Below are 54,964 nucleotides of genomic sequence, written 5' to 3'. Positions count from 1 at the left end.
CGGGCTTGACCAGGTCGGCGACCGTGCGCGGGTCACCGGCCTCGACGAAGTCCCAGGGGCGGGTGGTGGGGCCGGACAGCAGCACGGCGAGGGGGTTGCCGACGAGCTTGTTCAGGCGCTGGATGCTGGTCGGCTCGAAGGACTGCAGGATGACCGGCGAGTTCTTCCGGTCCTTGCCGTACTTGCGCAGCAGCTTGGCGACCCGCTCCTCCAGGCCGAGGCCCAGCTTGCGGAAGTAGGTGGGGTGCTTGGTCTCGGGGTAGATCCAGACCTGCTTGCCGCGCTTGCGGGTCTGCTCGTCCTGCCACCGGAGCACCTCTTCGAAGGTGGGGATCTCCCAGCGGCCGTTGTAGAGGGTGTTGTGCGGGCGGTTGGCCGGGATGCGCTCGATCGCGCGCAGGGTCTTCAGCTCGGCGAGCGTGAAGTCCTCGGTGAACCAGCCGGTGGTGGAGACGCCGTCCAGGACCTTGGTGGTCTTGCGGCTCGCGAACTCGGGGTGGTCGGCGACGTCGGTCGTGCCGCCGATCTCGGGCTCGTGACGGCAGACGATGTGGCCGTCCTTGGTCGGCACCAGGTCGCCGGCCTCGACGACATGGGCGCCCATGTCGAGGGCCAGCTCGTATGCGCCGAAGGTGTGCTCCGGCCGGTAGCCGCTGGCACCCCGGTGGCCGATGATCGTCGGTACGGGCAGGCTCCTCACACCGCCGCCCCCGTGGCGTGCGTCGGCTCTCGCCGTACCGGGCAGCCCGAGAACCGCTCCGCCCGCGCCCAGCACCGCCGCGCCGAGCACCGCCCGTCGTCCGGTCCCGTGCGCATGCTCGTTCGACTCCTGCGTCCCCATGAGCGCCCTCCCTCGTTCGGCCCGTTGATGCGGGCCGATCGTAGGGGCGTGCGCATGACGAGCGGGAGACCGGGGTCGGAACACGGGGGTGACGCCTGATGTCGCGTGGGCTCGGGCTTCTGACGGTTCGTCGGCATCGAGTACATGGTTCCGGGTAGGCGATGGTTGACACGGTTGAGGCGCCGTGGCCCCGGCGGGCGCGACCTCCGTCACATCGTTCCGGTCGGATTACCGGCGCGCATCGGGGCGCCACCGCAGGTAAACCTGGGTCAACAGTGCGTAAGACCTCGGTGAACCCGTCATTCCCGATGTGCGCTACCCCCGGGGCCGCGAGTATCGTCCTCACCTGCACAGACTTATACCGAATCCCTTGACACCGGAGGGCCCGTTGTCCCGCTTCGCGCTCATCAAGGCAGTGCTCGGACCGATCATGCGCCTGATGTTCCGCCCACGGGTGGAGGGCGCGGAGCACATCCCCGGCGACGGTCCGGTCATCCTCGCCGGCAACCACCTCACGTTCATCGACTCGATCGTGCTGCCGCTGGTCTGCGACCGGCAGGTCTTCTTCATCGGCAAGGACGAGTACGTCACCGGCAAAGGCTTCAAGGGCCGGGTGATGGCCTGGTTCTTCACCGGCGTCGGCATGATCCCCGTGGACCGGGACGGTGCGAGCGGGGGTGTGGCCGCGCTGATGACCGGGCGCCGGATCCTGGAGGAGGGCAAGGTCTTCGGCATCTACCCGGAGGGCACGCGGTCGCCCGACGGGCGGCTGTACCGGGGGCGTACGGGGATCGCCCGCCTCACTTTGATGACCGGGGCGCCGGTCGTGCCGTTCGCGATGATCGGCACGGATAAGTTGCAGCCGGGCGGTGCGGGTATTCCTCGGCCGGGTCGGGTCACCGTTCGTTTTGGTGAGGCGATGGAGTTTTCGCGGTACGAGGGGATGGACCGCGACCGTTACGTTTTGCGGGCTGTGACCGATTCTGTGATGGCTGAGGTCATGCGGTTGTCGGGGCAGGAGTACGTGGATATGTACGCGACGAAGGCCAAGGCTGCGTAGTTGTCTGCCGGTCCGTGGGGGCTGGTCGCGCAGTTCCCCGCGCCCCTAAAGGGGCGCCACACTCCCGTCGGGTGGTCCGCCAACCCTGTTCCCCTCGCCCGGTGCCGGGAACCACAGTACGAACGTAGAACCCTTCCCCACCTGCGAGAACAACCGGATCTGGCCGCCGTGTGACTCCACTATCTGGCGGACGATCGCTAGGCCCAAGCCCGCGTGGCGGTCCCGGCTCCCGCCATTGCCCTTCGCTCGCCAGAAGCGGTCGAAGACTCGGGACTGGTCGTCGTCGATGATGCCGGGGCCCTCGTCTCGGACGGCTACCCAGAGCCAGCCCTCGGTGCGGCCCGCGGCGACGGTGATGAGGGTGCCGGGTGGGGAGAGTCGTACGGCGTTGGAGAGCAGGTTGCCGACGGCGCGGCGGAGGGCGTCGTGGTCGCCGATGACGGTGAGGCCGGGGGCGAGGCGGCGGTGGAGGGTGAGGCCGCGTTCGGCGGCGAGGGGGGTGAAGTCCTCACAGGCCTCGGATGCCGCGGTGGCCAGGTCGACGTCGGCGTCGGCGAGGGCGGGCGCGCTGCGGCGGGCGGTGGCGAGGAGGTCCTCGACGAGGCGGGTCATCCGGGTGGTGGCGCGGTCGACGCTGCGGGCGGCGATGCGCCGCTCGTCCTCGTCGGACTCCTCGGCCGTGAGGACGGCGTCGACGTTGGCGCGGATGATGGCTAGCGGGCTGCGCAGTTCGTGGGAGGCGTCGTCTATCAGCTGGCGCTGGGCGCGGAACGCCTCGTCGAGCCGGTCGAGCATGGAGTCGACGGTGTCGGCGAGGTCCCGCAGCTCGTCCTTGGGGCCGCCCAGCCGGATGCGCTGGGAGAGGTCGGTGGCCTGGATGTCGGCGGCCGTACGGGAGATGGCGCGTACGGGGCGCAGCGCGCGGCCGGAGAGGATCCAGCCGATGGCGAGGCTGGCGACGGCGAGGCCGCCGAGCAGGGCGAGGGAGAAGCGGCGGAGGTTGGCGAGCGTCTCGTAGTTGACGGCCGCCTCTACCTGCTCGACCTTGACGGCGTCGAACTCCCCCACCTCCTCGCCGTTCACGATCTTCGTGACCGAGAACTGCTTGGTGACCGGTTTCGCCTCGCCGCTGCGTTCGACGGCGAGATAGGTGCCGAGCAGGACGAGCGCGGTGAGGATGAAGAGGAGGCCGGAGTAGAGGACGGTGAGGCGGAAGCGGATGGTGTGGGTGAACGCCGGGAGCCGCAGACGCCGTAGGACGGACTTCATGACGTCTCCTTCAGCCGGTAGCCCTGCCGTATCACCGTCTCGATGAGTGGATCCTCGTCACCGGTGATCTTCCGGCGCAGCGAGCCGACCGTGACCCGCACGGTGTTGGTGAACGGGTCCGCGTGCTCGTCCCAGACGTGCTCCAGCAGTTCCTCAGTGGGTACGACGCGTCCGGGGCGGGTCATCAGATAGTGCAGGACGCCGAACTCCTTGGGTGTGAGCTGGAGTTGGCGGGCGCCGCGGAACGCCTCGAAGCGGGCCGTGTCCAGGCGCAGTTCGCCGACCTCGACGACCGAGGTGCCGCCGTCCTCGCGGCGGAGCAACGCCCTGATGCGGGCGAGGAGTTCGGGCAGGGCGAAGGGTTTGACCAGGTAGTCGTCGGCGCCCTCGTCGAGGCCGCGAACCCGGTCCGCGAGCCGGTCGCGCGCGGTGAGCATCAGGATGCGGGGGCCTCCGGGGGTGGTGCGGATGGCGCGGCACACCGCGAAGCCGTCGCCGTCGGGCAGGTTCAGGTCCAGCAGCACGAGGTCGTAGTCGTTGACGGCGAGCTTCTCGGTCGCGGTGTCGACGTCCGGGGCGACATCGACCGCGTAGCCCGCCCTGACCAGCCCGACCTTGAGGGCGACGACCAGGTCCTCCTCGTCCTCGACCACGAGCAGTCTCATGTACGACCACCTACCCACCGTCGATGATGGTCTCCGCGGCGTCCGCGGCGTCGGCCACGGGGATCGCGAAGCCGATGCCTATGGAGCCGCCCCTTTGCTGGTCCAACGTCGCGATGGCCGTATTGATGCCGATGACCCGTCCATCGGCGTCGACCAGCGGCCCGCCGGAGTTGCCGGGGTTGATCGAGGCGTCGGTCTGCAGTGCGCGCTGCTGCCGTCCGCCGCCCGTGCCTTCGCCCAGTGTGACGGGGCGGTCGAGGGCGCTGACGATGCCTGAGGTGACGGTGCCGCTGAGGCCGAGCGGGGAGCCGATGGCGAGGACGGTGTCCCCGACGGCCGGGCGTCCGGCGGTGGCCAGTTCGGCGGCCCGCAGCCCCCGTGCCGTCTCCGGCTCCAGTACGGCCACGTCGTGCGCGGGGTCGTCGCCGATCACCTGGGCGCTGAGCCGGCGCCCGTCCTGCAGCTCGACGGACACGCGCGAACTCCCGTTCACGACATGCGCGTTGGTGAGGATCCGCCCCCGCTCGTCGAACACGAACCCCGAGCCCTGCCCGGACGCGGTCACCACGGAGACCACGCTGGGCAGGACCCGGGCGGCCACGGCTTCGAGGTCACCGGAGGCGACGGTGGCGGTCGGGGCGGCGGGGTCGCTGTCCCCGAAGGCTCCGGCCACGTATCCGGCGCACCCGCCCGCGAGGACGGCGGCGAGGATCGCGGCGGTGAGGGGGCGGCGGGTAGTGGGGGTGCGGGGAGGGGACGGGGGCGGCGATTGTGGGGTGGAGTAGGGGGTGGGAGTGACAGGAGTGGTCTGTGCGTACGGGTCGATGGGCGCCGGGGGACGGCCGGGCAGAAAGGCGGGGCCGCGCGGGTGGCCGAGACCGAGGTGCGGAACGTCGGGCATGGGCGCCTCTCCCGGCCCCGCGCCTCCACCCCCGTCCGGTGCGTCAAGCCCCTGCTCCCCCGGTGAGCCGGGAGGGCCGGTGTACGACTGGTCGGGCATCGTTCCTCCAACGTCGGTGAATGGGCCGTCAGGGCAGCCGGGAGAACCAGAGCAGCGAGGTCGCCGCGGCGGCCAGGGCGGTGATGAGGCCCGCGGCGACGAACCACTGCCAGATCTCTCGCTCCTCGGTGCGATGGCCGACGGAGCTGCCGATGTCCTCGTAGACGGCCTGGAGTTCCTCGCCCGTCGCGGCCTCGTGGAAGTCGCCGCCCGTGCGCTCAGCGAGGGCCTCCAGTGCGGGGCCGTCGACGGGGACTTGCAGGACACGGCCGTCCGGGAACTCGATGACCCCGTCCTCGGTGCCGTACGCGATCGTCGAGACCGGGATGCGGTCGGCGGCGATCTCCGCGGCCGCCGATTCCACTGAGCGTCCCGCGGTGTTGGCGCCGTCGGACAGCAGCACGACGTGCGCGGGCGGCGGCTCGGTCTCGGCCTCCTTGTCGAGTGTCCGGATGGCGTCCCGCGAAGCCATCACGGCGTCGCCGATTGCCGTGGCCTGACCCGGGGTGAGCTGTTCGATGGCCCGGCGCAGCACCACGCGGTCGGTGGTCGGCGGGACCGCGACGGTGGTGGTACCGCTGAACGGCACCAGTCCGACGTTGAACCGCTCGGGCAACAGGTCGACGAAAGTGACGGCGGCGCGCTTGGCGGCGTCCATGCGGGTGGGCTCGACGTCGGTGGCCTCCATGGAGCCGGAGACATCGAAGGCGATCATGATGGTGGCCCGCTCGCGCGGCACCTGCACATCTGCGGTGGGGCGCGCGAAGCCGACGACCAGCAGCCCGAGCGTGGCGCAGAAGGCGGCGGCGGGGATGTGCCGCCGCCATCCGGGCCGGCTGGGCGCGACCTTGTCGAGCAGATCGAGGTTGGTGAACCGGACGGCGTACCGGCGCCGGCGCCGCTGCACCAGCAGATATGCGCCGATCAGTCCGGCGAGCGGCACCAGGAGCAGCAGCCAGCCGGGTGAACTCAGACTCATCGGACCTCCTTCATGCGGCGCCGCCTCCCGCTCGACGCCGCTGGTCCTCGACGTACCGGACGACGTCCTTCACCCAGTCCCGGTCGGTACGGAGCCTGAGGTGGGCGGCGCCCGCGCGGCGTATGGACTGCTTGATGACGGCCCGCTGCTCCAGCGCGGCTGCGGCATACCGTTCGCGCAATCTCCGTGCGTGGGTGGGGATGTCGCGCCTGCGGCCGGTCTCCGGGTCGACGACGGTGAGCAGTCCGACGTCGGGCAGCTCCAGCTCGCGCGGGTCGACGGTCTCGATGGCGAGGACCTGGTGGCGGCGGGTGGCGATGCGCAACGGCCGCTCCCAGCCGGTCTCCAGGAAGTCGGAGACGACGGCGACGAGTCCGCGCGCGGGCAGCGCGCGCAGGGCCACCAGGGCGTCGGCGAGGGTGTGTTCGGGGACGCCCGCGTTCACCCGGGGGCGTTCGAGGGCGGCGCGCAGGATGGTCAGCATGTGGTGGCGTCCGGTGCGCGGCGGGATCCGCTGGATGCCGTGCGGGCCCGTGATCTGCGCCCCGAGCCGGTTGCCGGCCCGCTCGGTGAGGAACGCGACGGCTGCCGCCGCGCCTACGGCGAGGTCCCGTTTCTCCATGCGGGCGGTGCCGAAGTCCATGCTCGCGGAGGTGTCGAGGACGATCCAGGTGGTGAGTTCGCGGTCGGCGAGGGTGAGGCGGACGTGGGGGACGGTGGTGCGGGCGGTGGCGTTCCAGTCCATCCGGCGTACGTCGTCGCCGACGACGTACGGCCGGGTCTCCGAGACCTCGCTGCCGGGACCGGGCAGCAGGGAGGCGTGGTCGCCCTGGAGGAGTCCGTCCGGGCGGCGGGTGAAGATCAACTCCAGGTGCTTGAGGGCCTGTTCGGGGGTGAGTTCGTGGAGCGTGGGGGTGGTGCCGCTCATGCCGCTTCCTCCTCGGCGGCCTGACGGGGGCTGATACGGGGCTGCTCGACCGCCGTCAGGACCTCGTCGACGATCGCGCCGGGGGCGATGCCGTCGGCGAGCGCGTCGAAGGACAGGACGAGACGGTGCGCGATGACCTCGTGCGCCAAGTCGCCGACGTCGGCCGGCAGGACGTATCCGCGACCCCGCAGCAGGGCCAGGGCACGGGCAGCGGCGACCAGGCCGAGCGTGGCCCGCGGGCCCGCACCGTGCGCCAGCCTCCGCTCCGGTCCCGCCTGTTCGCGAGTCGCGCAGACCAGTCGTACGGCGTACTCGGCGACCGCGTGGTGCACGAACACCTGGTCCGCGGTGCGTTGGAGCGCGATCAGCCGCTCCGGGGTGAGGATGCGGCGGGGGCTCGGCGGGTCGACGCTCATCCGGTAGAGGATGGCGAGTTCCTCGGACTCGCTGGGCGCCGGAACCTCCACCTTGAGCAGGAAGCGGTCGCGCTGGGCCTCGGGGAGGCGGTAGACGCCCTCGGACTCGATCGGGTTCTGGGTGGCGAGGACGAGGAACGGCTCGGGGACGGGGATCGTGGTGCCGCCGATGGAGACCTGGTGCTCGCCCATGACCTCCAGGAGCGCGGACTGCACCTTGGCGGGGGCGCGGTTGATCTCGTCGGCGAGGACGACGTTGGCGATCACCGGGCCGGGTTCGATGTCGAACGCCTCCTGGGACGGACGGTAGATCCGGGTGCCGGTGATGTCGGAGGGAACGAGGTCGGGGGTGAACTGCAGCCGGGCGAACTCGCCTCCGGCCACATGGGCGAGGGTCTTCGCGGCCAGGGTCTTGGCGACTCCGGGCACGCCCTCCAGCAGACAGTGGCCGCGGGCCAGGATCGCGGTGAACATGCGCTCCACCATGCGGTCCTGGCCGACGATGACCCTCTTGACCTCGAATAGGGCCTCTTCGAGGAGCTTGTCCTGCGGGGGTTCGGCGGTCACAGCGCGGACGCCGGGTCGTCGGACGGGGCGGTGCCGTCCTTGTCCGGGCAGTCGTCGTGATCCGTGACGACGAACCTCACGTTCTCGCGGGGCGCCTCGTCTCCGTCGGCGGCGAGTGCGATGCCGCCTCCGGCGAGGGTGGCGGCGGTGAGGGCGCCGCCGGTGACCAGGAGTATGCGTGTACGTCGTGTCATGGTCTTTGGCTCCTTCGGCCGTGGGGAACGACGTCGGGTACGGAGCCAAGACCATCAGGCCGGGGCGAAAAGGGGCTTAAAGCCTAGTGTGGGGGCTGGTCGGTGGCGGTTTGCGGGTGCGGGTTGTCGGTGGCTGGTCGCGCAGTTCCCCGCGCCCCTTAACGTCGGCTATCCAGCCGCTGATTTCGCAGCATGAACCATGCTGCTGCTGCCGCTGCGAGTAGGACTGCCGCGCCTGCGCCTGCCGCCAGGGCCAGGCCGTCTACGAAGGATTGCCGGGCCGCGTCCAGCATTGCCGCAGACGTTTGTGCGGGCATCCCCGCTGCCGCTTCCACCGCGCCGCCCAGCGACTCGTGCGCCGCGTCCGGTGTGCCCGCCGGACCTGCGAAGCCCCGGTACACGCCCGTCACGATCGAGCCCAGCAGGGCGATTCCCAGGGCCGCGCCCAGTTCGTATGCCGTCTCGGACACCGCCGATGCCGCGCCTGCCTCCTCCTTCGGGACGCTGGAGAGGATGACGTCTGCGGTGACGGTGAAGGAGAAGCCCGCGCCGATGCCTACGACGAGCAGGGCGGCACCGAGGAGGGGGTAGCCGGTGGACTGGTCGATGACCGTGAGGGCGGCCAGGGCCAGGCCGACTGCCGCGAGGCCGCCGGAGACGACGGTGCGTACGGAGAAGCGGCGGGCCGCGCGGCCGGCGATCAGGCCGGCCGCCACCGCGCCGATGGCGGCGGGAAGTTCGGCCAGACCTGCCTCGAACGGGCGTCGGCCCTGGACGAGTTGCAGATACTGCGAGAGGAAGAACACCAGGCCGGACAGGCCGAAGATGGTCAGCAGGTCGGCCAGGACGGCCCCGCTGAAGCCGCGGTTGCGGAACAGCCGCATGTCCAGCAGGGGTGTGGGCAGGGTGAGTTGGCGCCGTACGAAGCCGTACAGCGACGCCAGGCCCAGCACGGCAGCGGCGATCGTCTCCCACGTGAAGCCGTGGGTCGCGGCTTCCTTCACGGCGTACACGATCGCGACCATGCCGACGAGCGACAGCACGACGCTGAGCAGGTCCCACGGGCCGGGGTTCGGCTTGCGTGACTCCGGCAGCATCTTGATGCCGACGAGGACCAGGACCGCCATCACGGGCAGGTTGATCAGGAAGACCGAGCCCCACCAGAAGTGTTCGAGCAGGAAGCCGCCCATGATCGGGCCGATCGCGGTGCCCGCGGAAGCGGTGGCGCCCCAGATGCCGACCGCGAGGCTGCGTTCGCGCGGGTCGTGGAAGAGGTTGCGGATCAGGGCGAGCGTGGCGGGCATCAGCGTCGCGCCCGCGACACCGAGCAGCGCCCGGGCCGCGATCATCAGCTCCGGGGTCGTCGCGTAGGCGTTGAGCACGGATATCGCCCCGAACGCCGTGGCGCCGATGAGCAGGATCCGCTTGCGGCCGATGCGGTCGCCGAGGCTGCCCATGGAGACGAGCAGACCGGCGATCACGAAGGAGTAGACGTCACCGATCCACAGGAGCTGGGTGCCCGTGGGCTTCAGGTCCTCGCTGATGTAGGGGGTCGCCAGGCCGAGGACGGTCGCGTCGACGGCCACCAGCAGCACGGCGAGCACGAGGACGGCCAGCGCGAGCCAACGGCCGGGGCGCTTCACCGCCTCGGTCGGGTTCGCCGGCTGCAGGGTGCTGGTCATGATTCCTCTCTCCGTAGTGCGCCGCCGAGCAACAGCTCGACGATCATGAAGTTGAAGTCGTTGGAGGCCACGCGGCCTTCGGACACCGCCCAGGCGCCGGAGGCCAGCAGTCCGTAGAGCGCCTCGGTGAGCCAAGCCGGCGTGAGGTCGATCCGGAACTCGCCGGCCGCCTGACCGCGTCGGAACAGGGCCGCCACGCGGTCGTCGATCCGGGTCCAGCCCTCGTTCTGCTGCCCGCCCTCGAACAGCTGGTTCTCGGTGTAGAGGAAGGCCAGCAGCGCGGCGGCCGGTTCGATCTCATGGACGAGCCGTCTTACGGCGTCGCTCGCGCCGCCTTCGTCCAGGCGGGCCCTGTCCAGCGCGTGCTCGCACTCCGCAATGCCGAGCGTTTCGAGCGCCCGGACGAGCGCGTCCCGCCCGGCGAACTGGCGGTGCAGCGTGGCCCTGCTGATCCCGGCGGCCTTGGCGACCTCGTCCATGGTCGCGGTGGATTTACGGGTGAGCAGGGCGGCTGCGCTGCGCAGCACATGGTCACGGTCGACAGCCATGAGACAACCATAACCCAGGTGAGACATGCTTGTCTCATGCGGGGCATGATCGTCTCACGGCACTTGTCCACTCACGGTTTCTCAGTGCCAGGGCAGCTGCCCGCGCCGCTCCCAGTACGCGGACGGTTCCTCGACCAGCGCGGCCAGCCGGGACAGCTGAGCGTCGTCGAGGTCGACGACCGCGGCATGCAGGTTGGAGGCCAGTTGGACGACGGTCGCGGCGCCCGAGAGGACGACCCCGGCCCACGGCTGCCGCAGGACCAGCGCGAGGGCGACGGCATCGCACCCCAGAGACGTTTCTTCGGCTACGGCCTTCAGCGCGTCCGGCGCGTGCGGTTCCGCGAGCCGTCCGTTGGCCATGGCTTCCTTGACGATCACCGTGAGTCCGGCGTCGTGGGCCTCGGCGAGTGCGGGGCCGGCGGATGTCTCCAATGCGTTGTAGGTCGACTGGACGGTACGGAAGAGGGGCTCGCCGTCGACCGTCACGGCGAGGGCGGCGCGGATGGTGTCGGCTTGGGCGGGGCCGCTGGTGGAGAAGCCGAGGGTGAGGCCCTGGGCGGCGGCCTCGGCGAGCCTCGCGTGGAGTTCCTTGTCGGTGAGGGCCGGGCTGTCCGGGGTCAGCGAGTGGATCTGGTAGAGGTCGAGCCGGTCGCCGAGCAGGGCGTCGGTCTCGGCGCGCTGGCGCTCGTACGTCGTGACGCTGTGGTCCTTGACCTCGTGCTGCTCGGCGTCGGTGGACCAGCCCGCGGTGTAGGTGTAGCCCCACTTGCTGCCGATGACTACGTCGTTTACGTCGGGGTGGGCGTTCAGCCAGTCGGCGAGGAACTCTTCGGAACGGCCGTAGGAGCGGGCCGCGTCGAAGTAGCGGACGCCTTGCGCGTAGGCGGCGTCCAGGAGTTCGTTGGTGCGGGTGCGGAGGGTTTCTACGCTGCGGTTCTCTCCGAGGTCCTGGTCTCGGCCGAGGTTGATGTAGCCGGGGCGCCCTACGGCGGCGAGGCCTAGGCCGATGTGGCAGGTGGGGGTTGTTGCTGTTGCCAGTCGGGCGAAGGGCATCGCGGGCTCCGTTGGGTCGGCTCCGGTACGGCTCCTGACCAACGTAACCCGCGATGACCTTCGGTGAAGCGGGGGCGCCTCAGAGCTCGGGTTGTGCGGTGCTCTGGCGGGTGCAGGTTGTGTGTGGCTTGTCGCGCAGTTCCCCGCGCCCCTTAGGCCTGCTGCCGAGCCGTTGCCCATTCGTGCTGCTGCGCCACGTTCGCCTTGACCTCGGCCAGTTGTACCGCCACCGCGCTCGGTGCCGTACCCCCGCGACCGTTACGCGAGGCCAAGGCACCCGGCACATTGAGCACCGACCGCACCTCTGGCGTCAGATGGGCGGAGATCTTCGCGAACTGCTCGTCCGTCAAGTCGTTCAGTTCCTTGCCCTCGGTCTCGGCGGCCTTGACGCACTCGCCGGCGACCTCGTGGGCGACGCGGAAGGGGACGCCTTGCTTGACCAGCCACTCGGCGATGTCGGTGGCGAGGGAGAAGCCGGCCGGGGCCAGTTCTTCCATGCGGTCGCGGTGGACGGTGAGGGTGGCCATCATGCCGGTGAAGGCCGGGAGCAGGACCTCCAACTGGTCGCAGGAGTCGAAGACCGGCTCCTTGTCCTCCTGGAGGTCGCGGTTGTACGCCAGCGGGAGCGCCTTGAGCGTGGCCATGAGGCCCGTCAGGTTGCCGATCAGGCGGCCGGACTTGCCGCGGGCCAGCTCCGCGATGTCCGGGTTCTTCTTCTGCGGCATGATCGACGAGCCCGTGGAGAACGCGTCGTGCAGGGTCACGAAGGAGAACTCCTTCGTGTTCCAGATGATGATCTCCTCGGCGATCCGGGAGAGGTTCACGCCGATCATCGCGGTGATGAAGGCGAACTCGGCGACGAAGTCACGGGACGCGGTGCCGTCGATGGAGTTGGCGGCCGACCCGTGCTCGAAGCCGAGGTCCTTCGCCACCGCCTCCGGGTCCAGACCGAGGGAGGAGCCCGCCAGGGCGCCCGAGCCGTACGGGGAGACCGCCGTGCGCTCGTCCCACTGACGCAGGCGCTCGGCGTCCCGGGACAGGGACTGGACGTGGGCGAGGACGTGGTGGGCGAAGAGCACCGGCTGGGCGTGCTGGAGGTGGGTGCGGCCGGGCATCGCCACGTCCGGGTGGGCCTCGGCCAGGCCGATCAGCGCGTCCTGGAGGTCGGCGATCAGGCCGCCGATGATGCGGGCGTGGTCCCGCAGGTACATGCGAAAGAGGGTCGCGACCTGGTCGTTGCGGGAGCGGCCCGCGCGCAGCTTGCCGCCGAGGTCGGGGCCGAGGCGCTCCAGCAGGCCGCGCTCCAGGGCGGTGTGCACGTCCTCGTCGGCGATCGTGCCGACGAACTCGCCCGATGCAACGTCCGCTTCCAGTTGGTCCAGCCCGGCGAGCATCCGGGTCAGCTCGTCCTCCGTGAGCAGGCCCGCCTTGTGCAGCACACGCGCGTGCGCACGCGAACCGGCGATGTCGTACGGCGCGAGCCGCCAGTCGAAGTGGACGGACGCGGACAGCTTCGCCAGGGCCTCGGCGGGACCGTCGGCGAAACGGCCGCCCCAGAGCCGTACGTCACCGCTGTTGCTGCTCACTTTGCTCTGCTCCTCGGAGAATCGTGAATGTGCGACCGCCTCCCCACCCTTGCAGGTGAGGAGGCGGCTGTCAGGTCGGTACGGGCGAGGCTTACGCCAGGTCCCGCTTCGCCGCGATCTTCGACGACAGGCTGTAGATGTCGATGAAGCCCTTGGCCGCGGCCTGGTCGAAGGTGTCGCCGGTGTCGTACGTGGCGAGGTTGAAGTCGTACAGCGAGGTCTCGGAGCGCCGGCCCGTGACGACCGCGCGGCCGCCGTGCAGGGTCATCCGGATGTCGCCGTTGACGTGCTGGCTGGCCTCGTCGATGAAGCCGTCCAGGGCGCGCTTGAGCGGGGAGAACCACAGGCCGTCGTAGACCAGCTCGCCCCAGCGCTGCTCGACCTGCCGCTTGTAGCGGGCCAGTTCGCGCTCGACGGTGACGTTCTCCAGCTCCTGGTGGGCCGTGATCAGCGCGATGGCGCCGGGAGCCTCGTACACCTCACGGGACTTGATGCCCACGAGTCGGTCCTCGACCATGTCGATCCGGCCGACGCCCTGGGCGCCGGCGCGCTGGTTGAGCTGCTGGATGGCCTGAAGGACGGTGACGGGCTTGCCGTCGATGGCGACCGGGACGCCCGCCTTGAAGGTGATGACGACCTCGTCGGGCTCACGCGGGAGCGCGGGGTTCTGCGTGTACTCGTAGACGTCCTCGATCGGGGCGTTCCAGATGTCCTCAAGGAAGCCGGTCTCGACGGCACGGCCGAAGACGTTCTGGTCGATGGAGTACGGGGACTTCTTGGTCGTCGCGATCGGGAGGCTCTTCTCCTCGCAGAACGCGATCGCCTTGTCCCGGGTCATCGCGTAGTCGCGAACCGGGGCGATGCACTTGAGGTCGGGCGCGAGGGCGACGATGCCCGCCTCGAAGCGGACCTGGTCGTTGCCCTTGCCGGTGCAGCCGTGGGCGACCGTGGTGGCGCCGTGCTTCTGGGCGGCGGCGACGAGGTGCTTGACGATCGTCGGCCGGGAGAGGGCCGAGACCAGCGGATAGCGGTCCATGTAGAGGGCGTTGGCCTTGATCGCCGGGAGACAGTACTCCTCGGCGAACTCGTCCTTGGCGTCCGCGACCTCGGCCTCGACGGCACCGCACGCGAGGGCGCGCTTGCGGATGACGTCCAGGTCCTCGCCGCCCTGGCCGACGTCGACCGCAACGGCGATGACCTCGGCGCCCGTCTCCTCGGCGATCCAGCCGATGGCGACGGAGGTGTCCAGTCCGCCTGAGTAGGCGAGTACGACGCGCTCGGTCACGGGTTTCTCCTCACAGTGCATTCGCTGACATGCATGAGTATGCAGGAGGCTGCATGGTTCGTCAATCTCGGGGGCACGGGAGGTGAATCGCGGATGGATTTGAACGCGGGAAATCGCTTTCCCGTATCTCTCGCCGGACGCAGGCGCCGCGTTTGTAAACAACCGAGTCATTCGGAACAGACCGAATCGACCCCTGACCCGAGTGAGGCATCCGCATGTCCAGGGCTCTTCCGAAGTACAACAAGCGACGCGTCGCGTTCATCGGCGGCGCCGCCGCGGTCGTGCTGACCGGCGCGGTGATCGCCCAGTCCGCCCTCGCCGGGGAGACGTCCAAGAGCGGCGACGGCGCCCGGACCCTGGCGGGCCCCGGCACGATCAGCTGCCCGGACGTCACCTCCGAGTTGCCCGCGATCCCCGCCTCCGCCCAGGCCGAGGTCGACAGCAACCTGGCCCAGCTGCAGACCCAGATCGACGAAGCCAACAAGCGGCTCGTCGACACCGTCGGGCAGGGCGGCCCCAACTTCGTGCAGAACGCCATCCTCGGCCCGCTCGAGGACAAGCGCGTCGCCGCCCTCAACCGCATCGAGACCGCCATCGGCCGCGCGGCGGCGAAGCCGGAGGGGCTGGAGGCCTTCGCCGCCTGCACCCTCGACGCGGGCGGCGGCGCGGGTGCGGGCGAGGAAGCCGATGCCGGTGAGGAAGCGGGTGCCGGTGAAGAGGCCGGTGCCGGTGAGGAGGTCGAGGCCGCGCCGAGCGCCCCGGCCACCGAGGGAGCCGGGGACACCGGCGCCGGCGGCGACGAGGCCGGGAACACCGGCGCCGGCGCGATCAGCTGCCCGGACGTCGAGTCCGAGCTGCCCGCGATCCCGGCCTCCGCCCAGGCCGAGGTCGACCGCAACCTTGCCCTGCTCGACACCCAGGTCGCCGAGGCCAACCAGCGGCTGGTCGACACCGTGGGACAGGGCGGACCCAACTTCGTGCAGAACGCCATCCTCGGCCCGCTGGAGGACAAGCGCATCGCCACCGTGAACCGCATCGCCACCGCCATCGGCCGTACCGCCGAGAAGCCCCAGGGCCTGGACTCCCTGGCCGCCTGCACGCTCACCCAGTGACGTGACAGGCGCTGTGGCCGCCCCGCGTGAGCGCCGGCCGGGGCGGCCACGGTCCGGCAGCCGGTTGCGCGGGCTTCCGCGCAACCGGAGCGTGCAACCGGAGCGGAGAATTCATTAGACAGGCGAACTAACTACGCTCATAATCGTTAGTCATGGGAAAGACTTATGAGCGCATAGACGGCCGGCTCCGCACCTTCATCGAGGAGCAGCCCCTCTTCTTCACCGCGACGGCCCCGCTCTCCGGCGACGGCACGGTCAACCTCTCCCCCAAGGGCCTCAAAGGTTCCTTCGCGGTGCTGGACGACCACACCGTGGCCTACCTCGACTTCGCCGGATCCAATGCCGAGACCGTCGCTCATCTGCGGGAGAACGGCCGGATCACGCTCATGTGGTGCGCCTTCCAGGGCCCGCCCAACATCGTCCGGGTGCACGGCAAGGGCGAGCCGGTCTTCCGCGACGACCCCCGCTTCCGGGAACTCCTCTCCCACTTCCCGGACATCGACCCGACGCCGCACGGGCTGCGCGCGATCATCGTCGTGACGGCCGAACTCGTCCGCGACACCTGCGGTTACGCGGTGCCCTTCATGACGTACGACGAGGACCGCGATCTGCACCGCAGGCGCTTCGCACGCGAGGACGACGCCTCACTCAGCGCCTATTTCCAGAAGAAGGATCACATCGGAACCAGCCTGGATGGCCTACCCGGGCTGCCGTTGCCGCTGCCGCCGTCTACGGTCTGAGGCATGCGCCCCGGTGTCGTCGCCCTCGCCGCCTCGCCCCTCCTCCTGCTCGGTGCCGCGCCCGAGGGCGCCCCGCCGCTGCCCGCGCGGATGGCGGACACCGGCGGCGGCACCCAGCTGATCACGGCCGTGGCACCCCGGACCGGCGCCACGACCGGCACGGTCACCTGGTGGGACCTGAGCGACGGCCGCTGGGTGAAGGCGGGTTCCGCCGCCGCCCGCTTCGGCGCGAACGGCCTGGTCGAAGGCGCCACGCGCAAGCAGGGCACGAACACCACCCCCACCGGGCTGTACGGCATGCCGTACGCCTTCGGCATCAAAGCGGCGCCGCGCGGGACGACGTACACCTACCGTCCCGTGCACCGGAACTCCTGGTGGTGCCAGGACAACGACTCGCGCTCCTACAACCGCTGGACCGAGCCCCTGGCGGCCGACTGCCGGGCCGCCGAGTCGGAGCGGCTGATCTCGTACACCACGCAGTACGACCACGCGCTCGTCGTCGACTTCAACTACCACAAACCCGTCCGCCACCGCGGGGCCGGGATCTTCCTGCATATCAACGGGCGCGGGGCGACAGCCGGTTGTGTGTCGGTGCCGGCGGACGCGATGCGGCGGATCCTCCAGTGGGCCGACCCCGCCCGCAAGCCGCACCTCGCGATCGGGACGACGAGCGGGCGGACGGCGATCACGCGGTACTGAGTCACTCGATGCACACGGAGCTCGACTGACCGCTGAACACACTGCCGTCGCGGCACGTATCTGTGGGCCAAGGCCACAGCCCGTCCGCACGGAGGAACCCGTGACCACCACGCTCGCAAGCGGCCGCGCCGCCCGCCGCCAGACGATGCGCCGCATTCGTCCACGCCGCTCACCGGCGACCCTGTTGCTGGTCGCCGTGTGGGCGGGCGCGGCCGGAGTGCTCTGGCTGTGGTGGAGCAACACCCCGTCCATCGGCGACACCACCGGCAAGATCATCGCCGCGGGCCGGATCACCGGTCTGCTCGCCGGCTACCTGATGGCGCTGGTCGTGCTGCAGATGGCCCGGGTGCCCGCGCTGGAGCGCCGGGTCGGCTCGGACCGGGTGGCGCGCTGGCATGCGATGAGCGGCCGATACACGCTCTGTCTGACCGTCGCCCATGTCTTCCTGATCATGTGGGGCTACGCCCGCCAGGCCGGCAAGGACCTCGGCTACATCGCCCAGCAGACGATCGACTCCGTCAACCAGCTGCCGGACATGGGCAAGGCCGCCATCGGCACCGGCCTGCTGTTCTTCATCGGGATCATCTCCATCGGCGGGATCCGCCGCATGATTCCGTACGACACCTGGTACCACGTCCATCTGCTGACGTACGCGGCGGTGTTCCTGACCTTCTGGCACCAGCTCAGCACCGGCAACGAGTTCGCCGTCGAGCCCCTCGCGAAGACCGCCTGGTACGGGCTGTACGGCACGGTGACGGCGCTGGTGATCTGGTACCGGATCCTCACCCCGATCCGGCTGAACATGCGCCACCGCTTGCGGGTCGAGGCGGTCATCGAGGAGACGCCCGGGATCGTGTCCGTGCTGATCGGCGGCCGCAAGCTGCACCGGATGGGCGCGGAGGCGGGCCAGTTCTTCCGCTGGCGGTTCCTGGCGCCGGGCATGCGGTTCAGTTCGCACCCGTACTCGCTGTCGGCGGCGCCGCGGCCGGACATGCTGCGGATCACGGTGAAGGCGATCGGCGACCACAGCGCCCGGCTGCGGGAGCTGACGCCCGGCACGCGCGTATGGGCCGAGGGCCCGTACGGCGCGCTGACCGCCCAGCGCCGAAGCCGCGGCAAGGTGCTGCTGGTCGCCGGCGGGGTCGGCATCACGCCGATGCGGGCGCTGTTCGAGACCCTGCCGGGCGCCTCCGGTGACATCACGCTGCTCTACCGGGCCAACAGCACCCAGGACCTGGCCCTCTGGGACGAGCTGGCCGCCATCGCCGACGAGCGGGGCGCCCGGCTGATGTACGCCGTCAACTCCCCGGACGGGGAACGACCGGACATCTCGGCGGAGCGGTTGCGCCAGAAGCTGCCGGACATCGACGAGCACGACGTGTTCCTGTGCGGGCCGCCCGGCTTCGCCCAGGGCGTGTACGAGGCACTGCGCGGCGCGGGAGTCCCCGCCCGCCGTATCCATCACGAGTCGTTCGAGATGTGACGACGGGAAACGTCAGAACCTTCGGGGTCTTCAGGACCTTCGGGAATCTTCGGGAAACAGGAGTTCAGGAGCGATGAGGAAGACCCATCCCCTTCGGCGTGTCGTGCTGGCTGGCGCCGCCACCGTGTCCGGGATCGTGCTGTTGCTGTCGCTGAAGCCGGGGTCGGATTCCGGCTCCGAGGCGGTGGGCGGCGCGGCACCGGGCCAGTCGATCGGCGCACAGGAATCCGCCCAGGGCGGCGCCCAGGCGATCGGCACCGGAAAGTTCACCGGTGACGCGGCCGACACTCAGTACGGGCCCGTGCAGGTCCGGCTGACCGTGAACGGCGGGAAGATCACCAAGGCCGAGGCGGTACAGAACCCCACCGGCGGCCAGAGCACCCAGATCAACAACAACGCGATCCCCAAGCTCAACCAGGCCGCGGTGGCCGCCGGGACCGCCGACATCGACGCGGTCTCCGGGGCGACCTACACCAGCGAGGGCTACAAGAAGTCCCTGCAGTCGGCGCTCGACAAGGCCGCGGCGCAGGGCGGCGGCTCGGGGCAGGGTGCGGGGGGTGGCGGGGCCGCGCAGGCTCAGACCGTCACCGGTGACGCGGCCGATACGCAGTACGGGCCGGTGCAGGTACGGATCACCGTCAACGGCGGGAAGATCACCAAGGCCGAGGCGGTACAGCAGCCGACCGGCGGTCAGAGCACCCAGATCAACGGCAACGCGGTACCCAAGCTCAACCAGGCCGCCGTGGCCGCCGGGACGGCGGACATCGACGCGGTCTCCGGGGCGACGTACACCAGCACCGGATACAAGAAGTCCCTGCAGTCGGCGCTCGACAAGGTGAAGCCCGCCGGAGGCGGCGCGGAGGCGGGGAGCGGGGCGGAGGCCGGCGCGGGCGCCAGCCCCAGCGCCCCTGCTGCCGGCGGCGATGCCGGTGCCGACGCTGGTGCTGGTGCTGGTGCCGGGCAGGACGCCGGCGGCGGCGGTGTCAGCAATGGCACCGGGACCGTCACCGGTGAGGTCGCGCAGACCGAGTACGGGCCGGTGCAGGTCCGGATCACGATGCGCGAGGGCAAGATCGTCCAGGCCGCGGCGGTGCAGGCGCCCAGTGGCGGGAAGAGCACCCAGGTCTCCAACAACGCGGTGCCCAAGCTCAACCAGCAGACGGTGGCCGCGGGCAGCGCGGACATCGACGCGGTGTCCGGGGCGACGTACACCAGCGCCGGGTACAAGAAGTCCCTGCAGTCGGCGTTGGACCAGGCCGGTGTCTGAGTCGGTGGCCGAGCACGCCGAATCGGCAGCAGCAGCTCCCGCCGCGGTGCGTCACGTGGAGGAGGTCATGGGGACCGTCTTCTCCTTCGACGTCCGCGGCGGGGATCCCGGTGCGGTCAAGGCGGCGCTGGAGGAGGCGGTCGCCGGGCTGCACCGGGTGAACGAGGTGTTCAGCACGTACCGGGACGACAGCCAGGTGTCGCGGCTGGCCCGTGGTGAGCTGAGCGTCGGGGACTGTGATCCCGAGGTCGCCGAGGTGCTGGAGCTGGCCGCGGAGGCGGAGCGGCTGAGTGACGGCTGGTTCAGCACGTCGTACGAGGGGCGGCTCGATCCGACCGGGATCGTCAAGGGGTGGGCCGTCGAACGGGCGGCGCGGTCGCTGGGGGCGGTCGGGGCGAGCGGGGTGAGCGTGAACGGCGGGGGTGACGTCCAGCTCCTCGGCATCCCCGGGCCGCAGCGGCCGTGGCGGGTCGGGGTGGCGGATCCCTTGCGGCCGGGGGGACTTGCGGCGGTCGTGTCGGCTGCCGGGGTGGATGAGCTGGCCGTCGCCACGTCCGGCACTGCCGAGCGCGGCGCGCATATCGTCGATCCGCGGACCGGGCGGTCCGCCGTGACCGACCTGGTGGCGGTGACCGTGGTGGGGCCTTCCCTGACGTGGGCGGACTGCTGGGCCACCGCGGCGTTCGCGATGGGGTCGCGGGCGGGGTTGCGGTGGCTGGAGTCGCTGCCGGATGTCGAGGCGTTGCTGGTGACGGCGGGGGACGAGGTGCGGTGCACGGGGGGACTGGCGGCGCGGTTGGGGTGACCGACCGGTCGCGGTGGCTGGGGTGGGGTGAGTTGCGCGGCTCGGCGCGGTGGCTGAGGCGGGGTGGGTCGCGCAGCCCGGCGCTGACGGGGTGCCGCCTGCGCCCACCCGTGCCGCCCCAGGCGGCACGACTGCCCGCAGCTGGGGCGGGGGACGACTGCAGAAAAAGTTCGCTCGGTGATGTCGAGGAACCGTGGTCGGCTCCGTCCCTGGGGTGAACGCGGCCACAATGGGTCGCATCACACCGAGGAGAACCATCATGGCCAAGTACCTGCTGCTCAAGCACTACCGCGGTGCGCCGGCTGCGGTCAACGACGTGCCCATGGATCAGTGGACGCCGGAGGAGATCACGGCGCACGTGCAGTACATGCGGGACTTCGCGGAGCGGCTCGAGAAGACCGGCGAGTTCGTCGGCGAGGCGGCCCTCGCGCCCGAGGGGACGTGGGTCCGGTACGACGGTGAGGGGCGCCCGCCGGTCACCGACGGACCGTTCGCCGAGACCAAGGACCTCATCGCCGGCTGGATGGTGATCGACGTCGACAGCTACGAGCGCGCCGTCGAGCTGGCCGGGGAACTGTCCGCCGCGCCCGGCGCGGGCGGGAAGACGATCCACGAGTGGCTGGAACTGCGCCCGTTCTACGGCGTGCAGCCCACCGTCACGGAGTGACCTCATCCATGGACGAGGCCCTGCTCCGCAGCCTCACCCCGAGCGTGCTCGCCGTCCTCGTCCGCCGCGGAGCAGACTTCGCGGCGGCCGAGGACGCCGTCCAGGACGCGCTCGTCGAGGCGGTCCGCGTCTGGCCGGCCGACCCGCCGCGGGATGCGAAGGGCTGGCTGGTCACCGTGGCCTGGCGCAAGTTCCTCGACGCGACCCGGGCGGACACCGCCCGACGCCGACGCGAGGACCGCGTAGAGGAGGAGCCGGTGCCCGGCCCCGCGCCCGCGGCGGACGACACCCTCCAGCTGTACTTCCTCTGCGCCCACCCTTCCCTCACCCCCTCGTCCGCCGTCGCCCTCACCCTGCGCGCCGTCGGCGGCCTCACCACCCGCCAGATCGCCCAGGCCTACCTCGTGCCCGAGGCGACCATGGCGCAGCGCATCAGCCGGGCCAAGCGGACCGTGTCCGGCGTGCGGTTCGACCAGCCCGGCGATGTCGCCACCGTGCTGCGCGTCCTCTACCTGGTCTTCAACGAGGGCTACTCCGGCGACATCGACCTCGCCGCCGAGGCCATCCGGCTCACCCGGCAGCTCGCGGCGGCGATCGACCACCCCGAGGTGGCCGGCCTGCTCGCCCTCATGCTGCTCCACCACGCCCGCCGCGCGGCCCGCACCGCGCCCGACGGCAGCCTGGTACCGCTCGCCGAGCAGGACCGCAGCCTGTGGGACACCAAGTCGATCGCCGAGGGCGTCCAGATCCTGCAGACGGCCCTCGCCCGCGACCGGCTCGGCGAGTTCCAGGCCCAGGCCGCCATCGCGGCCCTCCACGCGGACGCGCCCTGCGCCGAGGAGACCGACTGGGTCCAGATCGTCGAGTGGTACGACGAACTGACCCGCCTCACCAACAGCCCCGTCGTCCGCCTCAACCGCGCGGTCGCCGTAGGCGAGGCAGACGGACCACGCGCCGGCCTGGCGGCACTAGCGGAACTGGTCGACTCACTCCCCCGCTACACCGCGGTAGCCGCCTACCTAAACGAACGCGACGGCGACCTGAAGAAGGCGGCACAGCTGTACTCCGAGGCAGCCCAAAAGGCCCCCACCCTCGAGGAACGCAACCACCTGACCCGCCAGGCCGCCCGCCTAAATACAAGACGGTGACGCCAACGCCCCCTAAGGGGCGCGGGGAACTGCGCGACAAGCCCCCACGAGCCGCCCCCGACACACAACCCCTCAATGCCCGTTCTGAGCCAACCGCAGCAAATGATCCGCCAGCGCCTGCCCACCCGTAGGATCCCGGCTGATCAACAGCAACGTGTCGTCACCCGCGATCGTCCCCAGAATGTCGTGCAGCTCAGCCTGATCGATCGCCGAGGCGAGAAACTGCGCCGCACCCGGCGGCGTACGGAGCACCACAAGGTTCGCCGAAGCCTCCGCAGAGATCAGCAGCTCCGCGGAGAGCCGCCGCATCCGCTCCTCCTTCGCCGACCCCCCCAGCGGAGCACGCGGCGTACGGAAACCCCCCTCACTCGGCACCGCATAGATCAGGTCGCCGTCGGTGTTACGGATCTTGACCGCGTTCAGCTCGTCCAGATCGCGGGAGAGCGTCGCCTGCGTGACGTTCAGCCCGTCATCGGCGAGCAGCTTCGCCAACTGGCTCTGCGAACGCACGGGTTGCCGGTTGAGGATGTCCACGATCCGGCGGTGACGCGCGGTGCGGGTCTGCGGCACGGCAGGCCCGCTCGGCTGCTCGTGATCCTGCGCCTGGCTCATCGTCGTCTCATTCTCCGGAATGTCCGTCCCCTTCGGTCACCGCGTCCAGGACACCGGGAAGCGCCCGGAGGAAGGCGTCCACCGCGTCGTCGCCCAGGTTGAGGGGCGGCATCAGTCGTACGACATCGGGGGCGGGCGCGTTCACCAGGAAACCGGCGTCCTGGGCCGCGTGCTGCACCTGTGGCGCAAGCGGCTCGGTGAGCACGATACCCAGCAGGAGACCCGCGCCCCGGACGTGGGAGATCAACGAGTGGTTCAGTGACTCGATTCCGTGGCGCAAGCTCTCGCTCTGCCGCTTGACGTTCTCCAGCAACCCGTCGTTCGCGATGGTGTCGAGCACGGCGAGTCCGGCCGCGCAGGCGACGGGGTTGCCGCCGAAAGTCGTGCCGTGGTGTCCGGGCTGGAGGAGTTCGGCCGCCCGCCCGAAGGCCACGGTCGCGCCCAGCGGCAACCCGCCGCCGAGGCCCTTGGCGAGCGTGACGACGTCCGGCAGGACGCCTTCGTGCGCCATGTACTCGAACCAGTGCCCGGTACGCCCGATCCCGGTCTGCACCTCGTCCAGCACCAGCAGGCTGCTGGTGGCGGCGGTGATCGCGCGGGCGGCCTTCAGATAGCCCGTCGGCGGGACCACGACCCCGTTCTCGCCCTGGATCGGCTCGATGATGACGAGGGCCGTCTCCTCGGTGACCGCGGCGGCCAGCGCCTGCGCGTCGCCGTACGGGACGTGGGTGACATCGCCGGGCAGCGGCAGGAAGGGGGCCTGCTTGCCGGGCTGTCCGGTGAGTGCGAGGGCGCCCATGGTGCGGCCGTGGAAGCCGCCGTCGGTGGCGACCATGTGAGTCCGCCCGGTCAGCCGCCCGATCTTGAACGCCCCTTCGACCGCCTCGGCCCCGGAGTTGCAGAAGAAGACCCTGCCGTCCCGCCCGAAGATCTGCAGCAGCCGTTCGGCGAGCGCGACCGGCGGCTCGGCGACGAACAGGTTCGACACATGCCCCAGCGAGGCGATCTGTCGGCTCACCGCCTCGACGATCGCCGGGTGTGCGTGGCCGAGCGCGTTGACCGCGATACCGCCGACGAAATCGACGTACTCCTTGCCGTCGGCGTCCCAGAGCTTCGCGCCCTCCCCGCGCACGAGCGGCAGTCGCGGAGTGCCGTAGTTGTTCATGAGCGCGCCCTGCCACCGCGTGGTCAGGTCCTGATTGGCGGTCATACGGCGTCCCCCTCTTGCTCGTCGGGCACGACCATCGTGCCGATGCCCTCGTCGGTGAAGATCTCCAACAGGATGGAGTGCTGGACACGGCCGTCGATGACCCGGGCGGTGGTCACGCCGTTGCGTACGGCGTGCAGACAGCCCTCCATCTTCGGCACCATGCCGGAGGACAACTCCGGCAGCAGCTTCTCCAGTTGGGAAGCGGTGAGGCGGCTGATCACCTCGTCGCTGTTCGGCCAGTCCTCGTAGAGGCCCTCGACGTCCGTGAGGACCATGAGAGTTTCGGCGTCCAGCGCAGCAGCGAGTGCCGCAGCCGCCGTATCAGCATTGACGTTGTAGACATGTCCGTCGTCCTGGGAGCGGGCGATCGAGGAGACGACCGGGATGCGGCCGTCGGCGAGCAGTGCCTCGATCGCGCCCGTGTCGATCTCGGTGATCTCGCCCACCCGCCCGATGTCGACCAACTCGCCGTCGATCTGGGGCTGGTGCTTGATGGCGGTGATGGTGTGCGCGTCCTCGCCGGTCAGACCGATGGCGAGCGGCCCGTGCTGGTTGAGCAGCCCGACGAGCTCGCGCTGCACCTGCCCGGCCAGCACCATGCGTACGACGTCCATGGCGTCCTCGGTGGTGACCCTGAGGCCCGCCTTGAACTCGCTGACGATGCCGTGCTTGTCGAGGGCGGCGCTGATCTGCGGGCCGCCGCCGTGCACGACGACCGGCTTGAGGCCGGCGTGGTGCAGGAACACGACGTCCTGGGCGAAGGCGGCCTTCAGCTCCTCGTCGACCATGGCGTTGCCGCCGAACTTGATCACGACGGTCTTGCCGTTGTGCCGGACCAGCCAGGGCAGCGCCTCGATGAGGATCTGGGCCTTGGGCAGGGCGGTGTGCTTACGAGTAGTGCTCATGAGGAGTAGGCGCTGTTCTCGTGGACGTAGTCGGCGGTCAGGTCGTTGGTCCAGATGGTGGCCGTCTCGGCGCCCGCGGCCAGGTCGGCGACGATGTGGACCTCGCGGTAGCGCATGTCGACCTTGTCGCGGTCCTCGCCGACGCCGCCGTTCTTGCACACCCAGACGCCGTTGATGGCGACGTTCAGCCGGTCGGGCTCGAAGGCCGCGGACGTCGTACCGATGGCGGACAACACCCGCCCCCAGTTGGGGTCTTCGCCGTGGATCGCGCACTTGAGGAGGTTGTTGCGGGCGATGGAGCGGCCCACCTCGACGGCGTCGTCCTCGGTCGCGGCGTTGATCACCTCGACCTTGATGTCCTTGCTGGCGCCCTCGGCGTCCCGGATGAGCTGCTGGCCGAGGTCGTCGCAGACGGTCCGTACGGCCTCGGCGAACTCCTCGTACGCCGGGGTGATCCCCGAGGCGCCGGACGCGAGCAGCAGCACGGTGTCGTTGGTGGACATGCAGCCGTCGGAGTCGACCCGGTCGAAGGTCGTGCGAGTGGCGGTGCACAGGGCCTTGTCGAGAACGTCGGAGCCGAGGTCGGCGTCGGTGGTGAGGACGACGAGCATGGTCGCAAGGCCCGGGGCGAGCATGCCCGCGCCCTTGGCCATGCCGCCGACGGTCCAGCCGTCCTTGGTCACGACGGACGTCTTGTGGACGGAGTCGGTGGTCTTGATGGCGATGGCGGCCTTCTCGCCGCCGTGCTCGCTCAGCGCCTCGGCGGCGGTCTCGACGCCGGGCAGCAGCTTGTCCATGGGGAGCAGGATCCCGATGAGTCCGGTGGAGGCGACCGCGACCTCGGCGGCGTTCAGCCCCAGCGTGTCGGCGACCTTCTCGGCGGTCGCGTGGGTGTCCTGGAAACCCTTCGGCCCCGTACAGGCGTTGGCGCCACCGGAGTTGAGGACGACGGCGGAGACCTGCCCGCCCTTGAGGACCTGCTCGGACCACAGCACCGGCGCGGCCTTGACGCGGTTGGAGGTGAAGACGCCCGCGGCGGCGAGGCGGGGCCCGTTGTTGACCACGAGGGCCAGGTCCGGGTTGCCGTTCTCCTTGATCCCGGCGGCGATGCCCGCCGCCGTGAATCCCTTTGCTGCCGTGACACTCACGGTGCGACTCCGATCGTGGAAAGCCCGGTGGTCTCGTCGAGCCCGAGGGCGAGGTTCATGCTCTGGACGGCACCGCCCGCGGTGCCCTTGGTCAGGTTGTCGATCGCGCTGATCGCGATGATGCGGCCCATGGCCTCGTCGAATGCGACCTGCACCTGAACGGCGTTGGAACCGTGGACGGACGCCGTGGCGGGCCACTGCCCCTCGGGCAGCAGATGGACGAAGGGCTCGTCGGTGAAGGCCTTCTCATAGGCGGCGCGCAGGGAGTCGCCAGTGACGCCGGGCTTCGCCTGCGCACTGCAGGTGGCGAGGATCCCGCGCGGCATGGGGGCAAGCGTCGGCGTGAACGAGACGGCGACCGGTTCGCCGGCGGCGGCGCTGAGGTTCTGGATCATCTCGGGGGTGTGCCGGTGGCCGCCGCCCACGCCGTACGGCGACATGGACCCCATGACCTCGCTGCCCAGCAGATGCGGTTTGGGCGTCTTGCCCGCGCCGGAGGTGCCGGACGCGGCGACGATCACGGCCTCGGTCCCGGCGAGGCCGGCCGTGTACGCCGGGAAGAGGGCCAGCGAGACGGCGGTCGGGTAGCAACCGGGCACCGCGATGCGCTTGGACCCCTCCAGCGCAGCGCGGGCGCCCGGCAGTTCAGGGAGGCCGTACGGCCAGGTCCCGGCGTGCGCGGAACCGTAGAACTTCTCCCAGTCCCCCGGGTCCCGCAGCCGGAAGTCGGCCCCCATGTCGACCACCAGCACATCCGGGCCGAGTTGCCCGGCGACGGCCGCGGACTGTCCGTGCGGCAACGCGAGAAAGACGACATCGTGCCCGGCGAGGACGTCCGCCGTGGTCTCCTGGAGCACCCGGTCGGCCAGCGGCAGCAGGTGCGGCTGGAGCGCGCCGAGGCGCTGACCGGCGTTGGAGTTCCCGGTCAGGGCGCCGATCTCGACCTCGGGGTGCACCAGCAGCAGACGCAGCAGCTCACCGCCCGCGTACCCACTCGCTCCGGCCACTGCCGCACGTACCGCCATGACATCCTCCTCCTGGAGAGCATGACTATACGTTTCGCTGCACGTTTATGCAATCCCGGTCGAATGCGGTTGTCCGCCTGTTGATCAGCGCGCTAAGGTCCCCCGGCATCCACAGGGGGATCACGGTAAGCGGGGGGACATGGCAGACAATATCGGCGCGCCCACGAAGGGCCCGAGCCCGGTGGCGCAGGCCGTCACAGCATTGGTCCTGGTGGGAGCGCTCGCCCTCGGCTTCTGGACGATGGCGAAGACCTCGGCCGCGGAGAACAACTCCCCACCGGCCCCCACCTGCTCGGACGACAAGCCCGAGACGCCCCCCGCCTCCGGGCAGCTCTCCGGGCAGCAACTGTGCGAGGCCCTGCACCGCCCCGACCTCGCCACGCTGCTCGGCACGCCCGCGGAGACCGCGACCACGGTCTCCGGCAGCGACAGCTCCGTCGGTGAGATCGCCACTCCCACGGCACGGGTCGAGTTCGCGACCTACACCGTGGAACTGACGGCCACCTACGACGACCTTCCGGTGACCGGATCCGCCCTGCTGCTGGGCAGTGACGCACGCGACCAGAACGTCCTGGGCCGCCCGGCGACCCTCTACTCGTCCCAGACCATCGCCTTCAACCTCCGGCTCGACGGCGGCGACTCCTCCAGCGCCCCCGGCGTCCCCGCCCGCACCCTCACCGTGGCCCAGGCCCCCAAGGACAGCGGCGGCTCCTTCGACCTGACCATGTGGCGCGCGAACGGCGGCGTACCGAACGACGAGACCCTGCTCGACGTCGCCGAGAAGGTACTGCCGACGATCCCGGGCTGGAAACCCACCAAGTAACGCCCTCGGCCCGCGTCAGTCGGCGAGTTACCTGGGCGACTCCTTGCGCCGCTTCGCCGCATACGCCCGCGCCGCCCGCACCCGGTTGCCGCACTTCGTCGTGCACCAGCGCCGGGCTCCGTGTGAGCGCAGGAACCAGCGGGCGCAGCCCTGTGCGGTGCACTCGGTCAGCTGCTCGGCCTCGGAGCCGGTGAGCAGGTCGGTGGCGTCCTCGGCGAGCAGGGAGAGCGCGGCGGCGGCCGGGTTGCCGGCGTCGGGTTCGTCGGCGCGGTGCGGGCCGTCGGACGTCCAGGCGAGCCGGGGGGTGGACGGGGCCGCCGACAGGGCGGAGTTGAGCGTGGCCAGATCGTCGACGGCGGGCCGCTCATGGGCGTCGTACGCCTCGAAGAGCGCCCGCACCGCCTCCCGCAGCCCCAGGAGCCGCCCGAACTGCCTGCCGCTCAGGGCCACCCGGTCCGGCAGCAGCCCATGGCGTACGAGCCACAGGTGCGCGGACTCGGTGTCGTCGAGCAGGTCGATGTCGCCGTGGCTGAGGGTGAAGCGCGTGTTGACCAGGGCCAGCGAGGTGTAGCGCTCCTCACCGGGGACGCGGAGCTGGTGCAGGTAGACAGGGGCGTCGTGATCCACGGTTCTCATGCTAATGGTTGCGATTCTCCGTGAGAATGCCTAGCGTGCCTCACGGTGAACCATCACAGAAACCGTGAGGTGAGTGGCCGTGGGCTTCGACGTGGACGCGCTGCGCAAGGACTTCCCCATCCTGGGCCGGACGATGGACAGCGGCGCGCGTCTCGTCTACCTGGACTCCGGCGCCACCACCCAGAAACCGCTCCAGGTCCTGGACGCGGAACGGGAGTTCTACCTCACGCACAACGCGGCCGTGCACCGCGGCGCTCACCAGCTCGCCGGGGAGGCGACGGAGGCCTACGAAAGCGCTCGCCACACCATCGCCGGGTTCGTCGGGGCGGCCGAGGACGAGATCGTGTTCACCAAGAACACGACGGAGGGCATCAACCTTGTCTCGTACGCGCTGGGCAACGCGGGCCGTGTCGGTCCCGGTGACCGGATCGTCGTCACGGAGATGGAGCACCACGCCAACCTCGTCCCCTGGCAGCAGCTCGCCGAGCGCACCGGCGCCACGCTGGACTGGTTCGGGCTGACCGACGAGGGCCGCCTCGACCTCAGCCGGATCGACGAGCTGCTCGACGAGCGGACGAAGGTTGTCGCCGTCAGCCACCAGTCCAACGTCCTCGGCACGGTCAACCCGGTGCGCGAACTCGCCGACCGCGCCCATGAGTCCGGCGCGCTGGTGGTGGTCGACGGCGCCCAGTCCGTCCCGCACCGACCGGTGGACGTGACCGGCCTGGGCGCGGACTTCCTCGCCTTCTCGGGGCACAAGATGCTCGGCCCGAACGGCATCGGCGTGCTGTGGGGCCGCCGCGAACTCCTCGCGGACCTCCCGCCGTTCCTCACCGGCGGCTCGATGATCGAGATCGTCGAGATGGACCACAGCACCTTCCTGCCGCCGCCCCAGCGCTTCGAGGCGGGCGTCCCGATGACGTCCCAGGCGGTGGGCCTTGCGGCGGCCGTGACCTACCTGGAGTCACTGGGCATGGCCGAGGTGGCGGCGTACGAGGATCAACTCACCGCCCGCGCCCTGGAGTTGCTCGGCGAGGTCCCCGGCGTCCGCATCATCGGCCCCCGCGACCTCACCGCCCGCGGCTCGGCCGTCTCCTTCACGGTCGACGGCATCCACCCGCACGACGTCGGCCAGATCCTGGACGAGCGCGGTGTGGCGGTCCGCGTGGGCCACCACTGCGCCCGTCCGATCGTGAAGCGGTACGGCATCCCGGCGACGACCCGGGCGACCTTCTACGTCTACAACACACCGGCCGAGGTCGACGTGCTGGTGGAAGGCGTGCGGGCGGCCCAGGCGTACTTCGGTTTCGCCTGAGCCGCCCGGAGCGTTACCGCTGTTTGATGCGCAGGAAGGTGATCGAGTTCGCCGGGAAGGTGTACGTGAACTTCTTGGCGACTCCCTGGAAGGTGGACGTCGCCGGAGTCACCGGTGTGTCTGTCTCGGTGTTCACCTCGTCGGGGCCGGCGGCCAGGGTGGTCACCCGGGCCTTGGAGGAGACCTTGGCGGTGCCGAGGTCGATCGCTGTACGGGCCTCGGCGGACTGCGCGTTGACGACCTTGACGATCAGGTCGCCTGTCTTCGCGTCCTTGGTGACGACCTGGCGGAAGGGCTCGGCCGGCTTGTCGTCGGCGAAGCTGCCCCACTCCTGGCCGTCCAGGTAGAGGGTCACCTGACGGCCCCGCACCTTGATGTCGATGTCGTAGGCACGGCCCGTCTCGATCGACCCGGCCTTGGAGATCAGCGTCGACTTGCCGCCGTCCACGGCCTGTTCGACGGCGGACTGGGTGTTGTTCCAGCCGCCCAGGTTCCACCAGTAGTAGTTGCCGGTGTCCTTGACCCCGAAGGCGACGAGGAAGCCCTCATTGCCGGACTTCTTGGTGGCCTTCACATGCAGGTCGTAGTTCTTCCAGGCCGGGTCACCGGCGGTGACCAGCGTGTTCTCGGCGGCGGCATCCGTCTGGACGTACTGCCCGTCCTGGATGCTCCAGCTGCCGGTGGCGCCCGGCGTCCACTTCGACGCGTCACCGGAGAAGTCGTCGCCGAACAGCGTCGAGCCGTCCTCGCCGGTGACCTTGACATCGTCGTACGCCGCACTGGTCGCCCAGGTCGACAGGCCGACGGCGCCGGTGATCGGGCCGCTCACGTTCGGGGTGTCGGTCGCGGTGGACGGGACGACACGATCGCCGACGTTGGTCATGAACAGCTTCTGGACCTCGTAGTTGGCCGAGTTCCAGGAGGCGTGGTTGTTGAACCAGATCAGGTCCGGGCGCCACTGCACATAGTCCTCGTTGGCGAGCAGCGGAGCGTAGGAGGCGAGCTTGACGATGTCGGCGTTGCGCTCCAGGCCGGTCATGTACGCGGCTTCGGACAGCGCGTTCTTGAAGGCGTTGCCCTGCGAGGCGTACTCGCCGAGGAAGACCTTCGGGCCGCCGCGGTCGTAGCTGTCGTAGCGCTCGTTGTTCTGCAGGAACCACTGCGGGCTGTTGTAGTAGTGCTCGTCGACCATGTCGACGTTGCCCTCACGGTTGAGCTTCCAGGCGGTGTCGAAGGTCGATCCGGCGTCGTCCGGGCCGGAGTTGGAGATCACCGTGATCTCCGGGTACTTGGCCTCGATCGCGGCGCGGAACTTCTGGAAGCGGGCGAAGAACTCGTTCGGCAGGTTCTCCTCGTTGCCGACGGCGAGATGCGTGAGGTGGAAGGGCTTGGGGTGGCCCATCTCGGCCCGCTTCTTGCCCCACTTGCTCGTCACGGGGCCGTTGGCGAACTCGATGAGGTCCAGGGTGTCCTGGATGTGCCGCTGGAGCAGCGCCTCGTCTTCGGTGGCCCGGTTCTGGCCGCAGCCGGTGACGAGGGCCGGTACGACGGGCAGCGGCATCGCGCCGATGTCCTCGGAGAAGCGGAAGTACTCGTAGTAGCCGAGGCCGTAACTCTGGTTGTAGCCCCAGAAGTTGGAGTTCGTGGCGCGCTGCTCGACCGGGCCGATGGTGTCCTTCCACTGGTACGAGCGCTTGCGCTGCCAGCCGGAGGCCTCGCTGTAGTCCTCCATGGAGCCGGTGTTGACCAGGCAGCCGCCCGGGAAGCGGACGAAGCCGGGGTCCAGGGCCTCGATCTTCTCGGCGAGGTCCTTGCGCAGGCCGTTCGGCTGCTGCTTGTAGGTGTCGCGCGGGAAGAGGGAGACCTCGTCGAGCGAGGCGGCGCCCGACGAGGCGACGGTGAGGCGGCCGCGGTTACTGGTGCGGGTCGCGGTGAAGGTGGCCGTGTACTTCGTCCAGCCGCCCTTCGCGGCGACCTGGCGGGTGGTCGCCAGCGTGCCCGGCGCGTCCTTCAGGGTGACGCTGAGCGTGGTGCCGCTCTGGGCGCGGGCCCACACGGAGAAGTCGTACTTCTTACCCTGCTCGACGCGGATGCCGGTGTTGTATCCGGCGTTCGTGACCGATGAACCGGCGCCCAGGGAGAGGTAGTTGCGATTGCGCTCGTTGAGACGCCCGGCGTCGTTCATCACCTCGCCCGTGCCGGCGACCGTCCACGAGGTCAGCGGCGTGTACGAGCCGTTGTCGGCAGTGGAGTACTCGAAGGACCGGTTCTGCACCAGCTCGGCGTACAGTCCGCCGTCGGCGGCGCGGTTGATGTCCTCGAAGAAGACGCCGTACATCGTGTCGTCGATCTTCGCGCCCTGGGAGGCGGGGTCGACGGTGATCGCGTAGTCGGTGACGTCCTCGGCGTGCGCGGGGGCGGGCAGGGCGACGGCCGCCATCAGGAGGGCAGTGGCGGTGACGCCTTGTCTCCAGCGGGTGGTGCGTGACATGGATACTCCGCGGCTCTAGCTGTTCGAAATATCGGACTTTGGTCAGCACTTCGAACGGCAAGATAGGGAGGGGGCACAGGCGCGTCAATGGGTCGCGCAGCAACACATGCGACGGGAAGCGGTACGGGATGGGCGAGTTCTGGCCAGTGCCGGATGTGCTGGCCTACCTGGCCGGGCAGTGGCGGGTCGAGCGGTCGGTGCGGGATCTCGCCAGTGATGAGCGGGGCGAGTTCCGCGGGACGACCGCGTTCATCCCGCTCGAAGGCGGCGGACTGCTGCACCAGGAGTCCGGCACGTTCGTCTGGCAGGGCGTTCCCCGGCCCGCCGAGCGGACCCTGCGTTTCCTGCCGTCCCGGGAGCCGGGGGCGGCGGACGTACGGTTCGCGGACGGCCGCCCGTTCCACGACCTGGACCTGACCTCCGGACGGCACACGGCCGACCATCCGTGCTCGGCCGACCTCTACCGGGGCGAGTTCACCGTCACCGACGCGGACCACTGGCGGACGGTGTGGCGAGTGCGCGGCCCGGCGAAGGACCTGGTCCTCACGACCGACTACGCGCGCGTGGGCTGAGCCGAGACCCCCTCGAAGCGCAGATTCCAGCGCCCCGCCCGGCCCGTGACCGTGGTCGTCGACAAGGGGCGGACGTCGATGTTCCAGTACGTCGACGGCGGTGCCTTCAGCGCGTACACCAGCGCCGCGCGGATCACCGACGGCTCGGCCACGGCGACGATCCGGCCTCCGTCGTCGACCGGCCGGGTGTCGAGCCAGCCGCCGACACGGGTAATGAAGGCCAGCAGCGACTCACCGCCGTGCGGTGTGCCGCGCGGGTCGGCCAGCCAGGCGTCCACCGCCTCCGGCTCACGCGCCATCGCCTCCCCCAGCGTGAGCCCGCGCCAGCGGCCCATGTCGCAGTCCCGCAGCGCGAGTTGCACCAGCGGCGCATAGCCGAGGGCGTCACCGGTGGCACGGCTGCGCGGCGTCGGCGAGCAGTAGCGCAGCTCGGCCGCCGCCAGCGGAATGAGATCCTGCGCGGCCCGCTGCACCTCGTCCCAGCCCGCCTGATCCAGCGGCCGGTCGTCCTCGAACCGCTCCGCCAGCAGCGGCGTGCTGCGCGCGGCGGCGACGAACGTGACCCGAAGTTGCATACGGGGATCGTGAGTCGCGGAAAGTGTGCAGGTCAATAGGGTTTACTCGGGAGTTACCCAGGGTGCGCGAAGCCTTACTTCACGGTCAGGACCGAAGGGGCAATTCACTCGAAAATACCGACCGACTTGCTTCGGGCTTCTCCCAGTTCGGCCGGCAGGTCGACCACCCACCGGATTCACGACCTCCGGGCGGAACCGCCCGTCATTTTCGTCCGGTCACCTCATCGAAGGCCGTACGCAGTCGCCGTACCCCTTCCGTGATCTCGCCCGTCCCCGCCACGGCCGCGAAGCTCAACCGCACGTGTCCGGCCGGGGGTTCGGCGCTGAAGTAGGGGCGGCCGGGGGTGAGGGCGACGCCCGCGCGGAGGGCGGCGGTGGTGAGGAGGGCCTCGTCGGTGCCGTCGGGCAGGCGCAGCCACAGGTGGTAGCCGCCGGACGGGATGTGCGGCAGGGCGAGTTCGGGGAGGTGGATGGCGAGGGTGGCCGTCATGGTGTCGCGGCGGGTCTTCAGCTCGGCGGAGATCGACCGGAGATGGCGTGGCCAGGCGGGCGAGCCAGCGAGTTCGAGCGCGGCTTCCTGGAGGGGCCGGGGGACGAAGAAGGTGTCGACGATCTGGATGGCGCGCAGGCGTTCCAGCGCCGGACCGCGCGCGGCGATCGCGCTCACCCGGAAGCTGGGCGAGGTGGCCTTGGTGAGCGAGCTGACGTGGACGACGACTCCGTCGAGGTCGTCGGCGACCAGCGGACGCGGCAGCGGGCCCGCGTCCTCGTGCACCAGCCGTCGTACGAAGTCGTCCTCGATCATGAACGCGCCCGCCTCCCGAGCGATGGCGACCACCTCCGCGCGGCGGTCCGCGGCGAGCACCGCCCCGGTCGGGTTCTGGAACAGCGGCTGGCAGACGAAGAGCCGGGCCCCGGTCGCCCGGAACGCGTCGGCGAGCAGGGCGGGGCGCACGCCGTCCGGATCGACCGGCACCGGGACCGGCCGCAGCCCGGCCGCGCGGGCGATGGCCAGCATGCCCGGGTAGGTCGGCGACTCGACGAGGACGGGTGCGCCGGGCGGCGCCAGCGCGCGGAACGCGGTGGTCAGCGCCGCCTGGCCGCCCCCGCCGACCAGCACTTCGGCGGCGGTTACGCTGCCGCCGATCTCACGGGCGAACCACTCACGCAACTCCGGCAGTCCGTCCAACGGCGGCCGGCCCCACGCCCCGGGCCGGCGTCCCGCACGGGCCAGCGCGGCGGTCAGCGCACGCTCGGGCTGGAGGGTGGGGTGCAGATAGCCGCCGGTGAACTCGATCACTCCGGGCGGCGGAGCGGCAAGCGAGACCACGACTCCGGAGGCGTCCACCGAGCGCGGTACGACGTCGGAGGCGCCGTCCGCGCTGAGCGCGACCTCCTGCCAGGAGGTGTCCCCGGCGGGCGCGGCCATCGTCCGGGGCCGGGCACGGAAGGCACCGGCGCCGGGGCGGGTCACCACCAGCCCCTCGGCGGCCAGCTGCGCCAGGGCACGCGAGACGGTCACCGGACTGACCCGGTACCGCTCGACGAGGGCCCGGCTCGACGGGAGCTTTCCACCCGGTGAGTAGCGGTCGAATTCCCGTCGCAGCCGATTCACCAGTTCACCGACACTGCTACGCTCTTGCATGAGAGCACAGAGTAGCGCTATCACCCCGACCGGGATAGCGGTCAGCGGTCGGCCCGGTACCTCGATCGGCACTCTTCAGGCCGTCCTGGGAGTCATCGCCTTCTCCCTCACCTTCCCCGCGACCGCATGGGGACTGGAGGGCTTCGGGCCGTGGTCCCTGGTCGCCGTACGCAGCGTGCTCGCGGCGCTGATCGCGGGCGGCTGTCTGCTGGCTCTGCGTGTGCCGCTGCCCGGACGCGCGCACTGGCCGGGACTGGCCGTGGTCGCCGCCGGAGTCGTCGTCGGCTTCCCGCTGCTGACGACCCTCGCCCTGCGGACGTCGACCACCGCGCACGCCGCCGTCGTGGTCGGCCTGCTCCCGCTGACCACCGCGCTCTGCTCCGCCCTGCGGGTAGGCACCCGCCCCTCGCGCACCTTCTGGACGGCCGCGCTCGTGGGCGCCGCCGCGGTGGTCGCCTTCACCGTGCAGCAGAGCGGCGGGGCGCTGACCACCGCCGACCTGTATCTCTTCGGGGCGCTGCTGGTGTGCGCGGCCGGCTACACCGAGGGCGGCCGGCTGGCCCGCGTCATGCCGGGCTGGCAGGTCGTGGGCTGGGCGCTGGTGCTGTGTCTGCCGATCGGTGTGCCCGCCGCGGTACTCGCCCTGTCGTACGAGCCGGTGCGGTTGACGGCGCACAGCGTGACCGGACTGCTGTGGGTCGCGGCGGGCTCGCAGTTCCTCGGCCTGGTCGTCTGGTACCGCGGCATGGCGGCGATCGGCATCCCGAAGGCCAGCCAGTTGCAGTTGGCCCAGCCCCTGCTCACACTGGTGTGGTCGGTGCTGCTGCTGGGCGAGCACCTGACAGTGGCCGCCCCGCTCACGGCGGCGGCGGTGCTCGTGTGTATCGCCGTCACACAGAGGGCGCGCGGCTGAAGAGGCCGTACGGCCCCGTTCCAACCGGCGCCCCGCGCCGTAAACTCGAGGCCAAAGGACCGCTGCTCCCGCACGAGGTGAGGAGGCCCTACAAGATGCGTGCAACCGTGGGCGACCAGCTTGTCCAGCACGGCAGGGTGGTCGGACAGCACGACAAGGTCGGCGAGATCGTCGAAGTGATGGGGCGCGAGGGTAACCCCCCGTACCGCGTCAGGTTCGAGGACGGGCACGAGGGCGTGTGCTCACCGGGACCCGACACCGAGATCCGCCACAAGGAAACCCGACACTAGCGCTCCGCTGGAGGGCGGTTCGCTTGCTGCGGGTCGGTGGGGGCTGGTCGCGCAGTTCCCCGCCCCTCTGAAGGGGCGCTGGTGCGCACCGGACCTCACCCGTCCCGCTTGGATCAGCGCGGCGGCCTCGTCGGCTGCCCGTAGTGGTCGGCGACTACCCGTGCCAGCGCGCCGATCCGGTCCGTTGCCGCGTCCTTCGCGGCGAAGAAGACATGGCCGCGTGCCTCCGGATGGTTCTTGGCGAGCGTGAGATGCCGGGACAGCTCGGCGGCGTTCTGCCAGGCGGCGGGCTGCGCGGGGTCGCCCGCCTTGTAGAGGGCCTCGCCCACGTACAGCCGGGTTCCGCTGCCGCGCACGGCCGAGGCCCACCAGGGCAGGATCTTGGCGTAGTCGGCGGCGGCGAGGCCGATGTTCCAGTACAGCTGCGGGCAGATGTAGTCGATCCAGTTCTCGCGGACCCACCTGCGGGTGTCGGCGTACAGGTCGTCGTACGTCTGCACCCCCGCCCGGGTGTCGGAGCCGAGGGGGTCGGTGCCGGCGTTGCGCCACACCCCGAAGGGGCTGATCCCGAACTGTGTGCCCGGCCTGATCGACTTGATCCGGGCCGCCATCTCGCCCACCAGCCGGTTGATGTTGTCCCGCCGCCAGTCGGCCCGGTTCGCGAAGCCGCCGCCGTACAGGTCGAAGGCGCCGGCGTCGTCGAAGGTCTGGCCCGCCACCGGATACGGGTAGAAGTAGTCGTCGAAGTGCACGGCGTCGACGGGGTACTTGCGCACCGCGTCGAGCATGGCCTCCTGGACGAAGGCGCGGACCTCGGGCAGCCCGGGGTTGTAGTAGAGCTTCCCGCCGTACGTCACCACCCAGTCCGGGTGCTTGCGCGCCGGGTGCGCGGCGGCGAGCCGCTTCGGGTCGGTGTGGTTGGCGATGCGGAACGGGTTGAACCAGGCGTGCAGTTCCAGGCCCCGGGCATGCGCCTCGGCCACGGCCGAGCCGAGCGGGTCCCAGCCCGGGTCCTTGCCCTGGGTGCCGGTGAGGTACTGCGACCAGGGCTCGTACGGCGAGGGCCACAGCGCGTCGGCCGTCGGGCGGACCTGGAAGATCACGGTGTTGAGGCGGTTGCGGACCGCGGTGTCGAGATGGGCGACCAGTTCCGCCCGCTGCTGGGACGGGCTCAGGCCCGCCCGGGAGGGCCAGTCGCGGTTGGCCACGGTCGCCAGCCACATGCCGCGCATCTCGGTCGCCGCCCGCGGATGCCGCGGCACGGCCGCCGCGCTCGACGCCGGCGTGAGGGCCGCCAGCGCGGCCACCGCGAACGCCCGACGTGACAACCGTCCCATCTGCACACCCCATACGCTGCGGACCCGCTCGGTCACGGATCGTCTCCGCGCCCCAGGATGCCCGTACCCCGGCGATCGATCATCGATACTTACGGGTAACGTGCACGATCGGAGCAGGCTCCACACAAATGGCGGCCTGTCGCAGGCGTCGATCAGTAAGGGGACGATGTGACCGACATCCAACGCGTCGGAGTCGTGGGCTGCGGACAGATGGGAGCGGGCATCGCCGAGGTGTGCGCCCGCGCCGGACTGGACGTGATGGTCGCCGAGACCACCGGCGAGTCCCTGGAGATCGGCCGCACCCGGCTGCTCAACTCCCTGTCCAAGGCGGCCGAGCGCGGCAAGATCACCGCGGAGGAGCTGGAGGCTACGCAGGCACGGCTCGGCTTCACCACGGACCTCGGCGAGTTCGCCGACCGCGACCTGGTGATCGAGGCCGTCGTCGAGAACGAGCAGGTGAAGACCGAGATCTTCCAGGTGCTCGACCAGGTCGTGACGCGCCCGGACGCGATCCTCGCCTCCAACACCTCCTCCATCCCGCTGGTGAGGCTCGCGGTCGCCACCTCGCGGCCCGACCACGTCATCGGCATCCACTTCTTCAACCCGGCCCCGGTGCAGAAGCTGGTCGAGCTGATCCCGGCGCTCACCACCTCCGAGGGCACGCTCAGCCGGGCCCAGGCCTTCGCCGAGAAGCTGCTCGGCAAGCACGCCATCCGCGCCCAGGACCGCTCCGGCTTCGTGGTCAACGCCCTGCTGATCCCCTATCTGCTCTCCGCGATCCGGATGTTCGAGTCGGGCATCGCCAGCCGCGAGGACATCGACAACGGCATGGAACTCGGCTGCGCCCACCCGATGGGCCCGCTGAAGCTGTCCGACCTGATCGGCCTGGACACGGTCGCCTCGGTGGCGTACTCGATGTACGAGGAGTACAAGGAGCCGCTGTACGCCGCTCCCCCGCTGCTGCAGCGCATGGTGGACGCGGGCCGGCTGGGCCGGAAGTCGGGGTCGGGCTTCTACACCTACGGCTGATTACAGACGGTCAGATTCCGGCCAAGTACACGGGCCCGGCACCGAAGAGGTGCCGGGCCCGTGTCATTCACACACCGTGTGCGCACCGGGCTCGCATATGCCCCTCGCACACTCTCCCCACACGCCCACCAGGCGAGTTCACTTTGTCTGCGCATGCCAGGGATGAGAATCGACTACGGAAAGGAGCGGACTCGTGACCGCCGATCCCGAGCATCCGGTCGTAACCGGTGAACTCGCAGAGTTACGACGTCGTCTTGACGTCGCCTACGCCCGCGTGGAGGGCGACCTGGCTCTGCTCACGCACCGTACCGAGGAGTCCGCCAAGGAACTCGACGAGCTGAACACCCGGATCAACACACTGGAACACGCGCGCTGGCCGCTGCCCGCGGTCGCCGCCCTCACCGCCGTGGGTGCTCTCGTCGTGGCGATCTGGCAGGCGGTAGGGCATTGATCAGGGACGTCGCATCAGGGCAAGACGTCCTGCCCCAGCCTGAGGTGGTGCAGCATCAGTAACGCGGCCGCCATGTTGGCGGCCGGGACCTCCCCACGGACGATCATGTCGGGGACGAGTTTGAGGGGGACCCACTCCCGGCGGTCCGACTCGAAGTCGTCCACGGGGTGGCCGATGTACTCGCCCTCGTCGGCCCAGTAGATGTGGTGCCGGGCGTCGGTGAGCCCGTTGGACGGCTCCACGCTCAGCAAGTGGCGCAGCGGTCCCGGCCGCCATCCGGTCTCCTCCTCGAGTTCCCTGGCGGCCGCGTAGGCGATGTCCTCGCCGTCCTCGACGACGCCCGCCGCGAGTTCCCACCCCCAGCTGTCGGTGATGAAGCGGTGGCGCCACAGGAGGAGCACTTCATTGGCCTCGTTGACCACTGTGGCCACGGCGACCGGCCGCAGCCGTATGAGGAAGTGGTCCAGGTGCCGGCCGTCAGGCAGCTCCACGTCTGCCAGGTTGACGGTGAACCAGCGGTTTTCATACACAGTTTGTTCGTTCTGTTTCGTCCACTGCACGGTTCTGCCACCTTCCGTCGAGTAAGTGGCAATATCGCAGCAGGGACTATGAGTGTCGGTGTTCCAGCGCCCGATTACAGCGGTACGCGCAGTGCCCCGTCGATGAGTTCGGCGGCCTCGGCCGTGCCCGCGCAGCCGCTGCGCATCAGGTGCTCGCGTACCGCCCGGAGTCTGTCGCGCAGCCGCTGGGACTCCATCCCCCGGGCCTGTTCGGCCATCTGCACCGCGGTGGCCACCGCCTTGTCCGCGTTGCCCTGCCGCAGCTCGATCGTGCTGAGCATGGCGAGCCGGTGCACCCGCCCGCGATCGTGGGCCGGGTTACCGACGGCGGCCGCGGCATGCTCCCCCGCCGCCGCCAGTTCACCGAGGCTGAGAAGCGCCTCAGCCACCTGGACGTTGACGAGTCCCGGCTGGACATAGCCCGTCTCGTCGGGCTCGTATCCGCGCCGGATGCGTTCGGCGGCCGTCTCGGCACGCCGGATGCAGGACAGGGCGCTCGTGCCGTCGCCCAGGTGCGCGTACGCCTTCGCCTGCATCGCGTACAGGTCGGAGGCGAGAGCCGGGGTGATGTGCTTGCCGGCCGCCCGCAGCGCGGCCTCCGCGAAGGCCACGGCCTGACGGTGCTCCCGCATGAACAGGGCCTGGTTGACGAGGAGCGCGATGATGTACGCCCCGAGCCCCCGGTCCCCGCTGGCCTTCGCGAGCCTCAGCGCCTGGTGGAAGTAGCGCTGGGCGAGCCCGTGGGCGTCGGAGTCGTACGCGCAGATCCCGGCTATCGCCACCAATCCGCCGGTGGCCCGGTGCACTTGGCGGCCGGTGGCGTCGGTGTAGCTGCCGCGCAGCAGCGGCGCGGCCTCGGAGTTGAGGAAGCCGACGATCCGGGTGCGGGTCGCTATACCGCCGGCCTTGCGGTACATCTGCTCGTAGTGCGTGCGGGCGGCGCGCAGCATCTCCAGGTCGGAGGGGGTGACCCGGTGCCGGCCGCCGCGGGAGACGTCGACGTCCTCCGGCGGGTTCTCCCACTCCCAGACCGGCATCACGGCGGGCGTGCCGGTGACGGCGGGGGCGCCCAGGATGTGCGGGCGTTGCTGTTCGTCGGAGCGCCACAGCGCGGTGGCTCGCTCGACGAAGCCAGACAGCGAGGTGCCGTGCGGGGCGGACGGCTCGCCGGGCACGCCGAGGCCGATGTCGTCGAGCGTGACGGGGCGTTGCAGCCGGGCGGCGAGTACCTCGCAGATCAGGTCGGGGACCTGGCCGCGGGGGCGCTGGCCCTTCAACCACCGTGCCACGGCGGTGTGTTCGTACCTGAGCGCGAGGCCGCGGGCCCGTCCCGCCTGGTTCACATGTGCGGCCAGTCCCGCGTGCGAGATCCCCGCCTCGTCCAGGATCGCGTCGAGCAAAGTGTTGGGCTGCATGGGTTGCCCCCCGGGTGGCTCGGTGGCGTCAGATTAGTGGTTCCGTCTTCACACGGGGTGTGAACCGAGTGCGCGAATCCGCACCGTGCGCGCGCTGTTGCGGAGAGTTGTCGGCCGGTTGACTGAAATGCCTCGTCAGAGGCCGGCCGGGCCGCCGGCTCCCCCTCGTACAGTGCGGCGGCCCTGCCGGGGGCTTGGCGGTGCGACTAAACGCCGTTGCGCTGAGGGTGGTTTGTCGCCTGCGGGTTGTGTGTGGTTGCTCGCGCAGTTCCCCGCGCCCCTATCGGGGCGTTGTAGCGCACCTGCGTTCGTTCGTTCCGTAGGACCAGTAGTGCTACGTCGTCCGTCAGTCTGCCTGCCGTGTGGCGCAGGAGTTGGGTGAAGACTGTGCCCAGGAGGGGCTGGGGGGTGTTCACGCCGTCGCTCAGGGCCTCTGTGAGCACCGTCGGCAGCGGGAAGAACCGGCCATGGGCGTCTCGGGCGTCCTCGGCGCCGTCGGTGTAGAGGAACAGTGCCTCTTCGGGCTTCAGTTGGCCGCAGGGTACGGCGGGCAGGTCGGCTGGGAGGGGGAAGGGACCAAGTGGAGGCAGGAGGTCGGCGTGGGTGAGGGGTTCCACGTGGGTGCCGGTGAGCCGGTACGGCCAGGGGTGGCCGCAGTTGAGGGCGTGCATCTCGCCGTCCGGACCGATCTCCAGCAGCAGCACCGTGATGAACTCCTCGGCGACCGGGCTGTCGGGGGCGGCGCGGGCCCGCTCGCGCAGATGCCGGGCCAGCGCCCGCTCCAGCCTGCGCAGTACACCGCCGAGGTCGGGCTCGTCGTGCACGGCCTCACGGAAGCTGCCGAGGACGGCGGCGACGGTGCCGATGGCGGCGAGACCGTGTCCGCGTACGTCGCCCATCACGGCCCGTACGCCGTGCTCGGTGGCGATGACCTCGTACAGGTCGCCGCCGATGACCGCGCCGCGCTCCGCGGACAGTTGGGCGGCGGCGACGTGCAGCCCGTCGATACGGGGCGGTAGCGGCCGTAGCAGCACACTCTGGGCGGCGCCCGCGACCCGGCGCACCTGCCGCAGCTCACGCAGCAGCGCCTGGCGGACATGGACGATCAGGCCCGTGCCGACGGCGAAGAAGACGGCGCTGGTGACGATGCGCGCCCCGAACCCGTTCTGCTGGGCGAGCGGACAGGCCATCTTGTACGTGATCGCTATGGCGCCCCACACCGTCGGCAGCCCGATTGCGAGCACCCGGCGCCCCGGCCTGCGGGGAACCCCAGCCTTGATGCGGTTCATGCCGATGGCCCCCCAATAGGCCCTGACAGCACAGAATCGGACCGGCCCCGAAAGACCGGTCCGATTCTGTCGACCACATGGCCCGGAAGGACCAGATCACCCCAAAAGCTCACCCCATCGAGTGAGGTGACCAGTGCGCCCTGTCAGGGCGTGGGTGATCAGCCCCTCAGCACAGCCCCCACACGCTCACCCGCCAGGGCAACCGCCGCATCCCGAGCAGCAGACGCCTCGTCCACGGTCAGCGTCCGATCTCCCGCCCGGAACCGCAACGCGTACGCCAGTGACTTGCGGCCCTCCCCGAGCTGGTCCTCGTTCTCGTAGACGTCGAACAGCCGGATCGCCTCGAGGAGTTCACCCGCGCCCTCACGCAACGCGGCCTCCACATCGGCCTGCGGCACGAACTTGTCGACGACCAGGGCGACATCCTGCGTGGCCACCGGGAACGTGGAGATGCGTGGCGCCTGCGGGGTGCCGTCGCCCACCTGCTCCAGGGCGTCCAGGTCCAGCTCCATCGCACAGGTCCGCGCGGGCAGGCCCAGGGCCTTGAGGACACGAGGGTGCAGCTCGCCCGCATGGCCCACGACCGTCTCCGTGCCGTCGAGGACGACCACGAACTCGGCGCAGCGGCCCGGGTGCCACGGACCGTACTGACCGCTGCGGACGATCAGGTCGGCCCCGGCTTCCCGCGCGGCGACGCGCCCCGCGTCCACCGCGTCGGCCCACCCCGCCAGACGGCCCTCGCCCCACCAGCCGGCCTGCTCGCGCGCGCCCGCGAGGACGACCGCGACATGCCGCGGCTGGTCCGGGAGCACGGCGTTCAGCGCGGCGATCTCCTCGTCCGTGGGACGCCGGTCGACCGGCAGATGGGGGGCGGCGACCCGCTGCTCGTCGCGCGGCTGGAAGACCAGCCCGGTCTCGAACAGCGCGAGGTCGTGCGAGCCGCGGCCGTCGTTGCGCCGCAGGGCGCCCAGCAGGCCCGGCAGCAGCGACGTACGGAGCGCGGGCTCCTCGTCGTTGAGCGGGTTGACGAGCTTGACGACGCGGCGGGCCGGGTCGTCCGCGTCCAGGCCGAGTTGGTCGAAGACCTGCTCGCTGATGAACGGGTAGTTCGGCGCCTCGACATATCCGGCGCCGGCCAGCGCCCGGCCGACGCGGCGGTGCAGCCGCTGCCGGTGGGTCAGGCCCCGGCCGGACGGCGGCTTGGGCAGCGTGGACGGCAGGTTCTCGTAGCCCTCCAGACGGATGACCTCTTCGGCGAGGTCGTTCTGCTCCATGAGGTCGGGCCGCCAGGACGGGACGGTGACGATCAGCTCGTCCTGCCCGTACACATCACAGCCGACCTGCTGGAGGCGGCGTACGACGGTCTCCCGGCCGTAGTCGACGCCGGCGACCTTGTCCGGGTGGTCGGCCGCGACGGTGATGGTGTGCGGCGCGGACGGGGCGATGACCTCGGTGACCCCGGCCTCGGCGGTGCCACCGGCGAGCAGCACCAGCAGGTCGACCGTGCGCTGGGCGGCAGCGGCGGCGGCCTGCGGGTCGACGCCGCGCTCGAAGCGGCGGGACGCCTCGGAGGACAGCTTGTGGCGGCGGGCGGTGCGGGCGATCGCGACCTGGTCGAAGTGCGCGGCCTCGATCACCACGTCGGTCGTCGCGTTCTCGACGTCCTCGTGGTCGGCGATCTCGGTGTTGGCGCCGCCCATGACACCGGCGAGCCCGATCGGGCCGCGGTCGTCGGTGATCACCAGGTCCTCGGCGTGCAGCTTCCGCTCGACGCCGTCGAGGGTGACGATCTTCTCGCCCTCGGCGGCCCGGCGGACACCGATCGTGCCCTGGACGAGGGAGCGGTCGTACGCGTGCAGCGGCTGGCCGAGTTCCATCATCACGTAGTTGGTCACGTCGACGGCGAGCGAGATCGGGCGCATGCCGACCTTCTGCAGGCGGCGCCGCAGCCAGATCGGGGAGCGCGCCTCGGAGCTGAGGCCGGTGACCGTACGGGCGGTGAAGCGGTCGCAGCCGAGCGGGTCGGAGACCTTGACCGGGTAGCCGAAGGCGTTCGGGCCGGGGACGTCGAGGAGGGCCGGGTCGCGCAGCGGGAGGCCGTAGGCGATGGCGGTCTCGCGGGCGACGCCGCGGATGGACAGACAGTCGCCGCGGTTGGCGGTGACGGCGATGTCCAGTACCTCGTCGACGAGTTCGAGCAGCTCGATGGCGTCCTTGCCGATCTCGGACTCCGGCGGCAGCACGATGATGCCCTTGGTGCCGTCGTCGCCCATGCCCAGCTCGTCGCTGGAGCAGATCATGCCGTGGGACGTCTTGCCGTAGGTCTTGCGGGCGCTGATCGCGAAGCCGCCGGGCAGGACCGCGCCCGGGAGCACGACCACGACCTTGTCGCCGACGGCGAAGTTGCGGGCGCCGCAGACGATCTCCTGGGGCTCACCGGTGCCGTTGGCGGTGCCGACGTCGACGGTGCAGAAGCGGATCGGCTTCTTGAACTCCGTCAGCTCCTCGATGGTCAGCACCTGGCCGACGACCAGGGGGCCCTTGAGGCCGTCGCCGAGCTGCTCGACGGTCTCGACCTCCAGACCGGCCGAAATGAGCTTGGCCTGCACGTCACGACCGGTCTGCGTCTCCGGCAGGTCGACGTACTCCCGCAGCCAAGAAAGCGGGACCCGCATCAGATCTCCATCCCGAACGGCCGGGTGAACCGGACGTCACCCTCGACCATGTCTCGCATGTCCTCGACGTTGTGGCGGAACATCAGCATCCGCTCGATGCCGAACCCGAAGGCGAAGCCGCTGTACTTCTCCGGGTCGACGCCGCAGGCGGTGAGCACCCGCGGGTTGACCATGCCGCAGCCGCCGAGCTCGATCCAGCCTTCGCTGGAGCAGGTGCGGCAGGGCCGGTCGGGGTTGCCGACGGACTCGCCGCGGCAGACGTAGCACACCATGTCCATCTCGGCGGACGGCTCGGTGAACGGGAAGAAGTTCGGCCGCAGCCGCGTCTTCATGCCCTCACCGAACAGCGACTGCACCATGTGGTCCAGCGTGCCCTTGAGGTCGGCCATGGTCAGGCCCTCGTCCACGGCGAGCAGCTCGACCTGGTGGAAGACCGGGGTGTGCGTGGCGTCCAGCTCGTCCGTGCGGTACACGCGGCCGGGGCAGATCACGTACACCGGCAGCTCACGGTCGAGCAGCGAGCGGATCTGCACGGGCGAGGTGTGCGTGCGCAGGACGACGCCGGAGTCGGCGGAGCCGTCGGCACCTTCGATGAAGAAGGTGTCCGCCTCACCGCGGGCCGGGTGGTCCGGGCCGATGTTGAGCGCGTCGAAGTTGAACCACTCGGCCTCGACCTGCGGGCCCTCGGCTACCTCGTAGCCCATGGCCACGAAGACGTCCTCGATGCGCTCGGACAGGGTGGTGAGCGGGTGGCGGGCGCCGGCCGGTACGCGGTCGTACGGCAACGTGACGTCCACCGCCTCCTCGACCAGCACCCGGGCGTCCCGCTCGGCCTCCAGTTCTGCCTGGCGGGCGGTGAGCGCCTTGTTCACGGCGCCGCGGGCCATGCCGACACGCTTGCCGGCCTCGGCCTTGGCGTGCGGGGGCAGGGCCCCGATCTCGCGGTTGGCGAGGGCCAGCGGGGAGGTACCGCCGGTGTGAGCGACCTTGGCCTCCTGGAGCGCGTCGAGGGAGTCCGCGGCGGCGAAGGCGGCGAGCGCCTCGTCCCGCATGCGCTCGATCTCTTCCGGTTTCAACGTCTCGACCTCGACTGGGTCGTACGACTTATTCGGTGCCGACATCTCTTCCCGTGCTTCCGATTGGCTGGCTGAAGGTCCCCGTCGCCGACTCGTCCGGGCCGTATCCGGGACACATGGGTGCCAAAGGCCGAGTCTAACGGGGTGGAGGTAGGCGACTGCGCCCGCGGGCTGCTCAGGCCAGGTAGGCCGGAGTGCTCACGGGCAACGTAAATCGGAACTCGGCGCCGCCGCCGGGGGCGCGGCCGACCGTGATGGTGCCGCCGTGGGCCTCGACGATGCCCTTGACGATGTAGAGCCCGAGGCCGGTGCCGCCGCGCTTGCTGCCCCGCCAGAAGCGGGTGAAGACGCGGTTCATGGACTCCTCCGGGATACCTGGGCCCTCGTCGCTCACGGTGACCGATGTGCCGGTGTCCTCTCCCTCGCGGGGGGACGTGGCGGGCGTGACGTCAATCGTGACGGTTCCCTCGCCGTGCCGCACGGCATTTTCCAGCAGATTGCTGAGCACCTGGTCGACCTTGTCGGGATCGGCCCACAGATCGGGCAGCGGCTGCTCGACGCGGAGCAGGAACCGGTCGGCGGGCAGCCCGGCGGCGACGTACGCCTGGATGTGCCGGCCGACGGCGGCGCCGATGTCGACGGGCTGGCGGCGCAGTTCCAGCCGCCCGGAGTCGATGCGGGAGATGTCGAGGAGCTCGGCGATGAGGCGGGTGACGCGGTCGGCGTCGGCGTCGACGGTCTCCAGCATCAGCCGCTTCTGGTCGTCGGTGAACCTCTCCCACTTGGCGAGGAGGGTGGCGGTGAAGCCCTTGACGGAGGTGAGGGGGGAGCGCAGTTCGTGGGCGACGGTCGCGATCAGCTCGGCATGGCTGCGCTCGGTGCGGCGGCGGGCCTCGGTGTCGCGGAGACAGACGACGACGCGGTGGACGGGCCCGGTGGGTTCGGTACGGACGTACCGCGCGGACACGAGGACTTCACGCCCGCCGGGCAGCAGCAGATTCCGCTCGGGCTGGCCGACCCTGATGGCGAGCCCGCCGTACGGATCGGTCAGCTGCCACCAGCGCCTGCCCTCCAGGTCCTCTAATGGCAGGGCCTTGTCCAGCCGCCGGCCGAGGGCGTCGGCGGCGGGGACGGCGGTGATGCGCTCGGCGGCGGCGTTGAAGCAGACGACGTGCCCGTGCTCATCGGCGACGACGAGGCCGTCGGGCAGCTGATCGGGGTCGATGCCGAGCCCGGCGACATCGCCGGACGGCCGGGACACGGGCGGTCGCCCTACGTCCCGTGCTCCCGGCGCGTTGCTGGTGCCGATGGTCATCCCCGTACCCCACCTCTCACGACGGCGCAGGGCCCCCGAGCAGGTCACCCTACTAGCTCACGGTGACGGAGCGGCACCCTCCGGAGGCGCGCTGTGCACGGGCGGACGCATAGAGACATACGGCGGCGGCGGTGGCGAGGTTCAGGCTCTCGGCCTTCCCGTGGATCGGAACGCGCACGACGGCGTCCGCCAGCGCGCGGGTCTCCTCCGGCAGCCCCCACGCCTCGTTCCCGAACACCCAGGCCGTCGGTCCACCCATGGTGCCCTTGTCCAACTCGTCGTCCAGATCGTCGGTCCCGGCCCCGTCAGCGGCGAGAATCCGCACCCCGGCGTCCTTGAGCCCCGCCACGGCCCGCTCGACGGGGACCCCGACAGCGACCGGCAGATGGAACAGCGACCCCACGGACGCCCGCACGGCCTTGGGGTTGTACAGATCGACGGACGCGTCGGTCAGTACGACCGCCTCGGCCCCGGCGGCATCGGCACACCGCAGCACGGTCCCGGCATTCCCCGGGTCCCGCACATGCGCGAGCACGGCGACGAGCTTGGGCCGGGCGGCGAGGATCTCCTCGAACGGCGTGTCCAGGAACCGGCAGACCCCGACGAGGCCCTGCGGGGTGACGGTGGTCGAGATCTCGGCGATCACCTGCTCGGCGGCGAGGTGCACGCGCGCGCCGATGTCCCGGGCCCGCCCGACGATGTCGGCGTACCGCTCCGCGGCCTCCACGGTGGCGAACAACTCGACGAGCGTGTCCACCTGCTCCCCCGCCTCCCGCACAGCCTGCGGCCCCTCCGCGAGAAACAGCCGCTCCTTCCCCCGGAAGTTCCGCTTGGCGAGCCGCCGGGCGGCGGAGACGCGGGGGGACCGGGGGGAGATCAGCTCGGGGGCGACGGGGGACATTCAACTCACCTTCAGCATCTAGCTTCCGCCGCAACGGCGATCAACCACGACGGCGGATTTCGGCGGTGCCGAACCAACCGCTGCTCACATAGCAACGGACCCGCAGGCAGAAACCCACGGGTCCGTCCAATCACGTCGGCCTAGGCCCAGCGCCAGCGTCACGCGGCCTTCGGCGCGTTGACGTCAGCCGGCAGCGCCTTCTGCGCGACCTCGACGAGCGCGGCGAACGCATGCGCGTCGTTGACGGCCAGCTCGGCGAGGATCTTGCGGTCGACCTCGACGTTCGCGGCCTTCAGGCCCTGGATGAAGCGGTTGTACGTGATGCCGTTGGCGCGGGCAGCGGCGTTGATGCGCTGGATCCACAGCTGGCGGAAGTCACCCTTGCGCTTCTTGCGGTCGTTGTAGTTGTAGACCAGCGAGTGGGTGACCTGCTCCTTGGCCTTGCGGTACAGGCGCGAGCGCTGACCGCGGTAGCCGGAAGCCTGCTCGAGGATCGCCCGGCGCTTCTTGTGGGCGTTGACTGCCCGCTTGACGCGTGCCACTTTTTAACTCCTTGTAGCGGGGCCGTGGTTGGACTCACACGGCCCGGAATCGATGGGGTCCCGGTCCTGGCGTACGGCGCTCGGCGATCCGAGGATCAGGCGCCCGTACGTCACTTGCCGAGAAGCTTCTTGATCTTCTTGGCGTCGCCCGGGGCCATCTCGGCGTTGCCGGTGAGGCGACGCGTCAGTCGGGACGACTTGTGCTCGAGCAGGTGGCGCTTGCCGGCGCGCTCACGGAGCACCTTGCCGGAGCCGGTGACCTTGAAGCGCTTGCTGGCACCGCTGTGCGACTTGTTCTTCGGCATAGCGCCGTTCTCTCCTCGTCAGTGGCGCTCCGATGCCCGGTCGTGAAACCGGGCACGGTGGAGCGTCGCTCTTGTATCGGTTATGGCCTGGGGACTCGCGTCCCCCGGGATCACGCGTCGGCGGAAGCCTCGGCAGGGGCCTCGGCAACCTCGTCGCTCTCAGACTCCGCGGCGTTCTGCGACTTGCCGGGGTTGGCCTTCGCTTCAGCCTTGCGGGCTTCCTGCGCCTGGCGAGCCTCGGCCATCGCCTCGGTCTTCTTCTTGTGCGGACCGAGAACCATGATCATGTTTCGGCCGTCCTGCTTCGGGTTCGACTCCACGAAACCGAGGTCCTGGACGTCCTCCGCGAGACGCTGCAGCAGTCGGTAGCCCAGTTCGGGCCGGGACTGCTCGCGACCACGGAACATGATCGTGATCTTGACCTTGTCGCCCTGCTTGAGGAACCGGACGACGTGACCCTTCTTGGTGTCATAGTCGTGCGGGTCGATCTTCGGCCGGAGCTTCATCTCCTTGATGACCGTGTGCGCCTGGTTCTTGCGCGCCTCACGGGCCTTCATGGCCGACTCGTACTTGAACTTCCCGTAGTCCATGAGCTTGCACACGGGCGGACGGGCGTTCGCCGCGACCTCGACCAGGTCCAGGTCGTACTCCTGCGCAAGCTCCAGGGCCTTGGCCAGGGGGACGATGCCCACCTGCTCGCCACTGGGACCGACAAGTCGCACCTCGGGAACGCGAATCCGGTCGTTGATGCGGGGCTCGGCGCTGATGGATCCTCCTCGGTAGCACCACACGACTGTCTGGAGGACAGCCGCGTAACGTCTCTTTTCGATAGACCTAACCGCGCCGAAGCACAAAAAATGCCCCGGACGATCACAGGCGGGGCTCCTCGAACTACCGGAGCGACCGCCGCGAGGATCGCGGGGCGCACTTTCGGGCGGATGCCCGTCGCTGGACGGGACCGCCTGACCGGTGACCCGCCGCCCGGGGGGCGGTCAGGTGGGAGTTCGAAAGCCTCCACTTGTAGGTCGGGCCCGGTGCCGTGAGGCATGCGCGTCCGACCGGTCGTTACACAAGGTTAGCAGCATCCCGGGGGTGGTGCGAACCGGCGTGCACCGGGGCCTATCGTGTCCGGCATGAGTGACACCCCTCCTGAGACGCCCGACTTCGACGCCATGACCCGCGACATCGCCGAGGTCCCGGCGGTCGAGGTGATCGTGACGGTCGCCGTGAACCTGATGAGCGCCGCCGCGGTGAAGCTCGGTCTGACCGAGGAGGGCGAGAAGCACAAGGACCTGGACGAGGCCCGCAAGCTGGTGTCCGCCCTCGCCGGTCTCCTCGATGCGAGCGCCACCGAGATCAGCTCCTTCCACGCGGCTCCGCTGCGCGACGGCCTGAAGTCCCTCCAGCTGGCGTTCCGCGAGGCGTCGATCGTCCCGGACGAGCCGGGGCAGGGTCCGGGCGAGAAGTACACGGGGCCGGTCTACGGCTGAGAAAGGCCGTCGGTTGTCTGCGGGCCCGTCGTGGCTGGTCGCGCAGTTCCCCGCGCCCCTTCGGGGCGCACGTATTCGGGGCGCACGTACAAGGGGTCGCCTGGTGGCGTCGCCCCGGCCGGGAGTAGTGCCAGGTCGAGGCCGTGTACCAGGCGGGCCCTCAGTGTTTCGTCGGCGGCCAGGCGCTCGGCCAGGGTGCGGGCGGCCGGGCCCGGGGTGGCGTCGGGGTCCAGGACGAGGGCGAGCGTGCCGTCGGCCTGTCCGGGGCCGAGGTAGGCACGGAGTACGGCGGGCTCGGCGGCCACGGCGGCTCGTACGGCTCCGATGACGGCGGGGTCGGCGAGCGGATCGGTGGTCGTACGGCCCTCGGCCAGCGCCAGCAGCGCGGGCCGCGTCAGCTCGTACGGCACGGGTCCGGCCAGGTCCAGCACGATCGTGTCCGCCTTCTCGTGCGCCGCGGCCTGCAGCGCCTGGTGCAGCGGTACGGCGACGGGGCGGGCCTCCGGGTCCCAGCGGGCCAGCGAGTCGGTGGAGGTGAAGGCGGGCAGGGCCGTGCGGGTGCCGGCCTTCAGGGTCGGTACGGCCATGTCGCTGGTCTTCTCGCGGCGCAGCCCGTTCTCGTCCTCCTCGACCTCGCCGAGGACGGCCACGACGGGGACGAGGAGCCGGGCGCCCTTCAGGGCCTCGAGCACCGGCTCCACGGCGGTGCGGTCCTCGGCCCAGGCGGCGAGCGCCGCGCTCAGCCGGGGGTCGGCGGAGCCGTCGTCGTCGGAGAAGCCGGAGTCGGGAATGTTCTTGTTCGCCACGGTCACCGACCCTATCGGGGGGATGCTGCTGCGGTTGTGCGGCCCCGGAAACCCGGCCGTGACGCCTTCAGCGTTTTCTCAGACATCCCTGACAGACATCTAACATCCGTCTAACAGAGAGCACAGCCGGCTGCCCGACCATCGCGGCCATGGAGTCTTCCAGCGCCGCCCACCGTGTTCCGTCCCGCCGCCGCACGCTGGTGTACGCCGCCCTCGCCGCGGTCGCCGTCGTGGGCGGTACGGCAGGGGGGACCGTGTACGTGAAGGCGCAGGCGCACTCCGGCGCGGGGCCCGTATCGTCGGTCTCCGGGTCGCCGTCGGTCTCCGCATCGCCGTCGGCCTCGGCGAGCGGGGAGGCATCGTTGGCATCAGTGGAAGCGGTGGCGCAGCCGGTGGTGGACCACGACGAGCTGCTGGCCGAGGCGATGGAGTCGGTGACCGTCGAGGACGGTGCGGAGGTGTCGGTGGCGGTGCTGGACCTGGCATCCGGCGCGAGCGCCTCGTACGGGGACGGCCTCTTCGACACCGCGAGCATCGTCAAGGTGGACATCCTGGCGGCACTGCTGCTCCAGGCGCAGGACGCGGGACGCGGGCTGACCACGGCGGAGAAGTCGTACGCCACGGCGATGATCGAGCACAGCGACAACACCTCCGCTTCGGCCCTGTGGCGCACCATCGGGAAGGCGGCCGGGCTGGACGCCGCGAACGAACGTCTCGGGCTCACCGACACCGAGGGCGGCGACAACATGCTATGGGGGCTGACGCAGACCACGGCAGCCGATCAACTCGTGCTGCTCCAGCAGGTGTTCTGGGCGAAGGACTCGGAACTGACCGAGGCCTCGCGGTCGTACATCCAGCGGCTGATGGCGCGGATAGCCGCCGGGCAGCAGTGGGGCGTATCGGCGGCGGCCGACGGCTCGGCGTGGGCCCTGAAGAACGGCTGGCTGCCGCGCAGCGCCACCGGACTGTGGGACATCAACAGCATCGGGCGGCTCACCGTCGACGGTCACGGGTGTCTGGTGGCGGTCCTGTCCGACGGCAACTCGACACAGGCGAAGGGAATTTCACTGGTCGAGGCGGCGGCAAGGGCCGCGATCTCGGTGATCGGCGAGGAGAAGCAGACCGCGTCGGCATCGGCCTCGGTTTCCTGAGCGGACGGGGCGAAGTCGGCTGCGGCCCGGCAGCGCCCCGAAGGGGCGCGGGGCTGTATCAATTTGCGGCTCCGCCGCGTGGGCGCGACCAGCCACGACGGCGCGGCAGACACAAGACGGCACATCGCGGCACTACCCGCGGAGCGCTCGGCGCCCGCGCCACACCACCACCGCGACGACCAGCAGCACGCCGCCGAAACTGCCCGCCAGCGGGGCGGCCCAACTCGACGTCGTGTCCTCGGCCTCGGCGGCGTCGGGACCCGAGCCGAAGTACTTGTCCTCGTAGGCCGCCGCGCGCAGACGCTTCGGTTCGAGGCGGTCGGCGGCCTTGATGGCGGCGGCCGGGTCGACGAGGCCGTAGCCGCGGGAGTCGTCGCGGCCGCTCGCCGGGGCGTTGCGGGCGGTGTCTTCGAGGAGCTTCTTGATCTGGGCGGGGGTCAGTCCGGGGTGGGCCGCCTTGACGAGGGCGACGGCGCCGGAGACGAAGGCCGCGGCGGCACTCGTACCCCATCCCTCGTAGTACTTGCGGTCGGGGTCGGCGATGACGATGTCGACGCCGGGGGCGCTGACCGTGGCATACCAGCGGCGGGTGGAGAAGGCGGCGCGGGTGCCGTAGCGGTCGACGGCGGTCGCGGCGATCACGCCCGGGTAGGCGGCCGGGTAGGAGATGTGGTCGCCCTTGTCGCCGCCGTTGCCGGCGGAGGCGACGACGACGGAGCCCTTCTTGAGGGCGTACTGGACTGCTTCGTCCTCGGCGGGCTCGGGGTGGGCGGACTTGGAGTCGTCGCCGAGGGAGAGGTTGATGACGTCCGCGCCGTGGTCGGCGGCCCAGCGGATGCCTTCGGCGAGGGCGTTGCCGCGGGTGTTGCGGGCCTTGCCGCGGGCGGAGTCGCCGTCTTCGAGGATCACGCGGACGGGGAGGATCTTGGCTTCGGGGGCGATGCCCATGACGCCGTCGCCGTTGCCCACGCCATGGCCGTGACCGGCGATGATGCCGGCCATGGCGGTGCCGTGGCGGGCCCAGGCGCGGTCGCCCCGGTCGGCGCCGAAGCCGATCATGTCCTTGCCTTCGAGGACGTTGCCGGTGAGGTCGGGGTGGTCGGACTCGACGCCGGTGTCCAGGACGGCGACGGTGACGCCCGCGCCCTTCGTGGTCTGCCAGGCCTCGTCGGTGTGCATGGCCTCGAGGGCCCACTGCTGGGCGCGTATGCCGTCGGCGTGGGCGGCGGTGGGCGGCACGAGGGCGACGGAGGCGGCGAGCAGGACGCTGACGACGCCGACGCGACGGGTTGCGGTCATGACGGCTGCTCCGTGGCCGAGTCGACGGTTTTGCGCAGCGCCCGTTCGACGCGGTCGGCGAGGCCTCGTGCCTCCTGGCCCAGGCCTGCCTGGGCGACGGCCGTGGTGGCGCCGGAGGCCATGGCTTTGGCGGCGGGCTCGGGTTCGTCGACGGTGCGGCCGTCGGCCCAGCCGGAGACGGCGTAGACGACGACCGGGGCGTCGGTGAGGACGGAGACGGTCCATGAGGCGCGCTGCTCGCTGCCGAAGCCTGCGGCGACGGTGTTCTTCGCGGCGTACGGGCGGGGCATCAGGTCGGTACGGCTGTCCAGGCTCTCGTTCTTGAACCGGGTGCGCAGGGCGGCCATGGCGGCGGAGTCGCCCTTGGTGAAGAGCAGACCGACGGTGGTGACGTAGCTCTGGGTCGCGTCCGTGTAGGTGGCGCGCAGCAGGCGCTGGCAGCCGACCGGGGCGAGGGCCTTGCGCAGCAGCGGGTCGAAGGCGTCGGCGCAGCCGCTGTCCGGGGCGACGGCGACGCGGGTCCAGGTGCGGTCGGCTCCGCCGGGTCCGGCGCCCTGGCCTTCGACGCGGGGCGGGAACAGCTGATCGACCGGCACGCTGTGCCACAGGCTCCCGGCCGCGGCGAACGCGCCGCTCGTACCGCTCTCGCCCCCGTCGGGGAGGAGCCAACTCCCGGTCACCGCACCGCCGATCAGCCCGAGCCCGAGCACGAGGCAGGCTGCCGCCACGACGGTACGATTCCGCACCCGGCCCCCCAGCGGACGCGGCCGCGCCCGGTCGTCATATCCCTCAGGCTCCCCCAACGACACGAACGGCCGCGCCGTCCCACCTGGCGTCATGGGCGCGCCCCAGGAGAACGCCGGGTCAGGCGAAAAGGCCGGCCCAGCCACCGGCGGCGAGTCGGGCCGCGGCGGCACACCACTCCGCCCGGCATCAGCGGGCGCCGGATCCGCCGGCACCGGACGCAGACGCGTGGTCCTCTCCGAGGCGGCCTCGGCAGGCATCGGGGGCACCACCGGACGCCGCGGGGGCTCGGCGGGCGCCGCCGGAACGTCGGGACGCCGCGGGGCCTCGGGGGGCATCGGCTGCACAACCGAACGCCGCAGGCTCTCGGCGGGCGCCGGGGGTACGTCGGGGTGCCGAGGGGCCTCGGGAGGCAGCGGTTGCGC

Annotated in this window: 54 protein-coding genes (1 of these 54 cut by a window edge); 18 read left to right on the top strand and 36 right to left on the bottom strand. The window is 70.6% G+C overall.

All coding sequences use genetic code 11. The annotated features are described in order from the left end of the window. Positions 1-841, bottom strand: partial view of a glycerophosphodiester phosphodiesterase gene (locus AB0I98_RS32795; protein WP_362948298.1) — the 5' portion only. Its footprint begins 323 nt before the window's first position; the window shows 841 of its 1,164 coding nt (coding positions 1-841); its start codon is at positions 839-841; the stop codon falls past the left edge of the window. 388 nt (positions 842-1,229) lie between these two features. Here AB0I98_RS32795 and AB0I98_RS32790 point away from each other — a divergent pair, with 388 nt between their 5' ends. Beyond that, a complete protein-coding gene (locus tag AB0I98_RS32790; protein WP_362948349.1) occupies positions 1,230-1,901 on the top strand; it encodes a lysophospholipid acyltransferase family protein in 672 nt (223 codons plus the stop codon). Positions 1,902-1,946: 45 nt separating this feature from the next. Here the strand turns inward: AB0I98_RS32790 and AB0I98_RS32785 are convergent, their stop codons facing one another. The 12 genes from AB0I98_RS32785 to AB0I98_RS32730 form a co-directional block, all read right to left on the bottom strand. Continuing rightward, positions 1,947-3,170: a HAMP domain-containing sensor histidine kinase gene (locus tag AB0I98_RS32785; protein ID WP_362948296.1), complete on the bottom strand. Its 1,224-nt coding sequence runs from the start codon at positions 3,168-3,170 to the stop codon at positions 1,947-1,949. Then, the gene (locus AB0I98_RS32780; protein WP_328503890.1) at positions 3,167-3,835 is read right to left on the bottom strand and encodes a response regulator transcription factor; all 669 of its coding nucleotides are present in this window, start codon (positions 3,833-3,835) and stop codon (positions 3,167-3,169) included. Before AB0I98_RS32780 ends, AB0I98_RS32785 begins: the two co-directional genes overlap by 4 nt. Positions 3,836-3,845: 10 nt before the next feature. Beyond that, positions 3,846-4,736, bottom strand: a complete 891-nt coding sequence (locus AB0I98_RS32775; RefSeq protein WP_362948294.1) for a trypsin-like peptidase domain-containing protein — start codon at positions 4,734-4,736, stop codon at positions 3,846-3,848. Between the two features lie 127 nt (positions 4,737-4,863). Next, positions 4,864-5,814, bottom strand: coding sequence for a VWA domain-containing protein (locus AB0I98_RS32770; RefSeq protein ID WP_362948293.1), 951 nt, complete (start codon positions 5,812-5,814; stop codon positions 4,864-4,866). Between the two features lie 10 nt (positions 5,815-5,824). After that, on the bottom strand, positions 5,825-6,742 hold the full coding sequence (locus AB0I98_RS32765; protein ID WP_362948291.1) for a DUF58 domain-containing protein: 918 nt from the start codon (positions 6,740-6,742) through the stop codon (positions 5,825-5,827). Next, complete coding sequence (locus AB0I98_RS32760) at positions 6,739-7,725, bottom strand: AAA family ATPase (RefSeq protein ID WP_362948289.1); 987 nt, start codon at positions 7,723-7,725, stop codon at positions 6,739-6,741. Before AB0I98_RS32760 ends, AB0I98_RS32765 begins: the two co-directional genes overlap by 4 nt. After that, positions 7,722-7,919, bottom strand: coding sequence for a hypothetical protein (locus tag AB0I98_RS32755; protein ID WP_362948287.1), 198 nt, complete (start codon positions 7,917-7,919; stop codon positions 7,722-7,724). Before AB0I98_RS32755 ends, AB0I98_RS32760 begins: the two co-directional genes overlap by 4 nt. Positions 7,920-8,077: 158 nt before the next feature. Further along, positions 8,078-9,601, bottom strand: a complete 1,524-nt coding sequence (locus AB0I98_RS32750; protein ID WP_362948285.1) for an MFS transporter — start codon at positions 9,599-9,601, stop codon at positions 8,078-8,080. Next, a complete protein-coding gene (locus tag AB0I98_RS32745; RefSeq protein WP_362948284.1) occupies positions 9,598-10,149 on the bottom strand; it encodes a helix-turn-helix domain-containing protein in 552 nt (183 codons plus the stop codon). Before AB0I98_RS32745 ends, AB0I98_RS32750 begins: the two co-directional genes overlap by 4 nt. Before the next feature lie 81 nt (positions 10,150-10,230). Further along, the gene (locus tag AB0I98_RS32740) at positions 10,231-11,202 is read right to left on the bottom strand and encodes an aldo/keto reductase (protein WP_362948282.1); all 972 of its coding nucleotides are present in this window, start codon (positions 11,200-11,202) and stop codon (positions 10,231-10,233) included. Between the two features lie 152 nt (positions 11,203-11,354). Then, positions 11,355-12,788 (bottom strand): argininosuccinate lyase, encoded by a 1,434-nt coding sequence (gene argH, locus AB0I98_RS32735; RefSeq protein WP_362948280.1) that lies wholly within the window; start codon positions 12,786-12,788, stop codon positions 11,355-11,357. 91 nt (positions 12,789-12,879) lie between these two features. Then, entirely contained in the window at positions 12,880-14,073 is a 1,194-nt protein-coding gene (locus AB0I98_RS32730; protein ID WP_362948278.1) for an argininosuccinate synthase, read from the bottom strand. 215 nt (positions 14,074-14,288) lie between these two features. Here AB0I98_RS32730 and AB0I98_RS32725 point away from each other — a divergent pair, with 215 nt between their 5' ends. The 8 genes from AB0I98_RS32725 to AB0I98_RS32690 all read left to right on the top strand — a co-directional run bounded on the left by AB0I98_RS32725 (position 14,289) and on the right by AB0I98_RS32690 (position 21,994). Continuing rightward, positions 14,289-15,185: a hypothetical protein gene (locus tag AB0I98_RS32725; protein ID WP_362948276.1), complete on the top strand. Its 897-nt coding sequence runs from the start codon at positions 14,289-14,291 to the stop codon at positions 15,183-15,185. A 152-nt stretch (positions 15,186-15,337) separates the two neighbouring features. Continuing rightward, entirely contained in the window at positions 15,338-15,925 is a 588-nt protein-coding gene (locus AB0I98_RS32720; protein WP_362948273.1) for a pyridoxamine 5'-phosphate oxidase family protein, read from the top strand. 3 nt (positions 15,926-15,928) lie between these two features. Next, entirely contained in the window at positions 15,929-16,624 is a 696-nt protein-coding gene (locus AB0I98_RS32715) for a L,D-transpeptidase family protein (protein ID WP_362948271.1), read from the top strand. 100 nt (positions 16,625-16,724) lie between these two features. Continuing rightward, the gene (locus tag AB0I98_RS32710) at positions 16,725-18,107 is read left to right on the top strand and encodes a ferredoxin reductase family protein (protein ID WP_362948269.1); all 1,383 of its coding nucleotides are present in this window, start codon (positions 16,725-16,727) and stop codon (positions 18,105-18,107) included. A 73-nt stretch (positions 18,108-18,180) separates the two neighbouring features. Further along, on the top strand, positions 18,181-19,374 hold the full coding sequence (locus AB0I98_RS32705; protein WP_362948268.1) for an FMN-binding protein: 1,194 nt from the start codon (positions 18,181-18,183) through the stop codon (positions 19,372-19,374). Then, positions 19,367-20,179 (top strand): FAD:protein FMN transferase, encoded by an 813-nt coding sequence (locus AB0I98_RS32700; RefSeq protein WP_362948267.1) that lies wholly within the window; start codon positions 19,367-19,369, stop codon positions 20,177-20,179. The genes AB0I98_RS32705 and AB0I98_RS32700 overlap by 8 nt, the downstream gene beginning before the upstream one ends. 259 nt (positions 20,180-20,438) lie before the next feature. After that, a complete protein-coding gene (locus tag AB0I98_RS32695) occupies positions 20,439-20,846 on the top strand; it encodes a YciI family protein (RefSeq protein ID WP_362948265.1) in 408 nt (135 codons plus the stop codon). An 8-nt stretch (positions 20,847-20,854) separates the two neighbouring features. Beyond that, on the top strand, positions 20,855-21,994 hold the full coding sequence (locus AB0I98_RS32690; RefSeq protein WP_362948347.1) for a DUF6596 domain-containing protein: 1,140 nt from the start codon (positions 20,855-20,857) through the stop codon (positions 21,992-21,994). A gap of 72 nt (positions 21,995-22,066) precedes the next feature. On the opposite strand, the gene AB0I98_RS32685 is transcribed toward AB0I98_RS32690, so the two are convergent. Genes AB0I98_RS32685 through argC form a run of 5 tightly spaced genes read right to left on the bottom strand, consistent with a single transcriptional unit; the run spans position 22,067 to position 26,894 of the window. After that, positions 22,067-22,606, bottom strand: a complete 540-nt coding sequence (locus AB0I98_RS32685; RefSeq protein ID WP_362948263.1) for an arginine repressor — start codon at positions 22,604-22,606, stop codon at positions 22,067-22,069. Positions 22,607-22,613: 7 nt separating this feature from the next. Continuing rightward, the gene (locus AB0I98_RS32680) at positions 22,614-23,816 is read right to left on the bottom strand and encodes an acetylornithine transaminase (protein ID WP_362948262.1); all 1,203 of its coding nucleotides are present in this window, start codon (positions 23,814-23,816) and stop codon (positions 22,614-22,616) included. Continuing rightward, positions 23,813-24,721 (bottom strand): acetylglutamate kinase, encoded by a 909-nt coding sequence (argB, locus tag AB0I98_RS32675; protein WP_362948260.1) that lies wholly within the window; start codon positions 24,719-24,721, stop codon positions 23,813-23,815. Before argB ends, AB0I98_RS32680 begins: the two co-directional genes overlap by 4 nt. Continuing rightward, on the bottom strand, positions 24,718-25,869 hold the full coding sequence (argJ, locus tag AB0I98_RS32670) for a bifunctional glutamate N-acetyltransferase/amino-acid acetyltransferase ArgJ (protein ID WP_362948259.1): 1,152 nt from the start codon (positions 25,867-25,869) through the stop codon (positions 24,718-24,720). Before argJ ends, argB begins: the two co-directional genes overlap by 4 nt. After that, complete coding sequence (gene argC / locus AB0I98_RS32665; protein WP_362948258.1) at positions 25,866-26,894, bottom strand: N-acetyl-gamma-glutamyl-phosphate reductase; 1,029 nt, start codon at positions 26,892-26,894, stop codon at positions 25,866-25,868. The genes argJ and argC overlap by 4 nt, the downstream gene beginning before the upstream one ends. Before the next feature lie 139 nt (positions 26,895-27,033). On the opposite strand from argC, the gene AB0I98_RS32660 reads away from it, so the two are divergent. Next, on the top strand, positions 27,034-27,717 hold the full coding sequence (locus AB0I98_RS32660; protein ID WP_362948257.1) for a DUF6215 domain-containing protein: 684 nt from the start codon (positions 27,034-27,036) through the stop codon (positions 27,715-27,717). Between the two features lie 27 nt (positions 27,718-27,744). On the opposite strand, the gene AB0I98_RS32655 is transcribed toward AB0I98_RS32660, so the two are convergent. Next, positions 27,745-28,353, bottom strand: a complete 609-nt coding sequence (locus AB0I98_RS32655) for an ABATE domain-containing protein (protein WP_362948255.1) — start codon at positions 28,351-28,353, stop codon at positions 27,745-27,747. Positions 28,354-28,432: 79 nt separating this feature from the next. On the opposite strand from AB0I98_RS32655, the gene AB0I98_RS32650 reads away from it, so the two are divergent. After that, positions 28,433-29,668, top strand: a complete 1,236-nt coding sequence (locus AB0I98_RS32650; protein WP_362948253.1) for a cysteine desulfurase — start codon at positions 28,433-28,435, stop codon at positions 29,666-29,668. Positions 29,669-29,681: 13 nt separating this feature from the next. Here AB0I98_RS32650 and AB0I98_RS32645 read toward each other — a convergent pair whose 3' ends face one another. Beyond that, positions 29,682-32,159 (bottom strand): alpha-L-arabinofuranosidase C-terminal domain-containing protein, encoded by a 2,478-nt coding sequence (locus AB0I98_RS32645; RefSeq protein WP_362948252.1) that lies wholly within the window; start codon positions 32,157-32,159, stop codon positions 29,682-29,684. Positions 32,160-32,287: 128 nt separating this feature from the next. Here AB0I98_RS32645 and AB0I98_RS32640 point away from each other — a divergent pair, with 128 nt between their 5' ends. Next, positions 32,288-32,731 carry a DUF6314 family protein gene (locus AB0I98_RS32640; RefSeq protein ID WP_362948251.1) on the top strand — a complete coding sequence of 148 codons (444 nt, stop codon included), beginning with the start codon at positions 32,288-32,290 and terminating at the stop codon, positions 32,729-32,731. Here the strand turns inward: AB0I98_RS32640 and AB0I98_RS32635 are convergent. Both AB0I98_RS32635 and AB0I98_RS32630 read right to left on the bottom strand, forming a co-directional pair. Continuing rightward, positions 32,713-33,306 (bottom strand): histidine phosphatase family protein, encoded by a 594-nt coding sequence (locus tag AB0I98_RS32635; protein WP_362948250.1) that lies wholly within the window; start codon positions 33,304-33,306, stop codon positions 32,713-32,715. The genes AB0I98_RS32640 and AB0I98_RS32635 overlap by 19 nt on opposite strands. A 202-nt stretch (positions 33,307-33,508) precedes the next feature. Next, positions 33,509-34,951, bottom strand: a complete 1,443-nt coding sequence (locus AB0I98_RS32630; protein ID WP_362948248.1) for a PLP-dependent aminotransferase family protein — start codon at positions 34,949-34,951, stop codon at positions 33,509-33,511. Here AB0I98_RS32630 and AB0I98_RS32625 point away from each other — a divergent pair. Together AB0I98_RS32625 and AB0I98_RS32620 are read left to right on the top strand one after the other, a co-directional pair. After that, positions 34,950-35,864: a DMT family transporter gene (locus AB0I98_RS32625; protein WP_362948247.1), complete on the top strand. Its 915-nt coding sequence runs from the start codon at positions 34,950-34,952 to the stop codon at positions 35,862-35,864. The genes AB0I98_RS32630 and AB0I98_RS32625 overlap by 2 nt on opposite strands. Before the next feature lie 95 nt (positions 35,865-35,959). Beyond that, positions 35,960-36,154, top strand: coding sequence for a DUF1918 domain-containing protein (locus AB0I98_RS32620; RefSeq protein WP_210574947.1), 195 nt, complete (start codon positions 35,960-35,962; stop codon positions 36,152-36,154). A gap of 113 nt (positions 36,155-36,267) precedes the next feature. Here AB0I98_RS32620 and AB0I98_RS32615 read toward each other — a convergent pair whose 3' ends face one another. Beyond that, positions 36,268-37,491 (bottom strand): family 10 glycosylhydrolase, encoded by a 1,224-nt coding sequence (locus tag AB0I98_RS32615; RefSeq protein WP_362948346.1) that lies wholly within the window; start codon positions 37,489-37,491, stop codon positions 36,268-36,270. A gap of 168 nt (positions 37,492-37,659) precedes the next feature. Here AB0I98_RS32615 and AB0I98_RS32610 point away from each other — a divergent pair, with 168 nt between their 5' ends. After that, positions 37,660-38,520: a 3-hydroxybutyryl-CoA dehydrogenase gene (locus AB0I98_RS32610; protein ID WP_362948245.1), complete on the top strand. Its 861-nt coding sequence runs from the start codon at positions 37,660-37,662 to the stop codon at positions 38,518-38,520. Positions 38,521-38,713: 193 nt separating this feature from the next. After that, entirely contained in the window at positions 38,714-38,971 is a 258-nt protein-coding gene (locus tag AB0I98_RS32605) for a hypothetical protein (protein WP_210574939.1), read from the top strand. A gap of 14 nt (positions 38,972-38,985) precedes the next feature. On the opposite strand, the gene AB0I98_RS32600 is transcribed toward AB0I98_RS32605, so the two are convergent. The 10 genes from AB0I98_RS32600 to infC form a co-directional block, all read right to left on the bottom strand. After that, complete coding sequence (locus AB0I98_RS32600; RefSeq protein ID WP_362948243.1) at positions 38,986-39,531, bottom strand: NUDIX hydrolase; 546 nt, start codon at positions 39,529-39,531, stop codon at positions 38,986-38,988. A gap of 74 nt (positions 39,532-39,605) precedes the next feature. Continuing rightward, complete coding sequence (locus AB0I98_RS32595) at positions 39,606-40,946, bottom strand: transcriptional regulator (protein WP_328367875.1); 1,341 nt, start codon at positions 40,944-40,946, stop codon at positions 39,606-39,608. Positions 40,947-41,152: 206 nt separating this feature from the next. Further along, positions 41,153-42,235 carry a PP2C family protein-serine/threonine phosphatase gene (locus AB0I98_RS32590; RefSeq protein ID WP_362948242.1) on the bottom strand — a complete coding sequence of 361 codons (1,083 nt, stop codon included), beginning with the start codon at positions 42,233-42,235 and terminating at the stop codon, positions 41,153-41,155. A 158-nt stretch (positions 42,236-42,393) separates the two neighbouring features. Next, on the bottom strand, positions 42,394-44,910 hold the full coding sequence (gene pheT / locus AB0I98_RS32585; RefSeq protein WP_362948240.1) for a phenylalanine--tRNA ligase subunit beta: 2,517 nt from the start codon (positions 44,908-44,910) through the stop codon (positions 42,394-42,396). Further along, a complete protein-coding gene (gene pheS / locus AB0I98_RS32580) occupies positions 44,910-46,031 on the bottom strand; it encodes a phenylalanine--tRNA ligase subunit alpha (RefSeq protein ID WP_362948239.1) in 1,122 nt (373 codons plus the stop codon). Before pheS ends, pheT begins: the two co-directional genes overlap by 1 nt. Positions 46,032-46,161: 130 nt before the next feature. Continuing rightward, positions 46,162-47,301, bottom strand: a complete 1,140-nt coding sequence (locus AB0I98_RS32575; RefSeq protein WP_328367863.1) for an ATP-binding protein — start codon at positions 47,299-47,301, stop codon at positions 46,162-46,164. Between the two features lie 52 nt (positions 47,302-47,353). After that, on the bottom strand, positions 47,354-48,202 hold the full coding sequence (locus AB0I98_RS32570) for an RNA methyltransferase (RefSeq protein ID WP_362948238.1): 849 nt from the start codon (positions 48,200-48,202) through the stop codon (positions 47,354-47,356). 158 nt (positions 48,203-48,360) lie between these two features. After that, complete coding sequence (rplT, locus tag AB0I98_RS32565) at positions 48,361-48,744, bottom strand: 50S ribosomal protein L20 (RefSeq protein ID WP_210574925.1); 384 nt, start codon at positions 48,742-48,744, stop codon at positions 48,361-48,363. 110 nt (positions 48,745-48,854) lie between these two features. Further along, positions 48,855-49,049: a 50S ribosomal protein L35 gene (gene rpmI / locus AB0I98_RS32560; RefSeq protein ID WP_007829094.1), complete on the bottom strand. Its 195-nt coding sequence runs from the start codon at positions 49,047-49,049 to the stop codon at positions 48,855-48,857. 110 nt (positions 49,050-49,159) lie between these two features. Further along, positions 49,160-49,840: a translation initiation factor IF-3 gene (gene infC / locus AB0I98_RS32555; protein WP_210574924.1), complete on the bottom strand. Its 681-nt coding sequence runs from the start codon at positions 49,838-49,840 to the stop codon at positions 49,160-49,162. Positions 49,841-50,182: 342 nt separating this feature from the next. On the opposite strand from infC, the gene AB0I98_RS32550 reads away from it, so the two are divergent. Then, positions 50,183-50,539 (top strand): DUF1844 domain-containing protein, encoded by a 357-nt coding sequence (locus tag AB0I98_RS32550; protein WP_155060114.1) that lies wholly within the window; start codon positions 50,183-50,185, stop codon positions 50,537-50,539. Here the strand turns inward: AB0I98_RS32550 and AB0I98_RS32545 are convergent. Further along, complete coding sequence (locus tag AB0I98_RS32545; RefSeq protein WP_362948237.1) at positions 50,530-51,345, bottom strand: SseB family protein; 816 nt, start codon at positions 51,343-51,345, stop codon at positions 50,530-50,532. The two genes, AB0I98_RS32550 and AB0I98_RS32545, sit on opposite strands and share 10 nt — an antisense overlap. Before the next feature lie 149 nt (positions 51,346-51,494). Between AB0I98_RS32545 and AB0I98_RS32540 the strand changes: the two genes are divergently transcribed. Further along, on the top strand, positions 51,495-52,496 hold the full coding sequence (locus AB0I98_RS32540; protein ID WP_362948236.1) for a serine hydrolase: 1,002 nt from the start codon (positions 51,495-51,497) through the stop codon (positions 52,494-52,496). A 132-nt stretch (positions 52,497-52,628) separates the two neighbouring features. Here AB0I98_RS32540 and mycP read toward each other — a convergent pair whose 3' ends face one another. Together mycP and AB0I98_RS32530 are read right to left on the bottom strand one after the other, a co-directional pair. Beyond that, positions 52,629-53,795 (bottom strand): type VII secretion-associated serine protease mycosin, encoded by a 1,167-nt coding sequence (mycP, locus tag AB0I98_RS32535; protein WP_362948235.1) that lies wholly within the window; start codon positions 53,793-53,795, stop codon positions 52,629-52,631. Next, positions 53,792-54,523, bottom strand: a complete 732-nt coding sequence (locus AB0I98_RS32530; protein WP_362948233.1) for a hypothetical protein — start codon at positions 54,521-54,523, stop codon at positions 53,792-53,794. Before AB0I98_RS32530 ends, mycP begins: the two co-directional genes overlap by 4 nt. Between the last annotated feature and the right edge of the window lie 441 nt (positions 54,524-54,964).

This window comes from Streptomyces sp. NPDC050211, from assembly GCF_040656035.1.
Taxonomy (GTDB): Bacteria; Actinomycetota; Actinomycetes; order Streptomycetales; family Streptomycetaceae; genus Streptomyces.
The sequence above is the reverse complement of the archived record's forward strand: the minus strand, read 5'-3'. Positions and strand labels throughout refer to the sequence as shown.

What these genes read in the sequence shown, in the direction of transcription:
- AB0I98_RS32785 (WP_362948296.1), bottom strand. Translation starts at nt 3,170, where the DNA reads ATGAAGTCCGTCCTACGGCGTCTGCGGCTCCCGGCGTTCACCCACACC.
- AB0I98_RS32780 (WP_328503890.1), bottom strand. Translation starts at nt 3,835, where the DNA reads ATGAGACTGCTCGTGGTCGAGGACGAGGAGGACCTGGTCGTCGCCCTC.
- AB0I98_RS32775 (WP_362948294.1), bottom strand. Translation starts at nt 4,736, where the DNA reads ATGCCCGACGTTCCGCACCTCGGTCTCGGCCACCCGCGCGGCCCCGCC.
- AB0I98_RS32770 (WP_362948293.1), bottom strand. Translation starts at nt 5,814, where the DNA reads ATGAGTCTGAGTTCACCCGGCTGGCTGCTGCTCCTGGTGCCGCTCGCC.
- AB0I98_RS32765 (WP_362948291.1), bottom strand. Translation starts at nt 6,742, where the DNA reads ATGAGCGGCACCACCCCCACGCTCCACGAACTCACCCCCGAACAGGCC.
- AB0I98_RS32755 (WP_362948287.1), bottom strand. Translation starts at nt 7,919, where the DNA reads ATGACACGACGTACACGCATACTCCTGGTCACCGGCGGCGCCCTCACC.
- AB0I98_RS32750 (WP_362948285.1), bottom strand. Translation starts at nt 9,601, where the DNA reads ATGACCAGCACCCTGCAGCCGGCGAACCCGACCGAGGCGGTGAAGCGC.
- AB0I98_RS32745 (WP_362948284.1), bottom strand. Translation starts at nt 10,149, where the DNA reads ATGGCTGTCGACCGTGACCATGTGCTGCGCAGCGCAGCCGCCCTGCTC.
- AB0I98_RS32740 (WP_362948282.1), bottom strand. Translation starts at nt 11,202, where the DNA reads ATGCCCTTCGCCCGACTGGCAACAGCAACAACCCCCACCTGCCACATC.
- AB0I98_RS32725 (WP_362948276.1), top strand. Translation starts at nt 14,289, where the DNA reads ATGTCCAGGGCTCTTCCGAAGTACAACAAGCGACGCGTCGCGTTCATC.
- AB0I98_RS32720 (WP_362948273.1), top strand. Translation starts at nt 15,338, where the DNA reads ATGGGAAAGACTTATGAGCGCATAGACGGCCGGCTCCGCACCTTCATC.
- AB0I98_RS32715 (WP_362948271.1), top strand. Translation starts at nt 15,929, where the DNA reads ATGCGCCCCGGTGTCGTCGCCCTCGCCGCCTCGCCCCTCCTCCTGCTC.
- AB0I98_RS32705 (WP_362948268.1), top strand. Translation starts at nt 18,181, where the DNA reads ATGAGGAAGACCCATCCCCTTCGGCGTGTCGTGCTGGCTGGCGCCGCC.
- AB0I98_RS32695 (WP_362948265.1), top strand. Translation starts at nt 20,439, where the DNA reads ATGGCCAAGTACCTGCTGCTCAAGCACTACCGCGGTGCGCCGGCTGCG.
- AB0I98_RS32690 (WP_362948347.1), top strand. Translation starts at nt 20,855, where the DNA reads ATGGACGAGGCCCTGCTCCGCAGCCTCACCCCGAGCGTGCTCGCCGTC.
- AB0I98_RS32685 (WP_362948263.1), bottom strand. Translation starts at nt 22,606, where the DNA reads ATGAGCCAGGCGCAGGATCACGAGCAGCCGAGCGGGCCTGCCGTGCCG.
- AB0I98_RS32680 (WP_362948262.1), bottom strand. Translation starts at nt 23,816, where the DNA reads ATGACCGCCAATCAGGACCTGACCACGCGGTGGCAGGGCGCGCTCATG.
- argB (WP_362948260.1), bottom strand. Translation starts at nt 24,721, where the DNA reads ATGAGCACTACTCGTAAGCACACCGCCCTGCCCAAGGCCCAGATCCTC.
- argC (WP_362948258.1), bottom strand. Translation starts at nt 26,894, where the DNA reads ATGGCGGTACGTGCGGCAGTGGCCGGAGCGAGTGGGTACGCGGGCGGT.
- AB0I98_RS32660 (WP_362948257.1), top strand. Translation starts at nt 27,034, where the DNA reads ATGGCAGACAATATCGGCGCGCCCACGAAGGGCCCGAGCCCGGTGGCG.
- AB0I98_RS32655 (WP_362948255.1), bottom strand. Translation starts at nt 28,353, where the DNA reads ATGAGAACCGTGGATCACGACGCCCCTGTCTACCTGCACCAGCTCCGC.
- AB0I98_RS32645 (WP_362948252.1), bottom strand. Translation starts at nt 32,159, where the DNA reads ATGTCACGCACCACCCGCTGGAGACAAGGCGTCACCGCCACTGCCCTC.
- AB0I98_RS32640 (WP_362948251.1), top strand. Translation starts at nt 32,288, where the DNA reads ATGGGCGAGTTCTGGCCAGTGCCGGATGTGCTGGCCTACCTGGCCGGG.
- AB0I98_RS32635 (WP_362948250.1), bottom strand. Translation starts at nt 33,306, where the DNA reads ATGCAACTTCGGGTCACGTTCGTCGCCGCCGCGCGCAGCACGCCGCTG.
- AB0I98_RS32625 (WP_362948247.1), top strand. Translation starts at nt 34,950, where the DNA reads ATGAGAGCACAGAGTAGCGCTATCACCCCGACCGGGATAGCGGTCAGC.
- AB0I98_RS32630 (WP_362948248.1), bottom strand. Translation starts at nt 34,951, where the DNA reads ATGCAAGAGCGTAGCAGTGTCGGTGAACTGGTGAATCGGCTGCGACGG.
- AB0I98_RS32620 (WP_210574947.1), top strand. Translation starts at nt 35,960, where the DNA reads ATGCGTGCAACCGTGGGCGACCAGCTTGTCCAGCACGGCAGGGTGGTC.
- AB0I98_RS32615 (WP_362948346.1), bottom strand. Translation starts at nt 37,491, where the DNA reads ATGGGACGGTTGTCACGTCGGGCGTTCGCGGTGGCCGCGCTGGCGGCC.
- AB0I98_RS32595 (WP_328367875.1), bottom strand. Translation starts at nt 40,946, where the DNA reads ATGCAGCCCAACACTTTGCTCGACGCGATCCTGGACGAGGCGGGGATC.
- AB0I98_RS32590 (WP_362948242.1), bottom strand. Translation starts at nt 42,235, where the DNA reads ATGAACCGCATCAAGGCTGGGGTTCCCCGCAGGCCGGGGCGCCGGGTG.
- pheT (WP_362948240.1), bottom strand. Translation starts at nt 44,910, where the DNA reads ATGCGGGTCCCGCTTTCTTGGCTGCGGGAGTACGTCGACCTGCCGGAG.
- pheS (WP_362948239.1), bottom strand. Translation starts at nt 46,031, where the DNA reads ATGTCGGCACCGAATAAGTCGTACGACCCAGTCGAGGTCGAGACGTTG.
- AB0I98_RS32575 (WP_328367863.1), bottom strand. Translation starts at nt 47,301, where the DNA reads ATGACCATCGGCACCAGCAACGCGCCGGGAGCACGGGACGTAGGGCGA.
- AB0I98_RS32570 (WP_362948238.1), bottom strand. Translation starts at nt 48,202, where the DNA reads ATGTCCCCCGTCGCCCCCGAGCTGATCTCCCCCCGGTCCCCCCGCGTC.
- rpmI (WP_007829094.1), bottom strand. Translation starts at nt 49,049, where the DNA reads ATGCCGAAGAACAAGTCGCACAGCGGTGCCAGCAAGCGCTTCAAGGTC.
- AB0I98_RS32550 (WP_155060114.1), top strand. Translation starts at nt 50,183, where the DNA reads ATGAGTGACACCCCTCCTGAGACGCCCGACTTCGACGCCATGACCCGC.
- AB0I98_RS32540 (WP_362948236.1), top strand. Translation starts at nt 51,495, where the DNA reads ATGGAGTCTTCCAGCGCCGCCCACCGTGTTCCGTCCCGCCGCCGCACG.
- mycP (WP_362948235.1), bottom strand. Translation starts at nt 53,795, where the DNA reads ATGACCGCAACCCGTCGCGTCGGCGTCGTCAGCGTCCTGCTCGCCGCC.